45 protein-coding genes and 1 pseudogene (1 of these 46 only partly in view) are annotated in these 57,671 nt (G+C 72.4%); 13 read left to right on the top strand and 33 right to left on the bottom strand.

All coding sequences use genetic code 11. The features are described 5' to 3' along the window. On the top strand, positions 1-164 hold the end of the coding sequence (locus M5362_RS01870; protein WP_260225448.1) for a SpoIIE family protein phosphatase. It extends 1,339 nt beyond the left edge of the window; 164 of the gene's 1,503 nt are visible here — the last part of the coding sequence; its start codon lies off the left edge, out of view; its stop codon occupies positions 162-164. A gap of 6 nt (positions 165-170) precedes the next feature. On the opposite strand, the gene M5362_RS01865 is transcribed toward M5362_RS01870, so the two are convergent. From M5362_RS01865 to M5362_RS01840, 6 genes are all read right to left on the bottom strand, one after another. Then, positions 171-881: a 4'-phosphopantetheinyl transferase superfamily protein gene (locus tag M5362_RS01865; RefSeq protein WP_260225447.1), complete on the bottom strand. Its 711-nt coding sequence runs from the start codon at positions 879-881 to the stop codon at positions 171-173. 25 nt (positions 882-906) lie between these two features. Further along, entirely contained in the window at positions 907-1,881 is a 975-nt protein-coding gene (gene sbnA / locus M5362_RS01860) for a 2,3-diaminopropionate biosynthesis protein SbnA (protein WP_260225446.1), read from the bottom strand. A 61-nt stretch (positions 1,882-1,942) separates the two neighbouring features. After that, positions 1,943-3,016: a 2,3-diaminopropionate biosynthesis protein SbnB gene (sbnB, locus tag M5362_RS01855; RefSeq protein WP_260225445.1), complete on the bottom strand. Its 1,074-nt coding sequence runs from the start codon at positions 3,014-3,016 to the stop codon at positions 1,943-1,945. Continuing rightward, positions 3,013-4,005, bottom strand: coding sequence for a TauD/TfdA family dioxygenase (locus tag M5362_RS01850; RefSeq protein WP_308354840.1), 993 nt, complete (start codon positions 4,003-4,005; stop codon positions 3,013-3,015). Before M5362_RS01850 ends, sbnB begins: the two co-directional genes overlap by 4 nt. A gap of 26 nt (positions 4,006-4,031) precedes the next feature. Next, on the bottom strand, positions 4,032-6,590 hold the full coding sequence (locus M5362_RS01845) for an amino acid adenylation domain-containing protein (RefSeq protein WP_260225443.1): 2,559 nt from the start codon (positions 6,588-6,590) through the stop codon (positions 4,032-4,034). Continuing rightward, positions 6,587-9,073 carry a Pls/PosA family non-ribosomal peptide synthetase gene (locus M5362_RS01840; protein WP_260225442.1) on the bottom strand — a complete coding sequence of 829 codons (2,487 nt, stop codon included), beginning with the start codon at positions 9,071-9,073 and terminating at the stop codon, positions 6,587-6,589. The genes M5362_RS01845 and M5362_RS01840 overlap by 4 nt, the downstream gene beginning before the upstream one ends. Before the next feature lie 373 nt (positions 9,074-9,446). Here M5362_RS01840 and M5362_RS01835 point away from each other — a divergent pair, with 373 nt between their 5' ends. After that, the gene (locus tag M5362_RS01835; protein ID WP_260225441.1) at positions 9,447-10,955 is read left to right on the top strand and encodes a glutamate synthase subunit beta; all 1,509 of its coding nucleotides are present in this window, start codon (positions 9,447-9,449) and stop codon (positions 10,953-10,955) included. Positions 10,956-11,030: 75 nt separating this feature from the next. Here M5362_RS01835 and M5362_RS01830 read toward each other — a convergent pair whose 3' ends face one another. From M5362_RS01830 to M5362_RS01805, 6 genes are all read right to left on the bottom strand, one after another. After that, entirely contained in the window at positions 11,031-11,783 is a 753-nt protein-coding gene (locus M5362_RS01830; protein ID WP_260225440.1) for an anti-sigma factor, read from the bottom strand. Beyond that, on the bottom strand, positions 11,780-12,346 hold the full coding sequence (sigK, locus tag M5362_RS01825; protein WP_260225439.1) for an ECF RNA polymerase sigma factor SigK: 567 nt from the start codon (positions 12,344-12,346) through the stop codon (positions 11,780-11,782). Before sigK (M5362_RS01825) ends, M5362_RS01830 begins: the two co-directional genes overlap by 4 nt. Before the next feature lie 156 nt (positions 12,347-12,502). Further along, positions 12,503-12,937, bottom strand: coding sequence for an ATP-binding protein (locus M5362_RS01820; protein WP_260225438.1), 435 nt, complete (start codon positions 12,935-12,937; stop codon positions 12,503-12,505). Positions 12,938-13,036: 99 nt separating this feature from the next. After that, positions 13,037-13,645 carry an NIPSNAP family protein gene (locus tag M5362_RS01815; RefSeq protein ID WP_260225437.1) on the bottom strand — a complete coding sequence of 203 codons (609 nt, stop codon included), beginning with the start codon at positions 13,643-13,645 and terminating at the stop codon, positions 13,037-13,039. Between the two features lie 114 nt (positions 13,646-13,759). Beyond that, positions 13,760-15,490, bottom strand: a complete 1,731-nt coding sequence (locus M5362_RS01810; RefSeq protein WP_260225436.1) for a methyltransferase — start codon at positions 15,488-15,490, stop codon at positions 13,760-13,762. A gap of 152 nt (positions 15,491-15,642) precedes the next feature. Next, positions 15,643-16,854: a 4-hydroxybenzoate 3-monooxygenase gene (locus tag M5362_RS01805; protein WP_260225434.1), complete on the bottom strand. Its 1,212-nt coding sequence runs from the start codon at positions 16,852-16,854 to the stop codon at positions 15,643-15,645. Positions 16,855-17,188: 334 nt separating this feature from the next. Between M5362_RS01805 and M5362_RS01800 the strand changes: the two genes are divergently transcribed. Next, positions 17,189-17,650, top strand: coding sequence for an SsgA family sporulation/cell division regulator (locus tag M5362_RS01800; RefSeq protein ID WP_260225433.1), 462 nt, complete (start codon positions 17,189-17,191; stop codon positions 17,648-17,650). A gap of 87 nt (positions 17,651-17,737) precedes the next feature. On the opposite strand, the gene M5362_RS01795 is transcribed toward M5362_RS01800, so the two are convergent. The 5 genes from M5362_RS01795 to M5362_RS01775 all read right to left on the bottom strand — a co-directional run bounded on the left by M5362_RS01795 (position 17,738) and on the right by M5362_RS01775 (position 24,322). Continuing rightward, positions 17,738-18,691 (bottom strand): aldo/keto reductase family oxidoreductase, encoded by a 954-nt coding sequence (locus tag M5362_RS01795; RefSeq protein ID WP_260225432.1) that lies wholly within the window; start codon positions 18,689-18,691, stop codon positions 17,738-17,740. Between the two features lie 126 nt (positions 18,692-18,817). Beyond that, positions 18,818-20,338, bottom strand: a complete 1,521-nt coding sequence (locus M5362_RS01790; protein ID WP_260225430.1) for a catalase — start codon at positions 20,336-20,338, stop codon at positions 18,818-18,820. A 427-nt stretch (positions 20,339-20,765) separates the two neighbouring features. Then, the gene (locus M5362_RS01785; RefSeq protein ID WP_260225429.1) at positions 20,766-23,051 is read right to left on the bottom strand and encodes an FtsX-like permease family protein; all 2,286 of its coding nucleotides are present in this window, start codon (positions 23,049-23,051) and stop codon (positions 20,766-20,768) included. A 3-nt stretch (positions 23,052-23,054) separates the two neighbouring features. After that, positions 23,055-23,810 (bottom strand): ABC transporter ATP-binding protein, encoded by a 756-nt coding sequence (locus M5362_RS01780; protein WP_260225428.1) that lies wholly within the window; start codon positions 23,808-23,810, stop codon positions 23,055-23,057. Then, a complete protein-coding gene (locus tag M5362_RS01775; RefSeq protein ID WP_260225427.1) occupies positions 23,807-24,322 on the bottom strand; it encodes a PadR family transcriptional regulator in 516 nt (171 codons plus the stop codon). The genes M5362_RS01780 and M5362_RS01775 overlap by 4 nt, the downstream gene beginning before the upstream one ends. A 123-nt stretch (positions 24,323-24,445) precedes the next feature. Here M5362_RS01775 and M5362_RS01770 point away from each other — a divergent pair, with 123 nt between their 5' ends. The 5 genes from M5362_RS01770 (at position 24,446) to M5362_RS01750 (ending at position 31,185) form a co-directional block, all read left to right on the top strand. Then, positions 24,446-25,720: an ABC transporter substrate-binding protein gene (locus M5362_RS01770; RefSeq protein ID WP_260225426.1), complete on the top strand. Its 1,275-nt coding sequence runs from the start codon at positions 24,446-24,448 to the stop codon at positions 25,718-25,720. 255 nt (positions 25,721-25,975) lie between these two features. Then, entirely contained in the window at positions 25,976-27,631 is a 1,656-nt protein-coding gene (locus M5362_RS01765) for a glycoside hydrolase family 13 protein (protein ID WP_260225425.1), read from the top strand. Then, positions 27,628-28,950 (top strand): ABC transporter substrate-binding protein, encoded by a 1,323-nt coding sequence (locus M5362_RS01760; protein WP_260225424.1) that lies wholly within the window; start codon positions 27,628-27,630, stop codon positions 28,948-28,950. The genes M5362_RS01765 and M5362_RS01760 overlap by 4 nt, the downstream gene beginning before the upstream one ends. A gap of 10 nt (positions 28,951-28,960) precedes the next feature. Beyond that, positions 28,961-30,325, top strand: a complete 1,365-nt coding sequence (locus M5362_RS01755) for an ABC transporter permease subunit (RefSeq protein ID WP_260225423.1) — start codon at positions 28,961-28,963, stop codon at positions 30,323-30,325. Positions 30,326-30,339: 14 nt separating this feature from the next. Further along, positions 30,340-31,185, top strand: a complete 846-nt coding sequence (locus M5362_RS01750; RefSeq protein ID WP_374214395.1) for a carbohydrate ABC transporter permease — start codon at positions 30,340-30,342, stop codon at positions 31,183-31,185. 38 nt (positions 31,186-31,223) lie between these two features. Here the strand turns inward: M5362_RS01750 and M5362_RS01745 are convergent, their stop codons facing one another. From M5362_RS01745 to M5362_RS01730, 4 genes are all read right to left on the bottom strand, one after another. Next, entirely contained in the window at positions 31,224-32,216 is a 993-nt protein-coding gene (locus M5362_RS01745) for a TrmB family transcriptional regulator (RefSeq protein WP_260225421.1), read from the bottom strand. A gap of 137 nt (positions 32,217-32,353) precedes the next feature. Then, positions 32,354-36,088, bottom strand: coding sequence for a S8 family serine peptidase (locus M5362_RS01740; protein ID WP_260225420.1), 3,735 nt, complete (start codon positions 36,086-36,088; stop codon positions 32,354-32,356). Positions 36,089-36,284: 196 nt separating this feature from the next. Next, complete coding sequence (locus M5362_RS01735; protein WP_260225419.1) at positions 36,285-36,932, bottom strand: fasciclin domain-containing protein; 648 nt, start codon at positions 36,930-36,932, stop codon at positions 36,285-36,287. A gap of 141 nt (positions 36,933-37,073) precedes the next feature. After that, positions 37,074-38,681, bottom strand: coding sequence for a sulfite oxidase (locus M5362_RS01730; RefSeq protein WP_260225418.1), 1,608 nt, complete (start codon positions 38,679-38,681; stop codon positions 37,074-37,076). Between the two features lie 278 nt (positions 38,682-38,959). Here M5362_RS01730 and sigK (M5362_RS01725) point away from each other — a divergent pair, with 278 nt between their 5' ends. Beyond that, positions 38,960-39,547, top strand: coding sequence for an ECF RNA polymerase sigma factor SigK (gene sigK / locus M5362_RS01725; RefSeq protein ID WP_260225417.1), 588 nt, complete (start codon positions 38,960-38,962; stop codon positions 39,545-39,547). Beyond that, a complete protein-coding gene (locus M5362_RS01720) occupies positions 39,544-40,293 on the top strand; it encodes an anti-sigma factor (protein ID WP_260225416.1) in 750 nt (249 codons plus the stop codon). Before sigK (M5362_RS01725) ends, M5362_RS01720 begins: the two co-directional genes overlap by 4 nt. A 68-nt stretch (positions 40,294-40,361) precedes the next feature. Here M5362_RS01720 and M5362_RS01715 read toward each other — a convergent pair whose 3' ends face one another. Then, on the bottom strand, positions 40,362-40,889 hold the full coding sequence (locus M5362_RS01715) for a DoxX family membrane protein (RefSeq protein ID WP_260225415.1): 528 nt from the start codon (positions 40,887-40,889) through the stop codon (positions 40,362-40,364). Positions 40,890-40,907: 18 nt separating this feature from the next. Next, on the bottom strand, positions 40,908-41,297 hold the full coding sequence (locus M5362_RS01710; protein WP_260225414.1) for a VOC family protein: 390 nt from the start codon (positions 41,295-41,297) through the stop codon (positions 40,908-40,910). A 105-nt stretch (positions 41,298-41,402) separates the two neighbouring features. Here M5362_RS01710 and M5362_RS01705 point away from each other — a divergent pair, with 105 nt between their 5' ends. Then, positions 41,403-42,467, top strand: a complete 1,065-nt coding sequence (locus tag M5362_RS01705) for an Lrp/AsnC family transcriptional regulator (protein WP_260225413.1) — start codon at positions 41,403-41,405, stop codon at positions 42,465-42,467. A gap of 136 nt (positions 42,468-42,603) precedes the next feature. Here the strand turns inward: M5362_RS01705 and M5362_RS01700 are convergent, their stop codons facing one another. Continuing rightward, a complete protein-coding gene (locus M5362_RS01700; RefSeq protein ID WP_260225412.1) occupies positions 42,604-47,052 on the bottom strand; it encodes a caspase family protein in 4,449 nt (1,482 codons plus the stop codon). Further along, positions 47,049-47,597 (bottom strand): hypothetical protein, encoded by a 549-nt coding sequence (locus tag M5362_RS01695; protein WP_260225411.1) that lies wholly within the window; start codon positions 47,595-47,597, stop codon positions 47,049-47,051. Before M5362_RS01695 ends, M5362_RS01700 begins: the two co-directional genes overlap by 4 nt. A gap of 232 nt (positions 47,598-47,829) precedes the next feature. Between M5362_RS01695 and M5362_RS01690 the strand changes: the two genes are divergently transcribed. Then, entirely contained in the window at positions 47,830-48,435 is a 606-nt protein-coding gene (locus M5362_RS01690) for a GPP34 family phosphoprotein (RefSeq protein ID WP_260225410.1), read from the top strand. A gap of 93 nt (positions 48,436-48,528) precedes the next feature. Here the strand turns inward: M5362_RS01690 and M5362_RS01685 are convergent, their stop codons facing one another. Then, positions 48,529-49,107, bottom strand: a complete 579-nt coding sequence (locus tag M5362_RS01685; RefSeq protein ID WP_260225409.1) for a fasciclin domain-containing protein — start codon at positions 49,105-49,107, stop codon at positions 48,529-48,531. Positions 49,108-49,202: 95 nt separating this feature from the next. Then, on the bottom strand, positions 49,203-50,459 hold the full coding sequence (locus M5362_RS01680; RefSeq protein ID WP_260225408.1) for an NAD(P)/FAD-dependent oxidoreductase: 1,257 nt from the start codon (positions 50,457-50,459) through the stop codon (positions 49,203-49,205). 184 nt (positions 50,460-50,643) lie between these two features. On the opposite strand from M5362_RS01680, the gene M5362_RS01675 reads away from it, so the two are divergent. Beyond that, positions 50,644-51,714: a cobalamin B12-binding domain-containing protein gene (locus tag M5362_RS01675; RefSeq protein ID WP_260225407.1), complete on the top strand. Its 1,071-nt coding sequence runs from the start codon at positions 50,644-50,646 to the stop codon at positions 51,712-51,714. 63 nt (positions 51,715-51,777) lie between these two features. On the opposite strand, the gene M5362_RS01670 is transcribed toward M5362_RS01675, so the two are convergent. The 6 genes and pseudogenes from M5362_RS01670 to M5362_RS01645 all read right to left on the bottom strand — a co-directional run. Next, positions 51,778-52,434 carry an alpha/beta fold hydrolase gene (locus M5362_RS01670; RefSeq protein ID WP_260225406.1) on the bottom strand — a complete coding sequence of 219 codons (657 nt, stop codon included), beginning with the start codon at positions 52,432-52,434 and terminating at the stop codon, positions 51,778-51,780. Beyond that, the gene (locus tag M5362_RS01665) at positions 52,431-53,264 is read right to left on the bottom strand and encodes a DUF1295 domain-containing protein (RefSeq protein WP_260225405.1); all 834 of its coding nucleotides are present in this window, start codon (positions 53,262-53,264) and stop codon (positions 52,431-52,433) included. Before M5362_RS01665 ends, M5362_RS01670 begins: the two co-directional genes overlap by 4 nt. After that, complete coding sequence (locus tag M5362_RS01660; RefSeq protein ID WP_260225404.1) at positions 53,261-54,616, bottom strand: cyclopropane-fatty-acyl-phospholipid synthase family protein; 1,356 nt, start codon at positions 54,614-54,616, stop codon at positions 53,261-53,263. The genes M5362_RS01665 and M5362_RS01660 overlap by 4 nt, the downstream gene beginning before the upstream one ends. Continuing rightward, positions 54,613-55,404, bottom strand: a complete 792-nt coding sequence (locus M5362_RS01655) for a DUF1365 domain-containing protein (protein WP_374214388.1) — start codon at positions 55,402-55,404, stop codon at positions 54,613-54,615. Before M5362_RS01655 ends, M5362_RS01660 begins: the two co-directional genes overlap by 4 nt. Continuing rightward, positions 55,401-56,693 (bottom strand): NAD(P)/FAD-dependent oxidoreductase, encoded by a 1,293-nt coding sequence (locus M5362_RS01650; protein ID WP_374214387.1) that lies wholly within the window; start codon positions 56,691-56,693, stop codon positions 55,401-55,403. The genes M5362_RS01655 and M5362_RS01650 overlap by 4 nt, the downstream gene beginning before the upstream one ends. 122 nt (positions 56,694-56,815) lie before the next feature. Further along, a pseudogene (locus M5362_RS01645) lies at positions 56,816-57,427 on the bottom strand (sigma-70 family RNA polymerase sigma factor); the annotation flags it as partial. Between the last annotated feature and the right edge of the window lie 244 nt (positions 57,428-57,671).

Genomic DNA, 57,671 nt, shown 5'->3' with positions numbered 1-57,671 from the left:
CGATCGACGCACGTCTGAACGCGCTCCTCGACGTCCTCGACGACCCCCACCGATCGCTTGACGCCACGTGCGACCTGCTGCTGCGCACCCTGCGGGGTGAAGGTGACCACGACGACGTGGCCCTCCTCATCGCCCGGGCAAGCACCAGACGTACTGATCACTAGCGTTGTCTACCCTGCCGGGTCCTGAACCACGGCGACGGCTGCCGCACAGGCCGTCGGCACCGCCACATCGGTGATCGCCCAGCCCGCCATGGGGGCGGGACCGCGCGAGGACGTGCCGAGGTAGTCACGGTCAGGTCCGCGTCCGAGTCCCGTACCCAGTGCCTTGAGGTAGGCCTCGGTGCGCGCCCATGCCCGGGTGAACGCGGCCGGTCGCGCCTCCGCGGGGCAGGCCGCCAGTTCGATCCGTTCCCGGGGGTGCAGGACCGCGCCGGCCTCGCGCGCGGTGGCGGGGTCGGGGATCCGCTCGACGTCCACGCCGACAGGCGTGGCGGCCAGCGCGATGAGGCAGCATCCGCCGCTGCGCGAGAGGGAGAAGTGCAGGGGGCTTCCTCTGACGGCGGGACGGCCATGGGGCGCACCGCACAGCGGGCACGGGTCGCGGACCAGCGGGACCTGGGACGGCTCCACACCCAGGCGGGCTCCGAGGAGGAGCCGCAGAGCCACATGGGCGCTCCGGTGGCCGGCCCTGTCGTCCTTCTGCCGGAATGCGGCGCCGCGTGCCTGTTCCTCGGCGTCGAGCACCAGGTCGGCCGGCGCGCCTGCCAGGTCGTGGAGGGCGTCCGTCCACGCGAACCACACGTGTGGTGACTCGCCGGGGCGGAGCGGTTCGCCTGGCCGCTGCCAGACTTCCGGCGTGAGCTCTGTCGCGTGCAGCATGTGCGGGCCTGACGTCATGAGCCGGTCAGCCGACGCGCCGGCGCTCCGGGACGAGGATGTCGTCCCCGTACAACCCCTGTGCCCAGTTGGACTGGTAGATCGTGTCGAGGTAGCGCTCTCCGAGGTCGGGGGCGATCGCGACGGCCGTGGTCCCTTCGGTGCCGTGGCGTTCGAGCCACCTCGTCGCGCCGCTGACGACCGTGCCGGTGGACCCTCCGAAGAGGAATCCGCGTCTGGCCAGCATGCGGCAGGTGCGCACGGTGTCCGCCTCCTCGACGCACAGGGCCTCGTCCACGTAGGTCTCGTCGAGGAGCGGCGGTGTGATGCTCATGCCCAGGCCGGGGATCATCCGGCGTCCCGGCGGTCCGCCGAAGATGGCGGAACCGACGCTGTCCACGGCGACGATGCGTACGGACCGGCTCCAGGCGCGGAAGTACCGTGCGCACCCCATCAGGGTCCCCGTGGTGCCGACTCCGACGAACAGGACGTCCATCTGCGGGAAGGCGCGGGCGATGGCGGGTGCCGTCCTGCGGTAGTGGGCCTTCCAGTTGTCCGCGTTGGTGTACTGGCTGAGCCACACGCATCGGTCGTCGGAGGCGCACAGGGCGCGGACGAACGCGAGCCGGGCGCCGAGGAGTCCGCCGCTGCCCTGCTCGTGGGAGACGACGTGTACCTCGCTTCCCAGCGCCTCCATCATGAGGCGGGTGGCCAGGTTGCAGCGTGAGTCGGTGACGCAGAGGAAGCGGTAGCCCTTGCTGGCCGCGATCATGCTGAGCGCGACACCGAGGTTGCCCGACGAGGACTCGACGAGGATCGAGTCCTCGGTGAGTGTCCCGCTCCGTTCGGCGGACTCCACCATCTCGGTCGCCGCTTTCAGTTTGATGGAACCGGCGAAGTTGAACCCCTCGCACTTGAGGAACAGGGACTGCCCGATCGTCGGCCCGAGGTCGACGTACAGGTCTTCCTCGTTGAAGGCGTGGGGAACGGATATGACGGTCACGATGCTCTCCTCCTTGCGTCCGGATCAGCCCGGCCGCGTGGTCCGGCCGAGGTGGACCGCCTCATCCGTAGCGGCTCAGTTCGTCGAAGAAGCGGTCGACGAACAGCAGCCGGCCGCTTCGGGCCAGTGCGTCGTAGACGTACTTGCCGACGGCGAGGTCGAGGACTCCGAGCCCGAAGGGTGAGAAGATCACCGGTCGGTCCGTGGGCGGCGTGACCCGTCCGGCCATCACGTCTTCGAGCGTGCCGTGGAGAAAGGTCCGGTCTCCGGTGAGCTGCTCGGTCAGGTGGGGTGAGGTCGACGCTCTGAGTACGTGTTCGACATCGTCGACGATGTTGGTGGCGGACAACAGGATCTGGGGCGCGAGGTCCCTCAGCGAGATGTGCAGCACGAGCGGGTTGTGGCTGAACCACGAGGTCTCGGTGATGTGAGGCCGGTCGGCGACGGTCGCGAAGACCACCAGGTCGCTGCTGCGGATGAGACTCTCGGCGTCGCGGTGCACGGTGACGTGCCTGGTGGTTCCCGTCTGCTCCAGGTAGAGCCGGAAGCCGGCCGCGCTGTCGGCCGACAGGTCGTGGACGCCGGTGTGATCGAACGTCCAGCCGGTGCCGGCGAGATAGGTGTGGATGTACCGGGCGATCAGTCCGGTGCCGACGAATCCGATACGGGTGGGGCGCGGCCGTCCCCGGCTGAGCCGGTCAGCTGCGGCTGCCGCGGACGCGGCTGTCCTCGCGGCGCTGATGACGGAGCTTTCCATGCAGGCGAAGGGGTAGCCGGTGGACGGATCGTTGAGGATGAGCACGGCCGACGCCCTGGGGATGCCCGAGGTCACGTTCGCGGGGAAGCTCGCGATCCACTTGAGGCCGTCCACCCGGGTCTCGTCTCCTCCCAAGGAGGCCGCGAGCGCGATGATCCGCGATGCCGGCCGGTCGGGAAACCGGAGGAAGGAGGACGGCGGATTGACGGTGTGTCCTGCGGCATGCAGACGGTAGGTCGCTTCGACGACCTCGGTCACGGCGCTCTCCTGGCCGTGGAGCACTTCCTTGACCTGCCGCCCCGGAACGACGGCGAACGGCTGTACCTGGGGTGCGGCCCCGGGTGTGGTCAGGTCGGGGGCCGGTCGCACGGTGGTCATGCCTCGGCCCTCCTCGACTGCCGGTCCGGCAACGGCGGGCGGACCGGATCGGCCATGGCCACCAGGACCTGGCGCGGCCCCGTGTAGGCCTCGCGGCTGTGTGCGGTACGCAGGTTGTCGACGAGCAGCAGGTCGCCCGCCTGCCACGGCCGGCGGACCGTCGCGTGGTCGTAGGTCTTGTTGATCTGCTCGACCGTCTCCTGCGGCACCGGGTCGCCGTCGCCGTAGCGCGTGGTGAAGGGGAGGCCGTCCGGACCGTACTCCTCGATCAGGAAATCCCGTACTTCGGGATCCAATGTCCATTCGCTCAGGAAGGCGATCTGGTTGAACCAGCAGCGTCGGCCGCCGGCCGGGTGCCGTATCACCGCGCTCCGCCGCTGACGCGTGTGCAGCGCTCCGTCGGACCGCCATGTGGCCTCGATGTCGTTGACGCGGCAGTACGCGTCGATGGTTTCGCGGTCCTCGGTGCCGAACGACTGGGACAGGGTGGCGCCGACGTCGCCGTTGTAGGAGCGTTCCAGCAGCCAGCCTTCGTCCTCGAACCGGTCGACCAGGGCCGCGGGAAGGGCTTCGAGAACGGCGGCGGCATCGGCGGTCGCGGTGGCTCCGCCGTCGGCCGGCGGCTCCAGGCAGGCGAACAGCAACAGCCCCGGGACCCGGCGTGCGTAGCTCAACTCGTGGTGCATGCACATCGGTTGGTTGGCAGGCCAGACGGCTGACGAGTAGATGCCCTCGGCGTGGACCTCCCGCGGGGCGAAGCCCTCTGCCTCACGCACGGGCCGGTCGGTCAGCTGCCGGACGACGGCCTCGACGTCGGTCGTGTCTCGTAGGCCCAGTCCTCTGACGAGCACCGCGCCGTGCGCGGCGACCAGGCCGAGCAGCTCTTCCTTGTGGGAGCCGGCCCGGGCCACCGCGTCCGAAGGGCCTGGGATCTCGTACAGCACGGTGGGCTCCGGGGTGTGCGGCTTGTGGAACAGGGCGGACGACATGTCGTTCCTCTCCTTCGGGGCGTGGGTCATTCGGTTTCGGCTGCCGGTCGTGAGGCGGCGCGGGTGGTCGACGAGGGCCCTGGGGAGCCGTGGGTGCGTGCGTCGAGCAGAGCGGCCAGATCGGCGAGAACGGGATGTGCCGCGAGGTCGCGCGGGGAGACGGTGCGGCCGAGTGCGACGGCCAGGCGTACGGCGGACAGGGAGGTGCCGCCGAGGTCGAAGAAGTTGCTCCGGTAGCCGATGCCGGCCACCGGCACGCCGAGGACGGACGCCCACGTCGTGGCGAGTCGCCGCTCCCCTGGCGTACGGGGGGTGTGGTGGCCGTCGTCGGGCCGGCCGAGCTTTTGGGCGAGGACACCGAGGGCCTTGCGGTCGATCTTGCCGTTGGCTGTCAGCGGCAGGGTCCGCTGCCAGTGCACGGAGGCCGGGACCATGTACGCGGGCAGGAGTTCGCCGAGTCGCCGGAGCAGGGCGTCCTCGGTCAGCGGCCGCCCGCCGGTGCAGAACGCGACGAGCCGCGGCGCATGGGTCTCCTCGCCGGTGACGACGACGGCGCCGTCCCGGACGTCGGGAAGTCGCAGCAGGCTGTTCTCGACCTCGCCGATCTCGACGCGGAACCCGCGGATCTTCACCTGGGCGTCGCGGCGACCGTGGAATGCGAGCTTTCCTCCCGGCAGCCATCTGCCGAAGTCGCCTCCGCGGTAGAGGCGCTGCCCGGGATGGTACGGATCGGTGAGGTACGCGTCGAGGGTGCGTTCCGCGTCGTTCACATAGCCGCGGCCTACGCAGACGCCGGAGAAGACGATGGCTCCGGGGGCACCGAGCGGTACCGGGTCCAGGTTGTCGTCCACCACGTAGACCCGCACGTTGGCCACGGGCGGCCCGATCGGTATGACGTCACCAGCCGGTACGCCGGTCATCACCTCGTGGTTGGTGTCGTCCGACGTCTCCGTCAGTCCGTACGCGTTGACCAGAGGGATCCCGGGCAGCGCGGCGAACCAGCGCCGGACGAGGCTCTTCCGCAGCGCTTCCCCGGTCACCGACACACAGCGCAGGTCGGCCAGCCGGCGTGGTGCGCGCTCCAGTGCGGCGAGCAGGACGTCCAGGTACGACGGGACGACCTGGAACACCGTGACGTGGCCGTCGGAGACGGTGTCGAGGAACCCGGCGGCGTCGAGGACGGCCTCCTGTTCGACGATGGCCGTCCGCCCTCCGGCCAGTGGCCCGGCGAGGAGCTGCCACAGCGAGATGTCGAAGCACTGTGACGCGGTCTGCGCCACGACGTGACCCTCGCCGATGCCGAGGTCGTCGATCTTCGCGAGGAGGTGGTTGAGCAGGCCGGCGTGTTCGCACATGACTCCCTTCGGTTCACCGGTGGAGCCGGAGGTGAAGTAGATGTAGGCCAGTTGGTCCGCCGTGACCGGGACCGCGAGATCGTCGCCGCGGGCGGTGGTCTCGGTGATGTCGGGGATGAGGAGCGTGCGCGTGCCGGGCCGGGTCGTGAGGGCGCGGTCGAGGTTCCTCGAAGCGCCGGGCTCTGTGACCACGAGGGCACAGTCCGAGCGGGCGAGCATCGCGGCGATGCGTCCGGGCGGGTAGTGGGGGTCGATGGGCAGATAGGTCCCGCCTGCCTTGAAGACGGCGATCACCGCTGCCATCCAGTGCAGCGTGCGTTCGGTGACCACGGCGACGACGCCTTCGGGCTTCAGTCCTTGGGACAGCAGGGCTCGGGCCAGCCGGTTGGACCGTTCGTTCAGGTCGCGATAGCTCCAGCGCGTGCCGCGGTGCTCGGCGGCGACAGCCGTCGGCTGCTCGTGTGCACGCTCCTCGAACAGTTCGTGGAAGCGGCGGTCCGGGATCGGCCGGACGGGCCCGGCGAGCTCCTCGGTCTGGAACCGGAGTTCCTCGGCGGACAGCAGGGTGCGGCGGTCGTGGCGCTCGTCGGGGTCGGCGAGGAGGTGCTCCAGCGCGCGGACGTGGTAGCCGCCGATACGGGCGGCCGCCTCGCCGTCGAGCACGTCGGTGCGGTAGCGCAGTCGTACCACCCACGGATCGCGCTGGGGCATGCTCACGCACAGCGCCGTGCCGTGTGGGACATGTCCGTCTCCGGACGCGTCGAACACGACGTCGGGCGGCACGTCGGTGTGGCCTTCGGCGTGCCCGTCGGTGTGCCCGTCGGTGTGCCCGTCGGTGTGCCCGTCGCCCTGCGGCCGCTCTCCGCGTGGCAGAAGCCGCAGCGCGTGGTGGGCGTCCTCCACCAGGCGGCGCCATGTGCCGGGCCGCACGTGGAGTCGGCAGGCCACCGGATGGCGCGCTCCCGGGAGGAGACAGCCGGTCGTGACGTCGGCGTCCGAGGACAGCAGGGCGAGCACCTTCGCGTGCGCGGCCAGGAGTACCGCGGCGACCGGCACGCCGCATTCGTCGGCGCGTGTGCGCAGCCCGGCGGCCGTCCCGTCGGGGAGGGCGGGCTCGGATCGCTCCGCGATGCCGGGTACCGGAGCGGGGGCCCACCTCGGCACGGCCGTGAACGTGTGGCCCGCGGAGGGTGCCGCGGGCGCTGCGTGGGTGGTCGCTGGTGCCGTCATCGCCGTTCGCCTCCGTCGGCGTGGGTCTCAGAGGCGGCCGGTCGTGCGGGGTTTCCCGACCACCTGTCGTGTTCGGGGACGGTCTCGCCCTTCATCACGAAACAGTCCGTTGCCAGGTGAGCGCCCTCACCGACCGTGACGCCGTAGTGGACGAAGGCGCCCACCCCGAGCGTGCAGCCCGAGCCGATCCGGCTGACGTCGGACTTGAACGTGCCGTCCTCCTGCGAGTGGCACTGGACGACGCTGCCCGCGTTGAGGGTGCAGCCGTCCCCGATGGTGACCATGGCCCGCTCGGGCAGGCTGCAGCCGTCGTCGAACACCGACGTGCCGATCCGGACGCCCAGCAGCCGCCACACGACGCTCTTGAACGGGGTGCCGTTGAAGACGTGCAGGTAGGTCTCCGAGGGGACCTTCCAGTACCGCTCGCGCCGCCAGAAGCGGACGTCGTAGATCGAGCAGAACAGCGGCCCGAGCGGATTCACGGCGGTGACCAGGCGTTCGACCAGGACCCAGTACAGGACGGTGAACGGCAGCAGCGCGATGTTGGCGAGGGCGATGGCCGTCACGCCCCAGGAGGCGTACAGGTCGGCCGCCCCCGCGTAGAGGAGAGTGACCGCGAAGAAGTACAGCCAGCCGGTGAGCAGGTACCAGCTCATGGTGGCGGCGTTGTGCCGGTTCTTGGCGAACAGGCGCCGGCGCAGCTCGTCGCCCTGGGCGAGGGCGTCGAAGGTGCTGTCCCGCATCACCGAACGCGGGATCTCGAAGCTCGGTGATCCGAGCAGGCCCACGTCGTGCCGGAGCGGACCGTGGACGGGGACCATGACCTTGGTGGCCAACAGGCAGTTGTCCCCGGTCCTGCCCTGGGAGGGGTAAGCGACCTTGTTGCCGAGGAAGTTGTGGGCCCCGATCGAGGTACGGGCCGTACGGAAGGACGTGCTCGAGTAGTCGGCGTTCATGAACGACAGACCGTCCGCGGCCATCGTCCCCCGGCCCACGGAACTCAGGAACGGGCTCTCGTGCTTGACCACGGTGCCGAAGTTCGAGCCGGTCTGCTCCACGGCGGACAGGTCGTAGCCGATCCAGCGCAGGTAGTGCACGATCGCGGTGCTGTCGCCGAACAGCCGTGTCAGGAAACGTCTGTTGGTCAGCAGGGTGACCGCCCGGTGCGCCGCGTGGTGGACGCCGTACAGGGGGTACACGCGGCCCGGGGTCACGAGCCGGTGGAGCGCGCGAGGAACGGTGGCCAGGACCGTCAGGGCGATCAGGATGCCGCCGAAGAAGAAGACACCCGTCACCAGCAGCAGGTCGGCGTAGAAGACCCAGTCGGCGAGAGCCGCGGGCCCCGGTTCGAGCACCGTCGTCAGTTGGGGGGCCTTCGCGAGCAGAACGTCCAGGCAGCCCACTGCGAGCGGTGCGAACACCAGCAGCGCCATGGCGATCTGGGCCCCGCCGTGGCTCGCGCGCCGCACCGCGCCGCAGCGGACCGGATCCACCGTCAGGAAGTCGCCGTCCGTCGGCTGTCCCGGGGATCCGTGCCAGTGCTCCCCGTCGGGCACGCCCTGGCCCGGATGGAGTGAGGACGCGTGAGCGAGCTGGGCCCCGTCCCCCATCGACGTCCGGATGTCGAGGACCGTCGCCTCGCTGACGACGACGTCCCGTCCGAGGGTGACGGTGCCTGTCTCTATCGCGCCGTTGTGGGCGCGGTAGCAGCTGAGCAGCGCGTCCTTACGGATGACCGTACGGTCGCCGACCGTCAGCAGGTCGGTGCAGACGGGCACGCTGCGGGAGAGGATGGTCACCCCGCGCCCGATCCGTGCGCCGAGCGCCCTGAGGTAGAGGACGTAGAGCGGGGAGCCGACGGACAGGACCATCGGATTGGCCCGCACCAGCGTCTTGACCAGCCAGAAGCGGATGTAGGCGAGGCTCCAGACCGGGATCCGTTGCGGCTTCCAGCGGCCGATGAGGATCCACTTCGCGACGACCGGCAGAGTGCACAGGACCAGCAGGGCCACAGCGCCGAACACGACCGACCGCACGTAGTCGTCCCAGAGGTTGGCGCCGGTGGAGATCCAGTCGTATCCGCGGGCGGTGATGAAGGCGAGGAGGAACGCGTAGCCGAGGAAGCAGAGCAGTTGGACCGCTCCGCACAGCGCCTGCCGCGGAGGTTGCGGCGGGGGTACGGGGGTGCGTGGGCCCGCGTCGGTGACGGTGGGAGCCGACGAGTCGCCGTCCAGGGCTGTGCCCAGGCTCCTGATCGTCGGATGGCGGTAGACGTCCCTCATCGACACGGTGGGGAGGTCGGCGTGCTTTCGCACGCGTGCGCAGAAGTGCGCCATGACCAGGGAGTCGGCGCCCAGTTCGTCGAAGAAGTGACGGTCGAGGGGCACGTCGTCCAGGTGGGCGACGTCCGCGAGCAGCTGGGCGAGGATCTTCTGTGTGGTGGTGCCCGCGCTCTCCTCCACCTCGAGCGACCGCTGTGTCATGAGGGGACTCCCTGAACTCTGAATCGACGGGGGCCCGCATCGGTGCGTGGCCTCTTCCGCCCGCCGTGCTCACTGGACGAGACGGCGCCGCCGCGATGGGGCCCGACTCCCTCACTCGGAGGGACGGCCGGCAGCGGATGCTTGTACCAGTGATTCGTAGCTGTCGGCCGGGTGTATGAAGAGACCCTCGGTGGTCTCGCCTGTCGGAGAGCTGTCCCGGGGGACGGACATCGTCGTGAGGTCGTTCTGTCCGGCGCCCGGACGGATCCCGGGCGCCCTGTCGCCGGCGTCGGACGTCCGTCGCGCCCTCGTGTCGCGGGCGTACGCTGGGAAGACTCCCGTCCCACCCCTGCGCAGCGTCCCCGAGGGCGACATGACCGATCCCTTCGGCTTCCTCACCACACCCCGCGAGCCGGTGCCCGCGCGGCCTTCCCGGGAACGCCTCGGGGACTGGAACGAGGTGTACGCGGGCCAGGCTCTGCTGCCGCTGGTCTCCCGGCAGGCCGGTCGCTGCATGGACTGCGGGGTGCCGTTCTGCCACGGCGGCTGTCCCCTCGGCAACCTCATACCGGAGTGGAACGTCTACGCGGCGCACGGCGACTGGCGCGCCGCCTCGGAGCGGCTGCACGCGACCAACAACTTTCCCGAGTTCACCGGGCGCCTCTGCCCGGCGCCCTGCGAGGACGCCTGTGTCCTGGCGCTCACCGCCGCACCGGTGACCATCAAGAACGTGGAGCAGGCCATCGCCGACGAGGCCTGGGCGCGGGGCCACATCCGCGCCCACCCGCCGGAGCGGCGGACGGGCAGGTCGGTCGCGGTGGTGGGCTCGGGCCCGGCGGGGCTGGCGGCGGCGCAGCAGCTCACCCGGGCCGGCCACGCCGTCACGGTCTTCGAGCGGGCCGACCGTATCGGCGGGCTGCTCCGCTACGGCATCCCCGCGTTCAAGCTGGAGAAGCGGCATCTGGACCGGCGCATCGCCCAGATGCAGGAGGAAGGCACGCGGTTCTGCCCCGGGGTCGAGGTCGGCTCCGGCCTGGACGTGACCGGGATGAGGAACGAGTACGACGCGGTGATCGTGGCCGTGGGAGCGACGGAGCCCCGCGAACTCGCCGTGCCCGGACGGACGTTGAAGGGCGTCCACCACGCCATGGAGTACCTGACGGAGGCCAACCGGGTGGCCGAGGGCGACCGCGCACGGCCGTTCGTGACGGCCGAGGGCAGCCAGGTGGTGATCATCGGAGGTGGTGACACGGGTACGGACTGTCTCGGCACCGCGCTGCGCCAGGGCGCCACGTCCGTCGTACACGTGGACATCAACCCGGTGCGGGGCACGACCCGGCAGGAGAGCGAGCCGTGGCCGCTGGTCCATCCGAAGATCCACCGGGTCTCCCACGCCCACGAGGAGGCCGGGTTCCGTGACGGCGCCGATCCGAGGGTGTTCAGCGCGGCCGCCGTGCGGTTCGAGCCCGACGCCGACGGCCATGTCGAGGCGGTGTGCCTCGCGGAGGTGGAGCCCGGGGACAGGGCTCCGCGCCCGGGGACCGAGCAGACACTTCCCGCGCAACTGGTGCTGCTCGCCCTGGGATTCCGCGGCCCCCGGCACGGCACCCGCCTCACCGAAGGACTGGGGCTCGTCCCCGACGCCCGGGGCAACTTCGACCGCACCGCCGACTTCGCGGCGCGGGCGTCGGACCGGGTCTCGCAGCGGGGAGCGCCGAGCCCGGAGGGGGTCTTCGTGGCCGGGGACGCCGGGCGCGGACAGTCTCTCGTCGTCTGGGCCCTTGCGGAGGGCCGGTCCGCCGCGGCGGCCGCCGACCGCTACCTGATGGGCTTCAGCGAGCTCCCCGCACCCATCAGGGCCACGGACGGGCCGCTGGCGTGACAGCGAGCGGAGCCGGTCCGGGGGCGACGGCGAGCCCTTTTACGGGCGGCGGGCGGCGGGCGGCGGGCGGCGGGCTCAGGAGTCGATGGGGACGAGGCCGAGCGGTTCGGTGGTGGGCTGCTTCGAGCCGCCGGCGGGCTCGACGGTGATGCCGACGGCGACCGCGTCGCCGAGGGGCCCTTCAAGGACGCGTGCGGAGCGCTCGCCGGTGCCGGGCATCAGACCGGCCGCCCGCAGGTCGCCCGACGCGGCGGCGTACCAGAGCTCGTAGACCTTGCCCCCGGTCAGTGCCGGGAGGCCGTGGGCGGTGAACACGGCTTCTGCCTCCGTGCGGGAGACGACGACCGCCGCTGTCGCTCCGCCGCTCAGACTCTCGGTGTGGATCGTGGCGTCGGGCGCGGTCAGGACGTCGGTGAACGCGGCCTCCGCCGTCCGGACCTCTTCCAGGGCCTGCGCCGCCCGGACCCGCGCGTCCTCGGCCTGTGAATGCTGCCAGGCGGCGACCCCGCCTAGTCCCACCGCCGCGGCGACGCTCGCGGCCAGTGCGAAGCGCAGGGCCCGCGGCACCCTGCGAGGCGGCCGCGGCACGTCGGGGACTCGGTCCTGACGGGTGTGGGAGACGATGTCGAGGACGCGGGTGCGCAGGAGCGGCGGCAGGGAGGCGGACTCGGCGGCGGCGAGCCGGACCACGGTCTCCTCGAACTCGGCGACATCCCGGCGGCAGGCCTCGCAGCCCGCGAGATGGTTCCGGAACGCCGCCTCCTCCGCCGGCGGAAGGGCGTGCAGGACGTAGGCTCCGGCGTCGAGGTGCGGATCCGGCTGTGTCATGACCCGGCCTCCAGGCAGTGGCGCAGGCGCCTGAGGCCGTTGCGCATACGGGATTTCACCGTGCCTTCCGGGGTCGACAGCGACCGGGCCACCTCGATGTAGGTCATGCCCTGGTAGTAGGCGAGCACGAGTGGCACCCGTTGCAGGCGGGTCAGGGCCGCCAGACAGTGGTAGACGCGGCGCCGCTCGTCGTGGCCCTCGACGGTCTCCGCGACCTGGTCGAAGGCCCGGTCGGGGGCGAGCAGGGCGGCGCGCTGTTCCCGGTCGGCGCTCGCCTGGGCGGTACGGACCCGGTCCACTGCTCGCCGGTGCGCGAGGGTCAGGACCCACGCCCGCGCGGATCCGCGTTCGGCACGGAAGCGGTCAGCCGTACGCCAGACCTCGATCATGACGTCCTGGGTCACCTCCTCCGCCTGAGCGGCGTCCCGCAGGATCCGGCACGCCAGCCCCATCACCGGCTGGGCCAGCGCGTCGTACACTCCGGCGAACGCCGCCTCGTCACCCTCCGCGGCCCGGGACAGGAGTGTCTCGACGTGGTCGTCCGGCTCGGATCCGTGCCGCACTGGCTGCTCCCCATCGTGCCTCTGATCGTCTCGCCGGGCCTGGGCGGCGGGGCCCTGCCGCCGGGCTGCCGCCCTCCTCGACTCTGCCGCCAGCGATGCGAACCCGCCGGGTGGCCGTGCCGACCGGGTGAGTGGGTGGCCCAGCATGTCGGGCCCTCACGACCGTGCGTACTGCTGGTCCGTGGCGGGCGCACCCACCTGGAGCGTGACGTGGACGGTCTTGCCACCGAGGCGGGGCACCACCTTGATCCGGCCGCCGAGGCAGCGCATGATCTCCAGGCCGAACCCGCCGCGCTGATCCCCGCCGGCCCGGCGGTGCAGATCGGGGATCTCCTCGCTGTGGTCGGTGACGGCCATGTCCAGAGAGGGCCCCAGGGCCGTCAGCGTGAGCACGCAGGGACCATCGGTGTGGCGGACGGCGTTGGTGACCAGTTCGGACACGATCAGCACCGCGTCGGACGTGCGAGCGTCCTGACCCGTGGACTCCAGCCAGCGGGCCGTGATCCGACGGGCGACGGCCGGGCTCTGCAGGCCGCAGGGCAGAGCGACGACGTGACGTGTCGTGGTCGGCGGTGGCGCGATGGTGGTCATCCCACTCACTCCCTGGAGGGCGTGAAGCTTCTGTACTGGGGATTCGTAGCCGCTCCGACCGTGGATGGCCAGGCCGCGTGACCCTGTTGCGCGAGAGATTCAGCGGCTCCGGACGCGTTCCAGCCGGAGCTGCTGCGGAGCCGCCCTCAGCTGAGTCGAGAGGTCCGGCAGGCGCGGCGCCGTCCCCGCCGTGAACAGGACCAGGACATCCTCACCTGTCCTGACCGGCAGGGCGGGGAAGGTGTTCTCCGCGTGCTCGGAGCGGTAGACGGCCTCCGCCGGGGTCCCGGCGGAGGTCAGGGCGGGGCGCAGGTGCCGCTCGACGTGGTCGGCGAAGGCCGGAGGATCCAGCGGGTGGCAGATGGTGGCGATGACCTGTCCCCCCGTGGTGTCCGGGGCGGCGAAGTCCGGTCCGCGCAGCAGAAGCACGTCGTCCGAGTCGACCATGGTCGCGTTGGCCGCCTCTCGATGGGCCTGCCAGAGGGGGCCCTCGTAGAAGGCGTGCAGCGCCCGCGCCCGCGCCGCCATGTCCGGGAAGCTGCGCAGCCAGACGAATCGGTCCGGGTCGTCCAGGTCCAGGAACCGGTCTCCTACGGTGATGCCCGCCGCCTCCTGCCCGGTGACGAATTCCCGCTCGAAGAGGTCGACCAAGGTGTCCCGGGCACCCGGATGGAGGGTGTACTGACGGAGTTCGACGATGACGTTCATGGCCCGGATGCTAGGGCCGGTTCACTGACACCTCCTGTCAGCGAAGTGAGGCGAAGGGCCGTCACGTGAGGAGCGGGCCACGGGCCGGGTTCCGCCTCCGGGTGGCCCGACCCGTCAGGGCCTGCGGGCGTGGAGGGCGTGGGCGCCCAGCGCGAGCGGGGTGTGGCCGACGAGTTCGAGGCCGTGCTCTTCCAGCAGTCGGGCGTAGTGGTCGGCCGTACGCTCTCGGCCTCCGGTGTTGCACATCATGTGGAGGTCCCACGCGGTGGCGAGCGAGGGGGTGGCGTCGGACGGCAGGAGGCGTTCGACGATGAGAAGGTCCGCGTGCCGGGGCATGGCGTCGGCACAGTGGCGCAGGATGGCCCGGCAGCGGTCGTCGTCCCAGTCGTGCAGGACGCGGGAGAGGATGTAGACGTCGCCGCCGGCGGGCACGTCCGCGAAGTCGCCCGCCCGGTAGCCGCACCGCCCGCCGGCATCGGTGGCGGCCAGATGCGTGCGCGCTGCCGCGAGGACCTGAGGGCGTTCGAGGAGGATGCCGCGCAGGGTGGGGTGGGCGGTCAGGACGCGACCGAGGAGTTCTCCGGTGCCGCCTGCGATGTCGACCACGGTGCGAGGGCGGCCGGGGGCGGTGGCGGCAGCGGTGAGGACCGGGTGCGCGGGGAGGGGGGCGAACATGGCGGCGCTCGACACCATGGACTGGTCGAAGAGCGAGGCGAGTTCGGGATCGCGGACGAAGTGGTCGAAGTGGTTCTCGCCATAGAGATGCTCGAAGCCGGGTTGTCCGCTGCGTACGGTGTGGGTCAGGTGGGCGAAGGACTGGTAGAAGGGGCCGCCGTACATCATCGCCAGGGACCGCATCGAGCCCGGAGCCTCCCCCTCCAGGAGTGCGCCGACAGCGGTGAGGCGGAATCCGTCGGGGCCTTCGGCGACGACGCCCAGCATGGCGAGGTACCGCAGCAGGGTCGCCAGGCTCTGCGGGTCGGCGCCGACGGCGCGGGCCAGCTCGGAACTGTCGGTCCCCGTGTGGCGGTTCATGGCCTCCGGCAGCCGAAGCCGCGCGCACGCCGCCAAGGCCTGGGTCGTCCAGGCGCCGGTCAGCAGCCACAGGAGCGTCTCCGCCGGCTGCGGTCCGCCCCGCTCTCGTGCGTGGCTCGCGGGGGCGAGGGACCGGCCGAGGTGCTCGGTCAGTACGTCACGGTGGTCGCCGCTCGCGTACAGCTCGACGCGCCGGTACGCCGTCTTCGTGTCCGCGGGGGCGGTGAAGTAGAACACGGTGCCGTCCTCGTGCGGGTTGTATCCACCCCCGTCGGCAGCCGCGCCGTGCCGCGCGAAGCTCGCCAACAGCCCGCGCAGCACCAGGGGGTCGGGCCGCGTGACGTCGAAGGCGAGGTGCGCCTCGTGGTCCAGGCGGCGTTCCTCGGCGGCGATCCCGGACAGGTCGGAGCCCGGTGGCACGGTCAGCGCGAACACCTCGACGGCCCGGTGCTCGTCGGCGGGGCCGCGGACCACGGGACGGAGAATCCACACGTCGAGATCCGCGGGATCGCGGTGGTGGCGTGCGGCGAGGCGTTCGCGCACGACGACGCTGGGCTGCGCCTGCGCGTCGGAGGACAGTCCGCACGACGCCAGGTCCGTCCGCAGTGCGTGCTCGTCGGGCGGGAAGACGAGCACGGCGGCGTGCGCGAAGCGGCACCGGTCCGTCAGCGCCCGCAGTTCGGGACCGTCGAGGCCGGGCAGCACGCGTGAGAGCAGGACGGACGTGTCCTGCTCCCGGACGAATCCGGCGGTCGCGCTCAGCCGCTCCGCGTCGTCGCCGGCGGTCGCCGTCGTCGTGGTCGCGGGCATGGCGAAGGGAGGTTCGGAATACATTCCCTGTCCGTGTGTGAAGGAGGAGGCCCGGGCCCGGCCACCGGAGCGTGCCGTGCGGGGGCACGGGCAGCCCGGGGCCTGGCCCGGAACGGGACGAAGAGGAGAGAAGAGGAAGGAGAGAGGGCCGGTCAGATGCCGACGTAGTTCTCGGCGAACCAGTCCTGGTGGGTGCGCGAGGTGCGCAGCGAGGCGATCCGGGAGTGACGCAGACGCTCCTGGAAGAGTGAGGCGCCCTCGGAACCGGGGGTGTCGTGCAGGAGGCGGATCATCCAGTGCGAGAACTCCTGCGCACGCCAGATGTGGGCCAGGCACCGCTCCGAGTAGGCGGCGAGCGGCTCGGGGTCGCCGTGTGCGAGGGCGTCGGTCAGGGCCTGGGCCAGGGTCTCAGCCTCCAGCACCGCGAGGTTCGCGCCCTTCGCGGCGGACGGGCTGATCAGGGCGGCGGCGTCGCCCACCAGGAACAGCGAGCCGTGGCGCAGCGGTTCGAGCACGTCGGACTCGAGGTCGACGACGGCGCGCTGGAGGACCCGGCCGCGCAGCAGGTGTCCGTACTCGGGCGCGCGCATGCGCCGGTCGAGTTCGTCCCAGACGCGGTCCTCGCTCCAGGCGTCGGCCTGGGTCCCGCGTTCCCACTGCAGGTAGTAGCGGGTGATCTCGGCGGAGCGGGCCATGTGCCCGGCGAATCCGTGCGGGTGGATCGCGTAGCCCACGGCGTCCAGGCTCGGCGGCGCCTCGGCGAGCAGGCCCAGCCACGACACGCCGTGGTCGCGGTGGTGGCGGTGGACCGCGCCGGGCGGAAGCGAGCGCCGGCCCGCCCCGTGGCGGCCGTCGCAGGCGGCGACGTACCGTGCCCGCCAGCGTCCGGGGCGCCCGTCCCCCTCCCGTACGGTCACCGTCGGCGTGGGGCCGTCCGCGTCGGAGACGGCGACCGCCTCGGTCTCGAATCGGATCCGGCCCCCGGCATCGATGAACTGCGCCAGCAGATCGGCGACCAGCTCGTGCTGCGGATAGACGGTGTGCGGCTCGCCCCGGCCGAGCCGCCGGTAGTCCAGGCGGAAGCGGCCGTCCTCGGTACGGAACTCACAGACGCTGTGCTCCTGCCCGCGCCGGCGCAGTCCTGCGTCCAGGCCGTTGCGTTCCAGGATCCGCACGGTGTTCGCGGCGAGGAAACCCGCCCGTGCCCGGTTCTGGACGTGGTCGCGACCGGCACGTTCGAGCACGACACAGTCGATGCCGCTGCGAAGTAAGAGGTTCCCCAGGACGAGGCCGGCCGGGCCGGCCCCGAGGATCACCACATCGGCCGAGTCCTGGGCGACCCGGGCGTACTGACTCTCTGTCACAACAGTGGATCATAGGCACTGGGAAATCTGTGGACGGCCAAAGATCACCCGTATGCGCCGCGTGACGCGAAAAGGATTCTGCCGTCGCCGCGGAACCCCGCCCGCGGCCTGGCGGCGGCAAACGGCGCAGGGCGCCTGCCATGACCTCCTGCCCGGCAGGCGCCTTCCGTTCGGGTTAGCGTGCGTGTACGGGTCACCCGGGTCTTCCGGCCGCCGGCGTGCGAATCGCGCCCCTCTCGCAAGGAGAGTGCGTGAAATCCTTCTCCTGGGTTACGAGCGGAAGGGAGGGCGCCGCTCGGACAGCGGCGCGAGGTCCCCGAGGGAACTGGTGACGATGTCTGAATCGAGCCGGCACGACTCCACCCAGCCGCCACCGGCGCCCGCCCCGCCCCCGGTGGGGTGGCACACCACTGCCCGTCAGGTCCATGGCGGGATCGGCCTGTCCGTCGAGGCCTCGTTCCACTACGACCCCGACGACCCGTGGGCGGTGCGCATCACCTTCCGGCCTCCGCTGGGCGATTGCGTCGTCTGGACCTTCTCCCGGGAGCTGCTGCGCTCCGGGACCCGGGTCCTGAGTGGCGAGGGCGACGTCCGTCTGTGGCCTCTGCGCCGCGGCGGCAGGGACGGACGCGTCCGCATCCGGCTGGGCCCGGCCGGGGCGTTCGCGGTGGTCGACGTCGACCGCGCGGGCCTGCGGAGCTGGCTGGGGGCGACGTATGCCGCCGTGCCCGAGGGAGGAGAGGCCGCGCGGATCGACTGGGCGGCGGAGACCCCTCAGCTGTTCTCCCGGCCGTGATCGCGCGGCCGGGCCGCGGGCCCACCGGGGCGGCTCGCCTGTGAGGGCCGGCCCCGTCGTCGTACCCCCGTCAGCGACTCGTCGTGGCTACGGAAGCGCGGCGCCGCGGGCGGAGACCCACAGGGCGTACCACTCGTCGTGGCTCAGGTCGGGCTCGCCCGTCGCGGCGTCCCGGCAGGCGCGGATGCGCTCCGGGTTCGACGTACCGATGACCGGAGCGACACGGGCCGGATGGCGCTGCAGCCACCAGAGCACGATCGCCTCCGGCGTGGTGCCCTTCGCCTCGGCGAGCGAGGTCACCAGCGCCGCCGTGGCCGTCTCCTCCGGGGTCCGCTGCGCCCCGGTGTAGCGCCCCTGGGCGAGCGCCCCCCACGCCTGGAGCCCGATGCCGTGGGTCAGGCAGTGCTCGACCGTACCGGCGGGGAAGCCGTTGGCAGCGGACTCGGGGGTGTTGACCAGCACGCCGTCCTCCAGCCAGGCGCGCCGGTGCAGGCTCATCTCCAGCTGGTTGGCCACGAGCGGCAGGTCCATGTGGGCCTGGAGCCGGGCGATCTGGGCGGAGTTCATGTTCGAGACACCGAAACGGCGGACGAGGCCCTGGCGGTGCAGCGAGGTCAGGGCGTCGCCGATGTCGGCGGGGTCGGCCAGCGGGTCGGGGCGGTGCAGGAGGAGGACGTCGAGGACGTCGGTGCGCAGCCGCTCCAGGCTCTCCTCGACCCGGCGGACGATGGAGGGGCCCCGCAGGTCGTACAGGCCGGGCCGGCCCTCTTCGGCCAGGCGGATGCCGCACTTGGTCTGCAGGGTGATCCGCTCGCGCAGTCCGGCCGAGCGGGCCAGGACCTCGCCGAAGACCGCTTCCGACTTTCCGCGCCGGTAGATGTCGGCATGGTCGAAGGCGGTGATACCGCTGTCGAGCGCCGCCTCGACGGCGTTCTCCGCGGCGTCGATGTCGGCGGCCGTGTGGGGGGCGTCGTCCCAGCCTCCCCCCAGGCCCATGCAGCCGAAGAGGAGGCGGTGGTCGGTCTTCTCGGGCGTGGTCACCGGGTCACCTTCGCACATGCCCTTCCGACGCGGACGAGAGGGTCGGCGAGGGGGCGAACACGACGGGAACAGCGTGCCGGGGCCCGGGCCCGAAGGCCCCGGCCCCGGCACTCGGTGCTCCTCGGCTCACGCCTTCCGCTGCATGGAGCGGCGCGCGGGGTTGCCCTGGTCGGCCGCCTTGGGATCCTTCTCGTCGGCCTTGTCCCGTACGCCCTGGGCGATGCGCTCACCGACGGCCTTGTCGATGTTCGTCCAGTACGCGAAGGCCCGCTCCAGGACCGGCTCGGAGACGCCGTTGAGGAGATGGCCGACCACGTTGTCCACCAGGCGGTCGCGAGCGGCGTCGTCCATGACCTCGCGTACGAGCGTCCCGGGCTGCCCCCAGTCGTCGTCCTCCGGATGGGAGACGTAGGCCGCCCGGGTGATCTCGCCGTCCGCCGCCCAGCTGGGCGGGGACCCGAACCGGTCGGTGTCGGCGGCCGGGCCGCCCTTGGAGTTCGGGGCGTAGACCGGGTCGGTCGTGTTGCGGTAGGCCATCGCCCCGTCCTTCGAGTACGTGTGGACGTCGGCGACGGGCGCGTTCACGGGGAGCTGCTGGTAGTTGGTGCCGATGCGGTGGCGGTGGGCGTCCGCGTAGGAGAACAGCCGGGCCAGCAGCATCCGGTCGGGGCTCGGCCCGATACCGGGCACCAGGTTGTTGGGCTGGAAGGCGGCCTGCTCGATCTCGGCGTGGTTGTCGGTCGGGTTGCGGTCGAGCGTCATGCGCCCGACCGGGATGAGCGGGTAGTCGCCGTGCGGCCACACCTTGGTCAGGTCGAACGGGTTGAACCGGTACCCCGCGGCCTCCTCGTACGGCATGACCTGCACGTACAGCGTCCAGGAAGGGAACTCCCCGTCCCGGATGTGCTCGAAGAGGTCCCGCGTGTGGTAGTCGGTGTCGACGGCCGCCATCTGGTCGGCCTCGGCCTGGGTGAAGAACTCGATGCCCTGGTCGGTCTTGAAGTGGTACTTCACCCAGAACCGCTCGCCCGACGCGTTGATCCACATGTAGGTGTGGGACGTGTAGCCGTTCATGTGGCGCCAGGTGCGCGGCACGCCGCGGTCCCCCATGAGCCAGGTGACCTGGTGCGCGGACTCCGGGGAGAGGGTCCAGAAGTCCCACTGCATGTCGTGGTCGCGCAGGTTGTTGTCCGCGCGGCGCTTCTGAGACCGGATGAAGTGCTGGAACTTCATCGGATCCTTGACGAAGAACACCGGCGTGTTGTTGCCGACCATGTCGTAGTTGCCTTCGCTGGTGTAGAACTTCACCGCGAAGCCGCGCGGGTCGCGCCAGGTGTCCGGGCTGCCGCGCTCGCCGGCGACGGTCGAGAAGCGGACCACGAGATCGGTCCGCGTGCCCGGCTGGAACAAGGCCGCCTTGGTGTAGCCGCTGACGTCGTGGGTGACCTCGAAGTGGCCGAACGCGCCGCTGCCCTTGGCGTGGGGCTGGCGCTCCGGGATCCGCTCCCGGTTGAACTGTGCCATCTGCTCGATGAGGTAGGCGTCCTGCAGCAGGATCGGACCGCCGGGGCCCACGGTGAGCGAGTGTTCGTCGCTCTCGACCGGGGCGCCGGAATCGGTCGTGGTGGCGGGTCGGCTCTCGGTCATCGGTCAATCTGCCTTTCCTTGAGCTCAGCGGTGGCGCGCCCCTCGGTGACACGTCGGCGCGTGACCGGGGCAGAGGGGCCGTCGCCCGTCGGTCGGGGCTCGTGCGATGTCGGGTCGTCCCGCCTGAGAGGGTCTCGACCTCGCTGCCCACGTCTCGACATGTCGCCTCGCCCGCCGTCGCCGCGGTAAACGTCTTCTCCGCGATCGGCTGCGCCGGCCGTTCGGGCCGTCGCGGTGGAGTGCGGGTGCGCCGTCGGCATGGGTCTCCTCGCCGGGTGCGGGCGGGCATACGGGAGCCAGGCGGCGTGCTCGCCGCCTGGACGCACCTCCCAGCCTGGCCCTCCTCGGCAGAACCCACCACCGGAGGCCGGGTGTCTCACCGCCCGCGGAACGGGGCGGGTCAGGCGCCGTGCCGTGGCGGGAGGCGTCAGGCGACCGCGCTGAGGGTGTCCGCGAGGCGGCGGCGGGCCGCGCGGGCGGCGGGGAGCGCCGTCAGGGCGATCGCGCCGAGCACGGAGGCGGCGCTCATGGACGCGAGGTGTCCGGCGGGCGGGACCTGGGCCACTCCGGCACCGATGCCGATGGTGTGGGCCTCGTGGTCGATCAGCCAGTGGGCCAGGGGGACGCCGAGGGCCGTCGCGGCCAGAGCGGCGACGAGCGCGGTGCAGCCGATCGCCGTCACCGTGACGGCGGTGATCTGGCGCGGGGAGAGGCCGATGGCCTTCAGGGCCAGCAGGTCGCGTTCACCGTCGCGGATGCTGCCGCCGATCGCCGTGGAGAGTTCGGTCAGGCCGATCAGGGCGAGGACCGTGATCAGGCCGACGACGACGCCGCGCAGGGCGGAGAGCCCGTCGGTGGGGGTGGCGACCCCGTGGACGTCGAGGTGCCCCCCGGAGGTGTCGGCGAGCTCGGCGCGGACGGCTCGCGGGTCGGCGGCCGGTTCGAGACGGAGCTGGTAGAGGGTGGGGCTCAGCGACGGGTCGTTCTCTCGGAGGGTGTCGAGCGAGGTGGAGATGACCCGGCCACCGTTCTCCGGCTCGATGCTGCGGCCGACGAGGTGGAGCACCTGCGGGTGGCCGCCGACCGTGACGCGGACCCAGTCGCCGACGCGTACGTCCAGCAGGTCGAGCAGGCCCTGGCCGGCGACGGCCTCGTCGCGGCCGCCGATGGGGCGGCCCTCGGCGATCGTGTACGGGTAGGGCTCGTCGCGGGTGCCGAGGCCGCGCAGCGCGATGGTGCCCGTCTGGCCGGGGACCAGGGCCGCGACCTCTAGCCCGGGGTGGGCCGCGACGATCTCGTCTTGGGTCGCCAGCAGCGTGCCGACCTCGCGGTCGGTGAGCGTCGCGTCGGGGCGGGCGGTGAGCGCGGCGGCGTGGCCGAGCTGCTCGGGCCGGGTGTCGAACCGCTCGATGGTGGTCCAGGCGCTGAGCGCGACGGTGATCAGGAGCAGGGGCAGGGCGAGGCGGACGATGGTGGCCGGGGCTCGCCGTCCTCGTCCGAAGGCCCGGTGCCAGCCGAGGACCAGGGTGGCCGGTACGCGCAGTCCGAGCGCTCCCCGGGCGGCGCGGGACAGTCCTCGGCCGGCCGCCGCGGCGGCGGGGACGACGGGTACGGGCTCGACGCGCCCGGCACGCCATGCGGCGAGACAGGTCGCCACCCCGATGAAGAACACCGCCGCGACGGGCACGGCGAGCAGCGCCGCCGTGTGGCCCGGGAGTCCCTGCCAGACGCCGACGGCGTCGCCGAGCCGGCCGGGCAGGCGGGCGCCGAGCGTCTGGACCGCCGCCGTGGCGAGCGCCGCCCCGAGCACGGCGAAGGCGAGGTGCTGGGCGAGGAAGACACGGACGACCTGGCCGGGTGTGAACCCGATGGCCTTGAGGACGGAGATGTCCCGCAGGTGGCCGCGGACCCGGGTGCTGATGGCGCCGAAGACCGCGAGGGCGGCGGCGATCAGGGCTCCGAGTCCGAACAGGCCGAGGACCTGCCCGAGCAGCCGGGTGTCGCCCTGGGCCTCGGCGCGGCCCTGCTGCCAGGTACCGACGTCGGTGACGGCTCCGGCGCCGAGCACGGTGACGGCGCGCTGGACGACGTAGTCGGTGTCGTCCGGGTCCGCGAGGCGCAGTCCGACGACCTGGCCGCCGCCGCGTTCCGGCACCGCGCGCGGCAGGGCCCAGACGGTGCCGGGCCGTTCACCGGGGCTGTAGCGGGACTCGGCGCTGTCGGCGACGCCGAGGACGGTCAGGGTCCGGCCGGTCGGCACGGTGAGACGGTCGCCGGGTTCGGCCCACAGGGCGCGGGCCAGGCTGGATTCCAGGACGACGCCGTCGGGGACGGTGTCGTCGAGCCAGCGGCCCGACGTCAGCAGGGGCCGGCCGGTGGCGGGGGGCTCGTCGGGCGCGGCGCGCAGTTCGACGCGGGCGCGCGTGCCGCGGGAGGCGACGGTCTCGGCCGCCGTGCGGTAGGGGCCGGAGACCTGCTCGACTCCGTCCAGGGCCGGCAGGAGGCCGGTGTCGGCGGCGGGGCTGGTGTGGATCCACACGTGGGCGCCGCGCGACTGGGTGAAGACCCGTTGCCAGGGGTTGGTGGCGTAGCCGAAGAGCGCCGTGGCCAGGAGGAGCGATGCGACGATTCCGGCGGTGGCGGCGACCATGAACAGCGCCTCGCCCCGGTGGGTGCGCAGATCGGCGTGCGCCCAGCGCAGCATGGCCCGCACGGGTCAGTCCTTCAGTTCCAGCACGCCGGCGAGGCCGTTGCCGCGCGGCGGGGTGCCACCCAGTTCGGCGTCGTCGGCTATGCGGCCGTCGAAGAAGCTGATCACCCGGTCCGCGGCGCTGGCGAGCCGTGCGTCGTGGGTGACGAGCACGATGGTCTGGCCGTTCTGGTGGAAGCGGGCCAGCTGCCGCATCACTTCGCGGGTGCCCTTGCTGTCGAGGCTGCCGGCCGGTTCGTCGGCGAGGAGCAGCCGCGGCTGGTTGACCAGCGCGCGGGCGAGGGCCACGCGCTGCTGTTCGCCGCCGGACAGCTCGCCGGGCATGCTGCGGGCCTTGGTGTCGAGACCCAGCTCGGCGAGGAGCTTCTCGCGTTCGGCGCGGGCCCGCTTGGCGGAGGTGCCTGCCAGGAGTGCGGGCAGTTCGACGTTGTCGGCGACGCTGAGGTTGGAGACGAGGTTGAAGAACTGGAAGACGATGCCGATGCGGCGGCGCCGCTCCACCGCCCAGCGTGCCTCGGTCCAGTTGTCGGTGGTCTCGCCATCCAGCAGGAGCGAGCCGCTGTCGGGACGCTGGAGTCCGCCGAGCAGATGCAGCAGGGTGGACTTGCCGGCGCCGGAGGGTCCGGTGACGGCGACGAATTCGCCGCGCCGTACGGTCAGATCGACGCCGCGCACGGCGTGGGCGGGAGCGCCCTCGCCGTGGTGGGTCTTGACGAGGCCCTCGGCGCGCAGCAGCGGCACGGGTATGGCGGAGTCGGTCATTGCAGCTCCTCCAGCTCCTCCTGGCAGCGCTCCAGCCAGTCGAGGTCGGCCTGGAGGTGGAGCATGGCGCCCTCGATCAGCAGGTGGGCTATGCGGTTGTCCCGGTCTTCGACGGCGGCCAGCTTGGACAGATTGCGCATGGTGGTGAGGTATTCGCGTCGCTGCTTGTTGATGAGGGCGATCTGGTCGGCGAGACCCGTGCGCGGGGCGAGGGCGAGCTTCATGAAGAACTCGTCCCGTACCCTCGGCTCGTCCGCCGTCTCGTCGAACCAGGAACGCAGTGCTTCCTGCCCGGCTTCGGTGAGGCGGTAGATCTTCTTGTTGGGCCGGCTCTCCTGGGCGATCTCCTCGCCCTCGATCAGCCCGGACTTCTCGAGGCGGCCGAGCGTGACGTAGATCTGGCCGACGTTGGTGGGAGGGTACGCGGCGCCCAGCAGTTGCTCAAGGTCCTGCTTGAGCTCGTAGCCGTGGGCGGGGCCCCTGGCCAGGAGGGCGAGGAGGGGATGGCGCACCCGTACTGTCCTCCCTTGCCGTGCTCCCGGTGTGATGTGGGCTCTAGTATCGCCCATGCCTAACGGGTATACATGCCCTGTTGCTGGACGAAGGTGTACGGCGCGGCGCTCTGGGAGGAACCTATGCGGTGGATACGGGCCGCGGGTAGGGGTCTTCTGGCTCTCGCGGTCGTCCTGACCGGGTACATGGCCTCCGGGACGCCGTCGGGCGGCGCGGAGCGCACGAGCGGCCGCGGCCCGATGACGCTGGCGACCGCCGGTGACCTGACCGGTTATCTCGGACGGGTCCTGGACGGATGGAACCGCGCGCATCCTGCCGAGAGGGTCACCGTCGTCGAGCTCCCCGACTCGGCCGACGAGACCCGCGCCCAGATGATCACGGATCTGAGGTCGGGCGAGGGCAGGTTCGATCTGCTCAACATCGACGTGGCGTGGACGTCGGAATTCGCCGCGGCGGGGTGGATCGCGCCGCTGGAGCGCGACCGTTTCCCCCTGGAGAGCTTCCTGCCTCCGGTGGTGGACACCGCGACGTACGACGGCCGGCTGTACGCCGTCCCGTACGTGACGAACGCCGGGATGCTCTTCTACCGCAAGGACGTGCTCGCCCGTGAGGGTCAGCGCCCGCCGCGGACCTGGGCGGAGCTGGAGCGGCAGGCCCGCACCATCGCCCCGAAGTACGGTCTGGGCGGGTACGCGGGCCAGTTCCTGCCCTACGAGGGGCTGACGGTCAACGCGGCCGAGGCCGTGTACTCGGCGGGCGGGACGATCCTCGGCGACGAGGGCGAGCGGGTCACGGTCGACTCGGCGGCCGCCCGCTCCGGGCTGGGGTTCCTCGCCCGCGGTGTACGGGACGGCTGGATACCGGGGGAAGCCCTGACGTACAAGGAGGAGGAGTCCCGGCAGGCCTTCCAGGACGGCCGGCTGCTCTTCCTGCGCAACTGGCCGTACGCGTACGCAGGTGCCTCCGGCGCGCAGTCGAAGGTCGCGGGGAAGTTCGGCGCCGTGCCGCTGCCGGGCCCGGAGGGGCCGGGGGCGAGCGTCCTGGGCGGCTCCAATCTGGCCGTGAGCAGTCAGGCCCGACACCCCGAGTCGGCTCGCGACCTGATCGCGTACCTCACGAGCGAACGAGTGCAGCGCCGCGTCCTCGGCGAGGGCGCCCTGCCGCCGGTGCGGGCCGCGCTGTACGAGGATCCGGCGCTGGTGGCGCGCTTCCCGTATCTGCCCGCGCTGCGGGCGAGCGTGCTCGCGGCCGCACCGCGCCCCAAGAGCCCGCACTACGAGCAGGTGAGCCTCGCGGTGCAGGCGGTGGCGCATGACGCGATGACACAGCACCAGACGCCCGAGGCAGCGGTGCGGCGGCTCGCGGACGAGCTCGCGGCCATCGCCCGTCGCCGCTGACACCTCGCGCGCCCCCTTCCGCCTCCGCGCGCCTTCGCCCTTCACCCCACGCGGCGTACTTACCTGTTAGGTATCAGCATGCGGACCCGTGCGCCCTGACGGTCGTCACAAACCAGGGCATTCCATCCCAACAAGCGTCGACTTCCGGCAGCTTCGTTGACACCCCCGCGACACACCTACTTAACATGCATGCATAACCGCTACCCGCTCTGGGTGGCGTGCACCCCTTCACGCAGAAATACAGGTCAACGGGTGATGCTCACAGCCCCAGGCCGCCGTCGCTGGTGGCGCGACGCGGTGATCTACCAGGTGTACGTCCGCAGCTTTCTGGACAGCACCGGCGACGGGATCGGCGACCTCGCCGGTGTACGGGCCGGCCTGCCGTACCTGAAGCGGCTCGGGGTCGACGGCATCTGGCTCAGCCCCTTCTACCCGTCGCCGCAGCACGACCACGGGTACGACGTCGCCGACTACTGCGACGTGGACCCCGTCTTCGGCGACCTCGCCGAGTTCGGGCTGATGGTCGCCGACGCCCGTCGGCTCGGCGTCAAGGTGCTGCTGGACATCGTCCCCAACCACTGCTCCAGCGAGCACGCCTGGTTCCGCGAGGCCCTGGCCGCCGGCCCCGGCAGTGAGGCCCGGGCCCGCTTCCACTTCGCCGAGGGCCGCGGGCCGGACGGCGACACCCCGCCCAACAACTGGCACGCCATGTTCGGCGGGCCGGCCTGGAGCCGGGTCACCGAGCCGGACGGCACGCCCGGCCAGTGGTACCTGCACATGTTCACCCCCGAACAGCCGGACCTGAACTGGCGCAACCCCGAGGTCGGCGCCCATTTCGACCACGTCCTGCGCTTCTGGCTGGACCGTGGCGTCGACGGCTTCCGCATCGACGTGGCGGCCGGCCTCTTCAAACACCCCGACCTGCCGGACTCCCCCGACCCGGAGGCCGACGCACGCACCCGCGACTCGGTCAACCCGCTCGCCTGGAACCAGCCCGAGGTGCACGACGTGTGGCGCCACTGGCGCTCGGTGTGCGAGGAGTACACGGCCCGCGACGGGCACGAGCGGCTGCTGGTCGGCGAGGTCTCCGTGCCGACCGCCCGCGAGCACGCCAGGTACGTCCGCCCCGACGAGCTGCACCAGGCCTTCTTCTTCGACCTGCTGGGCGCGCCCTGGGACGCCGACAGCTTCCGCAAGGTGATCGACGAGGCGATGCGCGACATCGCGGGCACCGGCTCCACCGTCACCTGGGTGCTCAACAACCACGACCAGGTGCGCACCGTGACCCGGTACGGCGAGTCCGGCACCGAGGGCAGCGGGCTCGGGGCCGCCCGGGCACGCGCCGCCGCCCTGCTGATGCTGGCCCTGCCGGGCGCCGCGTACATCTACCAGGGCGAGGAGCTGGGCCTGCCGGAGGTCGTGGACCTCCCGGACGAGGTGCTCACCGACCCGATATTCCGGCGCACCGGCAGCCGGGCCCGGATCCGCGACGGCTGCCGCGTGCCGCTGCCGTGGTCGGGGCACGCCTCCCCGTTCGGCTTCAGCACCGGGGCGGAGAGCGCCAAGCCGTGGCTGCCGCAGCCCGGATGGTTCGCCGAGCACGCCACCGACCGGGCGCTGGCCGACACCCGCTCGGTCTGGCACCTGTACCGCGAGGGCCTGCAGCTGCGGCACGGACTGCCGCAGCTGGGCGAGGGCACCCTGCGCTGGCTGGACGCGCCGCCCGGCGTGCTGGCCTTCCTGCGCGGCGACGGGCTCGTCTGCGCCGTCAATTTCGGCACCGCTCCGGTGCCCGCACCGGTCTCCGGCGCGCCGCTGCTGTCCAGCGGACCGTGCCCGACCGGAGTACTGCCCGGGTCCACCGCCGCCTGGTGGATCAGTGACGACACCACCCTGGAGGAACTGCGATGACCATGCGACGGATGACGACGGCGTGCTGCTCCGCACTGACCCTGGCGCTCGCCGCCACCGCGTGCGGCGGCGGCCCGGTGAGCGCCGGAGGCGGCGAGAAGGCACTGTCCGGACAGACCCTCGACGTGGCCGGTGTCTGGTCGGGCGCCGAACAGAAGAACTTCCAGAAGGTGCTGGACGCGTTCACCGAGAAGACCGGCGCCAAGACCCGGTTCGTGTCCACCGGCGACAACGTCTCCACCGTCGTCGGCAGCAAGATCGAGGGCGGCAACGCCCCCGACGTGGTCATGGTCCCCCAGGTCGGCGTGCTCCAGCAGTTCGCCCGGCAGAAGTGGCTCAAGCCGCTGTCGGAGACGGCGAAGAAGTCCGTCGACACCAACTACGCGCCGGTGTGGAAGGAGTACGGCTCCGTCGACGGCGCCCTGTACGGCCTGTACTTCAAGGCCGCGCACAAGTCGACCGTCTGGTACAGCCCGGAGGCGTTCGACCAGGCCGGCGTGAAGCCGCCGAAGACGTACGAGGAGATGCTCACGAGCGGGCAGACGGTCTCCGACTCGGGCCTGCCGGCCTTCGCGGTCGCCGGTGAGGACGGCTGGACGCTCACCGACTGGTTCGAGAACATCTACCTCTCCCAGGCGGGCCCCGAGAAGTACGACCGGCTCGCGAAGCACGAGATCGCGTGGACCGACCCGACCGTGGTCAAGGCACTGACCACCCTCGGCACCCTCTTCGCCGACAGGAAGCTGGTGGCGGGTGGTCAGAAGGGCGCGCTCGGCACCGACTTCCCCGGTTCGGTCGAGAAGGTCTTCGGGCCGGAGCCCGAGGCCGCGATGGTGTACGAGGGGGACTTCGTCGCCGGCGTCGCCAAGGACCAGTTCGGGAGGAAGATCGGGGTGGACGCCACGTTCTTCCCCTTCCCGGCCGTCGCGGGCGGCAAGGCGCCGGTGGTCAGCGGTGGTGACGCGGCGGTCGTCCTGAAGGACGGCAAGAACCAGAAGGCCGCCATGGCGTTCCTGGAGTACCTCGCGACGCCGGAGGCCGCGGCCGTGTGGGCCGAGGCGGGCGGCTTCCTCTCGCCGAACAAGAAGCTCGACCTCGCCTCCTACGGCGACGACACGCTGCGCGCGACCGCCAAGTCCCTGATAGACGCCGGGGATTCGGTGCGCTTCGACATGTCGGACCAGGCCCCGGCCGCGTTCGGCGGCACCAAGGGAGCGGGCGAGTGGAAGATCCTCCAGGACTTCCTGCGCGACCCGTCGGACCCGGCCGCCACGGCCGCCGCGCTGGAGGGCGCGGCGGCCAAGGCGTACAAGGGCTGAGGCGGCCGTCATGACCGCAGTCACCGCTCCCCCGCCCGCTCGGGCCGAGGCCACGCAGGGCGGCCGACGGGACAGAAGCCCGCGGGACCGGGCCAGGCGCCGTCGGCGGATCGTCGCCGTGGCGTTCGTGCTGCCCGCGCTGCTCCTGCTCGGCGCGCTGGTCGTCTACCCGGTGCTGTTCTCCGTGGGCCGCAGCCTCTTCGACGCGTCCGGCACCCGGTTCGTCGGCGGGGACAACTACGCGGAGATGTTCAGCGACCCGGCCACCCTGACCGCCGTCCGCAACAGCGCGATCTGGGTGGTCGTCGCACCGACCCTGCTGACCGGGCTGGGGCTGATCCTCGCGGTGCTGGTGGAGAAGGTCCGCTGGGCCACCGCCTTCAAGCTGCTGCTCTTCATGCCGATGGCGGTCTCCTTCCTCGCCGCGGGCATCATCTTCCGTCTCGCGTACGAGGAGGACCCGGACAGGGGCGTGCTGAACGCCGCGGTGGTCGGCGTGCACGACGCGTTCCAGGACTCCTCCTCGTACCCGTCCGCCCGGGCCCGCGAGGGGCAGGGGCTCGACAGGCTGCCCGACGGCTCGTACGGGACGGCCGACACCGTCTCCCCGGGGCAGAGCGTCGCCCTCGGTCTCGTCGGCGTACCGCCCAAGGAGCTGTCCGCCGAGGCGAAGCAGGCGGCCGTCGGCAAGGCCGGTCCGGGCGACGTGGCCGGCGCCGTGTACCTGGACTTCACGCCCGGCGGCGGGGGCCGGCCCGGCGCGATCGACACCGCGGAGCGGGGACTGCCCGGCATGACGGTGGCGGCGGTCCGCGAGGGGAAGACCGTCGCGACCACGGTCACCGCGGCCGACGGGTCGTTCCGCTTCACCGGACTCGGGGCCGGCGCGTACACGGTCCGGCTGCCCGCGGAGAACTTCGCGCCGCCGTACGAGGGTGTCGCCTGGCTCGGCCCCGCCCTGGTCACACCGGCGATCATCGGCGCGTACCTGTGGATCTGGACGGGCTTCGCGATGGTGCTCATCGGCGCGGGGCTGTCCTCCCTGCCTCGCGACGCGCTGGAGGCGGCGCGGATGGACGGGGCGAACGAGTGGCAGGTGTTCCGCCGGATCACCGTCCCGCTCCTCGCACCCGTGCTGACCGTCGTCTTCGTGACGCTGGTGATCAATGTGATGAAGGTCTTCGACCTGATCTACATCATCGCGCCGGGGCCGGTGCAGGAGGACGCCACCGTGCTGGCCACCCAGATGTGGCTGGTGTCCTTCGGCGGCGGCAACGACCAGGGGCTCGGCAGCGCGCTCGGTGTGCTGCTCCTGCTGCTGGTGATCCCCGCGATGGTGTTCAACGTCCGCCGCTTCCGTAGGAGTCAGCGATGAGTGCGACCGCGACGATGCCGGGCGGCCGACTGCGCCGCTGGCTGGGCAACGGTCTGGTCCAGGCGTTCCTGGCCGTGGTCGGCCTGGTCTGGGTGACTCCGGTCGCCGGACTGCTGCTGTCCTCACTGCGCTCGGCGAGCGACAACGCGGCGAGCGGCTGGTGGACGGCGCTGACGGGCCCCGGTCAGCTGTCCCTCGACAACTACACCGCCCTGCTGGGCAACGCGGGCATCACGCAGGCCTTCTGGAACACCGTGCTGATCTCGGTGCCGACGACCCTCCTGGTCGTCGTCGTCGCGGCGCTCGCCGGATACGCCTTCGCCTGGCTGGAGTTCCCCGGACGGGACTGGATCTTCCTGGGCGTGGTGGCACTGCTGGTGGTGCCGGTGCAGGTGGGTCTGCTGCCGGTGGCGAAGCTGTTCGGGCAGCTGGGTCTGTTCGGCACGATCCCGGGCGTGGTGCTCTTCCACGTCGCCTACGGGCTGCCGTTCGCCGTCTTCCTGCTGCGCAACTACTTCGCCGACATCCCGCGCGAGATGCTGGAGGCCGCGCGGATGGACGGCGGTGGCGAGTGGCGGATCCTGACGCAGCTGGTGCTGCCGGTGGGGCGCCCGGCCATCGCCAGCCTGGCCATCTTCCAGTTCCTCTGGGTCTGGAACGACATGCTGGTGGCGCTGCTCTTCGCCGACAGCTCCTCGCAGCCGCTGACGGTGGAACTGCAGTCGCAGATACGGCAGTTCGGGAGCAACATCGACGTCCTGGCGCCGGGGGCGTTCCTCTCCCTGATCGTGCCGGTGGTCGTCTTCTTCGCCTTCCAGCGCCACTTCGTGCAGGGGGTGATGGCGGGTTCGGTGAAGTGACCGTAGGGACGGGGCCCCTCGCACGCGCGGGGCCCCGTTCAGTCCGTGTCCGTCCAGTCGTGTCGTACGGCGTAGGCGCCGAGCTGCATCCGGGACCGGACTCCGGCGATGTCCATGAGACGTCGCAGGCGCCGGTGCAGCGTGCGCGGTGACAGACCGAGCTGGGTCGAGACCGTCAGATCCGTCAGGCCGGCCAGGAGCAGCGCGAGGATCCTGCGGTCGAGGTCGGTGGGGCCTTGCGGCCCGACCTCGACGGTGAGGTCGGTTTCTCCGCCGGTCCCGGAGAGTTCGAGGGGATGGGCGGTGCGCCACACCGTCTCGAAGAGGGCGTCCAGCGCGTCCAGAAGGCCGCAGCGGTGCAGCAGCACGGCGCCGGGCTCTCCGGCCGCTGTGACCGCGAGCGGGACGAGGCCGAGGTCGGCGTCGGCCAGGACGAGTTTCATCGGCAGTTCGTCGGCGACCCGCAGATGCACGCCCCTGCCCAGGGAGTCGATCGCGTCGTCGATGATGCCCGGCTCCCCGAGCACGGCCCGGTCCAGTACCGCCCGGAAGTGCACCCCGCGGCCGAGGGCCACCGGCTCTGCCGTGTTCTCGTCGGGTGGCAGGGCGACGAACGGTGCGGTGATGAAGGAGCGGACCTGGGTGCGGGCCGCCTGCTGCACCTGGAGGAAGCGGTGCCGGATGGCGTCGACGCCCGTGACCACCTCGATCAGATCGTTGATGCTGCTCCCGGTCATCGCCGCCCGGTGTTCCTCGGCGAAGGTCACCAGGGCATGCTCGGCCATGCGCAGCCCGTCCCGGCGCTGGCTGATGAGCGCGCCGAGCGCCATGGCCGGTGGCGCGGCGGTGAACCGCGCATCCGCCGACCTGGTCGCCAGCCCCCACCCGACGAGGCGGGCCAGGGCCTTGTCGACGTGGGCCTGCGGCAGAACGCCCAGATCGGCGAGGAGGACCGCGGTGGAGTTCGGCCGTCCGAGCAGCGCCCGGTAGACGGACTCGTCGTCGGGTTCGAGGCCCAGCACATCCAGCATCGGCGACCGACTCTCTTCCGCTTGCCGCAGCGGGGAGAGTATGCGCCATGGCGGCAGACCTTGAATAGTCCCAGCTGGGAGCGGGTGTACGGGGAAGGGCCCCGGGGAGTCTCCTCCCCGGGGCCCGACGGTGGGGTTCATCGCAGGCCGTACGCCCGGATGATCTCGTTCGTGACGCCGAAGCCGTTGTCCGTCCCGGCGCTCGCGCGGAGCGAGACGAAGCCGCCGGGCTTCTTGGCCGTCCTGAACGAACCCGTCCAGGTGCCGTCGGCACGCTTGGCCAGGGTCACCTTCCGCCAGTCGGCGCCGTCGTCGTACGAGACGTCCAGCGTCACCCTGGTGACATTGCCGGGCACGGTGCCGAGGTCCGTGGAGACCGGCTTGAGCACGATCTTCTGGGTCGTGTCGGCCCTGACGTCGCCGTGCAGGTCCGTCTCCAGCCGGTAGTCCAGGTTGAGCACCGAGAACGGCTCGAAGAAGTCCGACTCGACCGTGTCGGACATGAAGGTCCACTCGGTGTGGGTACGGGTCGACAGCCGGAAGACGTCACCGGGCCGCTCCGCGTCGAGCACGGCGCGGTAGGGCAGCCTGCCCGCCGGCACCTCCACCCACTGCATGTCTCCGCCGACCGGGTTGTCGTGGATCAGCGTGTCGCCCTGGAAGACCCGCAGGTGGGACGGTGTCTCACCCCACGGCAGGTAGCCGCCGAGGCGCATGGTGTCGCTGGCTGAGGCCCATGCCTGCACGTTCCAGGTCATGTAGTTCTGCCAGCGGGAGTTGTACACGCCGAAGGACTCGCTCTGGGCGGGCCGGGTCACCGGGGCGAACCAGTCGAGCCGGGTGGTGCTGCCCTTGGTGTAGGTGTTGTCACCCGACACCATGGTCCACGGCAGGGCTCCGTCGACGCCCTGGGAGTGGAACTCCCTCCAGACCTGGCCCGGCGTCACCCACTCCGTGCGGGTGCCCGGGTGCCACTCGATCTCGGGGAGGTTGAACGACGGGCTGAGGGTGAAGTCGGACCGGTAGCCCTCCGCGAGCCGGCCGCCGGCCGCCGCGTAGTAGCGGGCGTCGATCCGGGCGAGGTCACTCCTGCCCGGCTTGTAGACCAGGGCACGGTCCGGCACCTGGCCGGGGTAGTCCCGGGTCAGGTCGTAGACGAACGGCGTGTGCTCGGTCTGCTTCACGGTCAGCCGGAAGACGCCGGCCTTGGCCATCGAGACAAGGCCCTTGCCCGCGTCGCGGTGCACGGTGGCGACCGGAACGGCCGACTCGCCGACGTACTCCATCAGGCCACCGGCACCGTCGTTGACCACGATCAGCGCCTTCGCTCCCGCCGCGACGGCGGCTTCGGCGCGCTCCTGCGGCGAGACCTCGTCGCTGCGCTCGACGACGACGACCTTGCCCTTGGCCGTGACCTTCTCGTACGCGGCCGCCGCGCCGTTGCCGGCGTAGACGGCGTACAGCGTGTCCGTGCCGGTGCCCAGTGCGCTGCCCGCCTGCACCCGCGCCTCGAACTGGAGGCGGCCGCCCAGCGCGCTCAGACCGAGCTGGGGCTCGCCCTTGCGCCAGCGGGTGACCAGCATGAACTCGCCCTGCTTCATCGGCTCCGTCGGCGAGACGTAGACGTCGTCGTACGTCGGCGGCAGCACGTACGCGCTGCGGTAGTCCATGTACGGGTCGAGGCCCTTGTAGTGGACGTTGAAGTCGACCTTGCGCTGGCGGTCCTCGGTGCGCTGCGGCGCCTCGGTCTGCAGCAGGCGTGCCTTGCTCGCGTCCAGCACGACGTCCGCCGGGCCGTCCTTGAGCGCGGTCTCCGGGTCGACGAGCACGGCCAGACCCGAGCGGTCCGCCTTCTCGCCCGCCACGTCGATGTACCCCGCGACGGTGTACAGGCCGGGTGCCATGCGCATCGTGGTCGAGCCCTCGACGTACACGTTCCACGGCCAGGGGTCACCGGCCAGGTTGATGCCGACCCAGCCGCTGGCGGGCTTGCCGTCCTTGCCGACCAGCTTGATGTTCAGGTCGTAGCGCTCCTCCTCCTTGAGCAGCGCCACGGAGGTGCGGGCCACCGGCCGACCGGTGGCCGCGTCGGTGGCTGTCACGTAGCCGGTGTGCCGGCCGGCCGAGGCGGTCCGCGGGTCCCCGGTGACGGGAACGGTGGCGGTGCCGCCCGCGGGGACGGTCGTGGTGCTCGCTCCCAGCGTGAACGGCCCGTCGTCGTCGGTCAGCGCCAGGTTCAGCGTGACGTCGGCGGTACCGGCGTTCGTGAAGGTCAGGTCCTTCGTGACGGCGACGTCGCTCGGCTGGTGCGGCCAGGTGTAGTTGCCGAAGAAGAGCGAGCCTGTGCCGCGGACCGTGGTGCGCACGGCGGCGGCCACGTCGAGGCGGCCGGTGCCGACCTCGTACGGCGAGTAGCCGCCGTCCAGGCCCTTCGCGGTGCTCGTCAGGTGTTCCTTGAGCTGCGCGCCGGTCCAGTCGGGGTGTTGCTGGGCCAGGATCGCCGCGGCGCCCGCGACGTGCGGGGTGGCCATCGACGTACCGCTGATGGTCCGGTAGAGGCCCTCCCCGCCGTCGGTCATCTCCTGTGACCGGGCGGCGGTGATGTCCACGCCCGGCGCCGCGATGTCCGGCTTCATCCCACCGGACCAGGCCAGCGGGCCGGTGCTGGAGAAGGAGGCCAGCCCGTCCTGCTTGTCCGTGGCCGCCACGGTCAGCGCCGCCGCGGCCGCACCCGGGGCGGAGATGCTCTCCGGACCCGCGTTGCCGGCGGCTATGACGAAGAGCGTGCCGTACTGCGCGGAGAGCGCGTCGACCGTCCGCGACATCGGGTCGCTGCCGTCCGTGGGGTAGGAGTCGCCGAGGCTCATGTTGACGACGTCGGCACCGGACTCGGCGGCCCACTGCATGCCGGCCATGACCCAGGAGTCCTGGCCGTATCCCTCCGCGCCGCCGAGCACCTTGCCGACGAAGAGGTCGGCGCCGGGCGCGACGCCCTTGTTGTCGCCTCCGGAGGCGGCGCCCGAACCGACGATCGTGCCCGCCACATGCGTGCCGTGCCCGTTGACGTCGGTCACGCCCTCACCCGGCACGAAGCTGGCCGTGCCGTCGACGAGGCCGGCGAAGTCGGGGTGGTTGACGTCGATTCCGGTGTCGAGCACCGCGACCTTGACCCCCTTGCCGGTGTACCCGGCCGCCCAGGTCTCGGGCGCGCCGATCAGCGGCACGCTCTCCTTCAGGCTGGCCTTCACGCGGCCGTCGAGCCACAGCTTCTCGACCCCGGCTCCGAGCGTGTCGCTGCCCCGGGGCGCGACGGAGGTCCAGAAGGTGCGGGCCTGCCGCTTCTCGGTGCTGAGGGCGGCGCCGCGGATGCCCTTGAGCTTGCGGGTCAGCCTGCTGCCCCGGGGGGCCGTCGGTTCGACGGCCGCGCGGGACTTCGGCTGGGTGTACGTCGCGATCAGCGGCACCGCGGCCGACTTGGTGTCGTCGTACCCCATCTCGATCAGGTCGGTGACGTTGAACAGCCGCCGGTCCAGTCTGTCCGTTCCCAGCAGCGGCGCCGCCTCGTCCGGGATGACGAACAGGTCGCCCTTGATCTCCTGGAGTTTCACGCCGCCGACGGCGCTGTCGGGCCGGTCGACGTCGGCGATCTGCTTGCCGTCGGCTGTCGTGGTGACGGTGACGACGTCGCCGGTGACCAGGGTGACCTTGTGGGTCGCCGAGGGCTTGGGGGGCACGGTGGGCTTGCTCGGAGCGGCTTGTGCGGGAGCTTGCAGAACGGCGAGACCCGACGCCAGCAGCGGCACGGCGGTGACGGCCGAGATCAGCTGCCAGCGCCTGCGCCGGAAGGCGGAAGCCTGAGAAGGGGAGGACATGCCATGGGTCTATCGACTGGCGAACACCGACGTGAAGGTCGTACGACGGCAAGTCCTCGCCATGGCACAGGCTTGCCAGCCGTGAACCGCGTGATTCCGGGCGTAAGGGCGCGCCGTGGAGCCTTCCGGGGCCCGGCGTCCCCCCGGGCCAGGGGGACGCCGGGCCGTGGCACCGGTGGTTCGGGCGCCGTGCCCGCTACTTGGGCATCAGGACCGTGTCGATGATGTAGACGTTGGCGTTCGCGGTCTTGACGTTGCCGCACACCACCGAGGCGGTGTCGTTCACCTGGTAGGCCTCGCTTGAGCCGGTGGTCGTGAGCATGCCCTTCTGCAGCGTCTCGAAGGAGCCGTTCTCCAGCTGCTCGGGGGTCAGCTTCTGGCCCACCACGTGGTACGTGAGGATGTCGGTGAGCATGGCCTTGTCGGCGAGGACCTTGTCGAGGTCGGCCTTGGGGATCTTCGCGAAGGCATCGTCGGTGGGGGCGAACACCGTGATGTTCTCCGCGTTGTTCAGGGTGTCGACGAGACCGGCCTGCTTGACCGCCGCGACCAGGGTGGACAGGGCCGGGTTGTTCGACGCGGCGGTGGCGACCGGGTCCTTGGCCATGCCGTCGAAGGAGCCCGCGCCCTCCTTGGGGACACCGGCACAGGCGGGGCCGAAGGGCTGGTCCGCCGTCGCCGCGTCGTCCGTCGGCGTCGCGCTCGACTTGCCCGCGTCGCCGGCGGCCTCGGTGGGGGCGGCCGCGGTGTCGCTGCCGGAGTCGGAGCAGGCGGCCAGCGAGAAGGGCAGCATCGCCGCCGCGGTGACGGCGATGGCGGTGCGGCGGATGCGCATGCTGTTCATGATCGGTTTCTCCTTGAAGGGGTCGGTTCTCGGGGTTCTCGGGGGTCTCGGCTTTTCGGGGTTCTCGGCTTTTCGGATCCGAGAGGGCGAGGTGGGTGGTTGCGCCGGAGGCGCGTCCGGGGGCGGGTCGATCCGGTGGTCTCAGGGGACGGTGACGAAGACGCTGTGCCGGCCGCTCGCACCGTCCGGGGTCGTCCGGGTCCGCCGCTCGGTCTGTACGGCTCCTGTGCCGTCGGTGGCGCGGACGGTGACGGTGTGTCCGCCGGGGGTGGCGGTCCAGGGGAACGACCACTGGCGCCAGGTGTCGACGGTGTCCTGGGCGGCGAGGTCCGCTTCCTGCCAGGGGCCGTCGTCGACGCGCACCTCGACGCGGTCGATGCCACGGTGCTGGGCCCAGGCGACCCCGGCGACGACGACCGTTCCGGCGGCCGGGCGTGCGAAGGGCTTGGGGGTGTCGATCCGCGCCTGGGTCTTGATCGGTGCCCGACGTGCCCAGTCGCGCTTGACCCAGTAGGGGTCGTAGGCGTCGAAGGTGGTGAGTTCGATGTCCTCGATCCACTTGCACGCCGAGACGTACCCGTACAGTCCGGGGACGATCATGCGGACCGGGAAGCCGTGCTCGAAGGGGAGGGGCTCGCCGTTCATGCCGACGGCGAGGAGGGCGTCCCGGCCGTCCATGACGACGTCGACCGGTGAGCCCAGCGTCATCCCGTCCACGGAGCGGGCCACCAGCTGATCGGCCTCCCCGCCCTTCGACGGTGAAGCCACGCCGCATGCGGCGAGCAGGTCGGCGAGCGGGACCCCGAGCCAGCGGGCGTTGCCGATGTAGGGGCCGCCGACCTCGTTGGAGACGCAGGCCAGGGTGATGTCGCGTTCGACGAGCGGGCGGGCGAGGAGCTGGTCGAGGGTGTACGTGCGGGGGCGGGTGACGCCCTTGCCGTGAATGCGCAGCCTCCAGGCGGCGGCGTCCACCTGGGGCACGACGAGGGCGGTGTCGACACGGTAGAAGTCGCGGTTGGGTGTGACGAACGAGCTGATCCCCGGCACCTTGAGTCGCGCCGCGACCGGGACCGCAGGAGCGGGCGAGGCCGGGGCGGGCAGGATCAGGCTGTTGCGGGAGAGCACGGCCGTCCGGCCGCGCCGTCCCGACAGGTAGCGGCCCAGCGCGCCCGCTCCGGTGGCGGCCGTGGCGGTCACAACCGCCGCCGTGAGGAATCCGCGTCGGCTGAACCCCTCCCCGGAGCCGTCACCCTCCAACGGCGGTCCCGCGGCGGTCAATCGGCCCACCAGGACGTACAGCACACCGGCGCCCGCCAGCGCCCCGGCCACCGAGGGCAGGGCGTCGGCGGCACCCGCCGAGTCGGGCCTGCTCAGGGCGGCGGCCGCGCCGACGATCCCGAACGACAGGACCCCTGCCGCACCCGCACGGCGGTGACGCAGGGACAGGAGGCCCAGGAGAACCGCGAACAGGGCGAGGAGGGCGAAGATGCCTAGCTGGAGGACGACCTTGTCGTTCTCCCCGAACGTGCGGATCGCGAAGTCCTTCACCGCGGCCGGGGTCCGGTCGATCACCGCGCCTCCGACCACCGTCACCGGGCCGGCGGCCGGTCGCAGGGCGCCGGCGGCCAGCTCGGCCATGGCGAGCGCCGTCAGCGCGGCCAGAAGCCCGGCCGACGCGCCGAGCGCGGGCCGGAGCCCGGCCGAGGCGCCCGGCGCGGCCCGGAGAGTGCTGTTGCGGAAGCGAGTCACATCCCGGATTCGGCAGCGACCGCCCGCCGGATGGGTGCCTCACCCGAAAGAGTGACAACGCCCGCTGCTTCCTGCGCTGAAGCGAATCTCCTCCCATCCGCACACGCATCCGCTACGAAGAACCTTCAGACACACCACATGACGCTGTGACCGGACCGGCCGCCGAGGCGGTCCGCACCCGCTCGACGGACAAGGACCGACATGCGAGGGACACCCCGCCCCCGGCAGGCCTCTCCAGGCCGCCGCTACGCCTGGTCGCCGCAGCCGGAGCCCGGCCGGTGAACCGACCACTCCCGTTCGGTGCCGCCGGCCACACCGGCCGCGGCGACCTGGCCGAGGTGATGCGGAAGGTCGCCCACGGCGACAAGCAGGCGTTCTCCGTCCTGTACGACGCCCTCGCGTCCACGGTCTTCGGAATCGTGATCAAGGTCGTACGTGACCGGGCCCAGTCGGAGGAGGTCGCACAGGAGGTGATGATCGACCTGTGGCGGCAGGCCGCCCGGTACCGGCCCGAGGCGGGGAGCGTCACCACCTGGGCGGCGACGATCGCCCATCGGCGCGCCGTGGACCGGGTCCGTTCCGCCCAGGCGGCCGCCGACCGCGAACAGGCGCAGGCCGCCCGCGAGCACCACACCGCGTTCGACGAGGTCTCCGAGCAGGTCGAGACCCGCCTGGAGAGCGAACAGGTCCGACGTTGCATGCGCGGCCTGACCGAACTCCAGCGCCAGGCGGTGACCCTGGCCTACTACCGGGGCCTGACCTACCGTGAAGTCGCCGAAACCCTGCGCACACCGCTTCCCACGATCAAGACACGCATGCGCGACGGGCTCATCCGGCTCCGCGACTGCATGGGGGTGACCACATGAAGCACCACCGCGAAGACGTCCACGGGCTCGTCGCCGCCTACGCCTTGAGCGCCTTGGACGCCGACGAGCGAGCGATGTTCGCCGGCCACCTCCAGCAGTGCGAAGCCTGCCGGCAGGAGACGGGCGAGTTCGAGGCCACCGCCGCCCGTCTGGCGGCGGCCGCGGCCCAAGCGCCGCCGGCCGCGATGAAGCACCGGACGCTGGCGGCGATCGACGGCGTCCGCCAACTGCCCCCGCGTGTCCCCGTGACGGCGCCGGCCGTCGTCGGCGGCGCTCTGCGGCGCAGGGCCGTGCCCCTGACACTGGCCGCCTGCCTCGCCGCAGCCGCCTCGTTCGCCGGCCTGGCCGCCTGGCAGCACCGGGAGAACGAGGAACTCCAGGACCGGGCCCGGCAGGCCGAGCAGCGCATCGACGACATCAGCGGCGTTCTGGCGGCGCCCGACGCCCGCGCGGTCCACGGTCGGGCCGGGAACGGAGCCCACACCACCGTCGTCGCCTCCGACCGGCAGAACAAGGCGGTCTTCACCGCCACGGGGCTGCCCGCACCGGCGGCCGGGAAGACCTACCAGCTGTGGCTGGACCGCCAGGGCACCATGCGACCCGCCGGATTCATCCAGGGTGACGGCACCGTCCTCATCGACGGCGACCCCGCGGACGCCACCGCGGTCGGCCTCACACTCGAACCCGCGGAAGGGTCTTCACAACCCACGACGTCACCGCTGCTCCTCATGGCCCTCCCCACCTGACAGCTCCCCGCCCGCGGCCGAGCAACCGGAGGAGCACCTGTTCTGCCACGCCCACGGGTCCCCCGGGGTCATCGGCGTCGGTTCGGCGACGGTCGCGGCGGTGGGGAGCCGAGCCGGGGGTCCGCGGTGGCGGGCTCCGCAGTGGTCGTCCCCGTACCCCCTCGGCCGTGGCGGACCAGCACGGTGACGGTGGCCGCGAGGAAGATCACCTGCGTGGCCGTCCGGGGGCCGAGCTCGTCCCACCAGGGCACGTCGCCCCCGGCGGCGTACACGTTGGCGGGGAACATCGCGACCAGCAGCACGCTGAGCGCGGCGGCCGAAGCCCGGGCGGTCCGCGACCACAGCAGCCCGAGCGCGCAGACGAGTTCGGCGATGCCGGTCAGCGTGACGAGCAGGCCCGGGGCGGGCAGGGCGGGCGGCACCATGGCGACGAGCTCTTCGCGCATTCCGACGAAGTGCGCTCCTCCGGTGAGCGTGAACATGGCCGCGAGGCCGCCCCGCAGGGCGGTCGTCGGCCGGCGGAGCCGTCCGGCCCCGAGCGCCCCGGCGAGCAGCAGCAGGCCCGTGACGGCGACGAGTGTGACGAGCGGTTCCATGTCGGGTTCTTCCTGCCGTCAGACGGAGTCGTCGGCCAGGGCCGCGGCCGACCTGTGGACCGTGTCCGGGTCGATGTGCTGGATCTGCACGACGACCCCGTCCGGGTCGGTGACCCGGACGCTGCGGCCGAAGTTCTCCTCGACGAGCTCGTACGCGTAGCCGTTGCGTTCGAGGCGCTGCGCGACCTCTTCCAGCGGCTCCTCCGTCGTGAAGCCGAGTTCGGTGGTGCCGGGTGGCCGGCCCTGCGAGACGGCGGCGGCGTGGACGCCGACGGCACCCGCGGTGGCGGTCAGCCGGACCCAGACGGCCGCGCCGGGCTCCTGCCGGACGGTGAGCCCCAGCCCGGCGTAGAAGTCCCGGGACGCCTCGACGTCGGCCACGTACCTGATGGGAAGGACGGTCAACATGGTCTGCCTTTCTGCGGTGGTCGCCGCCCACGGTCCTGCCCCGCGCACCCGTGCGCGCTGTAAGGTCACCGGAATTGACGTGCTCGGACGTTCGTAGGGGGCCTGGTGACGGGATCCGTCACGCTCGACGCGCTGGACCGCCGTCTGATCCACGCTCTTCAGATCGACGGGCGTGCCTCGTTCAGCAGGATCGCCACCGTGCTCGGCGTCCCGGAGCGCACGGTCGCGCGTCGCTACCACCGGCTGCGGTCGGCCCTGGTGGTCCGGGTGGTGGGGCTCGTCGACAGCCAGAGGATCGGCATGCTCGACTGGTTCGTACGCATCGACTGCGCGCCGGACGCCGTCGACGCGCTGACGGCCGCGCTGGCGCAGCGGGACGACACCTCATGGATCGCCCCACTCGCCGGCGGGACACGGCTGACCTGCATGGTCCGCACGCCGGGTGCGCAATCGGCCGGCGGACGCCCGCTCTTCGACCACCTGCTGCGGACCCCGGGCATGCGAGACGTGGAGGCGGCCTGCGTGCTGCGCCCGGTCGCCGGGGTCGGCGGCTGGTCGGGCCGTACGAGCGCGCTGGACGCGTCCGAGCAGGCGGCCCTCCGCGGCCCTGCGCCGGGATCACCGGACGGCCCGGAAGACCTTGCCGAGATGTCCGGCTGGGGCGGGGCGGAGGCGCGACTGGCGGGCGAACTGGCTCTGGACGGACGGGCGGACGTCGCCCGGCTGGCCGCCGTCACCGGGTGGTCGGACTCGACCGTGCGACGCCGCGTCGCCGGGCTGCGGGCAGCCGGGGTGCTGCACTTCGAAGTGGACGTGAGCCCCTCCCACTTCGGCTTCCCGCTGGAGGCCCTGCTGTGGCTGGAGGTGGCGCCGGCCGCTCTGGGAGAGGTGACGGAGGCGATGTCACGGCACGCCTCGGTCGCGTTCGCCGCCGTCACGACAGGCCGGGCGTCGGTCTTCGCCATGGTCCAGAGCCGTGACCCCGGCGCCCTGTACGACTACCTGGCGGGCGAGTTGGCCGCGCTGCCGGGCATCGGCCGGGTGGAGACCGCCCTGGTCCAGCGCCGCGCCAAGCGGGCGGGGCCGCTCCTGCCGCCGACGACGGGGGCGGAACGCGCCCGACGATTCCCACCACGCCCGGCGGGTTCCCGGAGCGGCCCCGTGCGATGACGTCGTGGGCCGGTGGGCCCGCCGCCCGTCGTCGGTCGGTGGGCAGCCGCCCCTCCGTCGTGGGCCGGTGGGCGGCCGCCCGTCGTGGGCCGGTGGGCGGCCGCCCGTCGTGGGCCGGTGGGCGGCCGCCCGTCGCTCAGCCACCCTTCTCGTCCGCCTGCAGGAACGGGCAGCTCTCCCTGTACTCGGCCCCCGGTACGTGCTGGGCCCACTCCTCGCGGCTGAGGCCCCCGCCGGTGACCCGGCAGGCCATGCGGATGGTGTCGGCCGCGATCTCGGGACGGTCGCCGATGTCGACGACATACGCGTGACCCGCGCTGGACGTGATCATGGTCCGCCCCTGCGGTCCGCCCAGGACCACGTCGTCGACGCCCTCGCTGTGACCGCCGAACGTGAATGCCAGATGGGGCCGTCCCGGGTCGGTGACGCTCCACACCCGTACGGCGCCGTCCTCCCCCGCGCCGGCCAGCAGAACGCCGTCCGGGTGGAACGCCAGTCGGGTGAACTTCTTCCCGTTCACCGCCGACGGCTCGAGTTCCTCCCACGGGTCTGCGGTGCCCGCGCGTTCGACGGCCCACAGCTGGAGTCCGGAATCGAGCTCCGCGGGAACGGCGGCGACGGCCGCCACCACGTTCCCCCGGGGGGAGAACGCCGCCCTTGAGCTGCTCGGGTAGAAGCGGTCGCCGGACAGAGGCGCCGTCTTCCCGGTGCGCAGGTCCCAGAGGCTCAGGCTCGTCCCCGCGAGCAGGAGTCGGCGGCCGTCCGGGCTGAAGTCGGCGTCGCTGGCCCGGGCGGCGAGGGACGCGGTCAAGGCCGGGCGGGCCGGGTCGCCCACGTCCCAGACCTGTACGTGACTCAGGTCGTTGACGGCGAGCAGCCGCCTGTCGGGGGCGAAGGCCAGCGAGGGTCCTATCGCTCCGTCGTCGACGCCGCGCAAGGTGCCCGCGATGCGTGGGCGAGCCGGGGCGGAGACGTCCCAGAGGGTGACCCTCCTGTCGTGGTTGATGGTCGCGAGCAGGGTGCCGTCGTGGCTGAACTCGATGTCGGCGACGACGTCACCGACACCGATGACGGAGCCGCCGTCGACCGTGTCGTAGCGCTCCTTCACCGGGTTGCTCACTCTGGCCAGCCGTCGTGGCTCCGCAGGATCGGCCAGGTCCCACAGAGCGATCCGATCTGCCTGGGCGACGGCGAGCGTCGTGCCGCCCGGAGCCGACGCGAGCAGATCCCCGTCCGGCAGCACGTCCAGCACTCGGGGCGGTCGGACGTCGGCGAGGTCCCAGTGGATGACCTCGTTGTACGCCACGGAGACCAGCGACTGTCCGTCGGCGCCGAACCGCGCCGTGTCGACGAACGACACGTGCCTGTACAGGCGGGACTCCCTGGTCATCTCCTTCGGATCGCCGACGTCCCACACGGCGACGGTCTCGTCCCAGCCCCCGCTGGCCACGCGTCTGCCGTCCGGGGAGAAGTCGAGGGAACTGACCTTGTCGGTGTGGGCCGTCTGTTCGTCGAGGACCTTCGGGTGACGGGGCGAGCGGATGTCGATCAGTTTGACCACACGCTCGTCGCTCGCCGCCAGCAGACCGCCGTCCGGGCTGAACGCCAGGGCTCCACCGGCGTCTTCCACCACGCCCTGGGGCCTGGGCCTGCCGGGGTCCGAGACGTCCCAGAGACGTAGCCCTCCGTAGCTGTCGGCGGTGACCAGCAGGCGGCCGTCCGGACTGAACGCGGCCCGGTCGCCCTGCACCAGGTTCTGCCCGGCCGAGGCGTCCGCGACGAGCTGGAGCTGTCGCGGCTTCCGCGGATCACGCACGTCCCAGAGGACGAGACTGTTGTGGCCCACGTACCGGGACCAGCCGACGGCGGCCACCGTGTTCCCGTCCGGGCTCACGGCGACCGCGCTCGGTCCGTGGGCCAGGTCCTTCAGCCCGGTCGCGCGCAGCGTCGCGACAGGACGCGGCTCCCCGTCCCCGGACGGACCGGCGAGGTTCCACAGCCGCACCTCGTGGCCGCAGACGGCGGCCAGCATCCGTTCGCCAGGGCCGCCGAACGTCAGCGGCGTTTCCGCCTCGACGTTCGAGGGGCAGGGCATCCGGGAAACCGGGGTGGGGGGCGCCGGATCGCGGCGGATGTCCCAGACGGACAGACGGTCACGTTCCGAGGTCGCCAGCATGTGCCCGCCACGCGTGAGCGCATGGTCCTCGGGCGCCATGGGCAGCTCGGAAACACCACGGAACGCGCTTCCGGCCAGCGTGTCGAAGAGCGTGCGCCGGGCTTCGGCGCTGGGTCGCAGGGCGTGCGCGGCGAGACCGAGCCGCAGGGCCTCGCCGGGGTCCGAGGTGCCCAGGTTGTCCGCCTCGGCCAACAGCGCACGGGCCGTGGCCCCGCGCTGTTGCTCCTCCGCGTTGCGCTGCTCCCGCACTGCCGCGACCGCGGCGACGAGCGCGAGGCACAGCGCGACGGCGACCGCGGTCAGGGCTCGCTTCAGCAGCATGGTGCGGCGCTGCTCCCGGCGCAGTTCACTCGTCGCCTCGGCCTGCCCGGCCGCCAGGAACTCTCTCTCCAGTTGCGGCAGTTCGGACTGCTCCGCAAGCTCCTCCGCCGCCTGGAGGCGGCTGCCGCGGAAAAGGAAGGCCGCGTCGCGGCCCGCGGCGTCCCATTCCTCGGCAGCGGTGCCCACCTGTTGCCGCAGCAGCAGGGCGGCGGCATCCTCCCGGATCCACCGGTGCAGCAGCGGCCACGCCCGCAGCAGCGCCTCGTGTGCGATCTGAACGGTGTCCTGATCGACCGTCAGAAGCCTTTCCGTGGCCAGCTGATCGCGGATCCGGCTCGAACCGGCCGGCATCGTGGCGAGCGGGACGCGGTGCCGCAGAACGGCGGGGCCACCGTCCGGGGGGAGGTGGACCAGACGCAGGAGCAGCTCACGCATGGTCGCCTGCCCGTCGTCGTCCAGGGACTCGTAGACGCGCCGGGTCGTGGTGGCCACCGATCGCCAGATGCCCTTGGTGGCCTGGTATCCGGCGAGGGTGAGCCGGACTCCGCTGCGGCCGCGCCAGGTCTCCCGCAGCGCGTGGGCCAGGAACGGCAGCGCCATGGCCGCGTCGTGCGCGGAGCGGCCCGACCGGAGGTCGTCCAGCAGCCGGTCGGTCAGGCCCGGATCGATGGTCATGCCCACGGCGGCGGCCGGGCCCTCGACCGCGGCGCGCAGCTCCCGCTCCCGCAGCGGCGGGACGGTGAGCTGTGCCCGCTCCAGCGCACGCTCGAGCCCAGGGTGCTCCAGACAGCTTCCGTAGTGGTCCGCCCGCAGGCCGAGGACGACGCGGGGCCGCCGACCCGCACCGTCTCCTGTGAGCAGGGAGACGAACGCGGCGCGCTCCTCGGGCGCCTCGCACCGCGTGAAGACCTCTTCGAACTGGTCCACCACCAGCAGTCCGCAGGCGGAACGTCCGCGCCTCGGCGCCGGGAAGGCCCCCTGTTCGAGCTCGGCCCTCACCTCGTCGGTGTCCCGTCCGGTGGCTCGGGCCCACGCCTCCGCCAGGGTCCGCATCGGACGGGGCCCCGGTGCCGGCAGCAGAAGCGTCGAGATCGGTGCATCCGTACGGGCCTCCAGGGCGGCCACCAGGCCGGCACGCAGCAGGGACGACTTGCCCGCGCCCGAGGCACCCACCAGCACCACCTGGCCACCGTCCGGGAGTGCGTCGACCAGCTCCAGCAACCGCGCGGTCAGTCTCTCGCGACCGAAGAAGTGCGCGCTGTCCACCGCTCGGTACGGCTCCAGCCCCGGGTAGGGGCACGGCACGTCCGCGGGCCGCTCGGTCGCCTCGGCCCCCTCGGCCCGCTTCCGGTAGGCGCGGTTCCGCGCGAGGCGCAGTGATCCCAGCGCGCCCTCGCTCTGCCGGGCGGGATTGACCCGATGGTCCTCCGCGAACCGCTCGTCGAGCGCCAGGTGCAATCCATCGGCGGTCAGCCACGGCGGCCCGGCCGGATCTCCCTCGTTGAGCAGTTCGAGCAGCCGGCCGGTGAACAGGGTGTGCCGTTCGTCCTCGGGCGCGAAGGAGAGCGCGTAGTGCGAGGCCGACGTGAGCAGGAAGCTCCCCGGTGGCCGTGCGGAGGCGAAGGCCCGACGAACCCCGCCGTCCGAGGCCGGCGCGCCGCCGCGTCCGGAGAAGCAGCAGTCGAGGACGACGAGACTGCCGCTGCCCGCGTCACCCAGCACGTCGCTGATGGTGCGGTACGAGACCGACTGGGCGACCTGCCGGAAGGACCGGCTGGCCCGGGTGGCGAGGTACAGGGCGTCGCGCGGACCGAGCTGTCCGTGCCCGACGTAGTAGAAGAGAACGGGGCCGCCACCGGCACGCACCGCCTCCTCGACCGCGCCGACCACCTGGGGGGCGTCGGCGTGGGGCGGGACGCGCTCGACGTGTCCGGGCGCCATGCCGCACACGTCGACGAGAGTGCGGTGCAGATCGTCGAGTGTCGTGGCGACGGAGGGGAGACCGGGCAGCTCCGACTCGCGGATGTGGCTCTCGGTGCCGAACAGCACCGCGCGTGCCCCGGGGGCCGCGAGGCCGCCACCCGTCATGCCGTCGGGGAGCCCGGCGAGTTCCCGTCCCGCGGGTCCTCCCGACGAGTGCCGTCACCCGGGTCCGCCTGGCGGGTCGCGTCCCCGGGGCCCACCTGGCGTGTGCCGTCACCCGGGCTTGCCTGGTGGGTCGCGTCCCCCGGGCCCACCTGGCGTGTACCGTCCTGTGTTCCGCCGTCGGCCGGTGGGCGGGCCAGGCGCTCGGCGAGGTCGGCCGCCTCCTGCGGGCTCAGCCCGCGTGCCTGGCGGGAGGAGATGCTGATCCGGGTGCCGTCGGGGCGGGTCACACTGATCGTGTGGCTGCTGCGGCGGGTCTGCAGCCATGCCACCAGCGCGCCCGCGAAGACCGCCGCGACGCCGCCGGGCTCCAGGACCGCCACCAGGGCGTCGACGGCCGGGCCCATCGTCCCCGTCGGCCCGCCGTCCCGTTCGGCACGGTCGACGCGTCCCCTCAGCTGCGGTACGTCCTTCAGCCACGTCCCGAGTTCGGCGACGGTGGCGTCGTCGCCGTCCTCGTCGCCGCGTACCGTCACGACAAGCCGCATGGTCTCCCCCGGGGTCAGACGTCATTTCCGGTCTTCCGGGCGGGAGTTCGGGTGTCCCTCACGGGACTCTCCTCGCCCTGCCGACAGCATGCCGCACCAGGGCCACGCACCACACACGTTCCTCGGCATGGCCCCGGCTCCGCACCGGGCGGGGCGATACTGATCGTGACAGCCGCCCCGCCGCGGGCCGGCGGGGGCGCACCTTTGTCGATGTCTCCGAGGGGAGCCGTTCATGACCACGGCGAAAGACCTGTTCATCATCGCCATGGAGCCGGAGCCGGAGCACGCCGTGGGACAGGGTGACCTGTCGCTGGCGCTCGCGGGAGCAGAGCTGATCGACCTCATCGGCGCGGAGGCCGTCACCGTGGACGGCGACCGCATCGTGCCGGGCGAGCCGGCGGCGCCGGGCGACCGGCTCCTGGGCGAGGCCGCGGCCGTACTCACCCGGCAGGCGCCCTACGAGCGGATCGAGGACTGGCTGTGGCGCCGGGGCCGAGACCTCTCGGCCGCGTACCAGGCCGCCCTGGAGGAGGACGGTGAGCTGACGCGCAAGCGGAGCGGACGGCTGTCCTTCGGCTCGGAACGTGTGGAACCGGTCGATTCGCCCACACGGCGCCGGGCGGCCTCCCGTTGGGAGGAGAGGGAACCCGTCCTGGCCGCCCTCGCCTCGGCGGTGGGCATCGACGACGGACGGTCCGACGACGAGCCCGGCCTCGACGACGAGGCGGTGACGACCGTGGTGGCCATCGTCCACGACGCGGTGATGGAGCTGGAGGCCGTACGTCAGAGGCGGTCCATCGAGAGCTCGGCCTTCGCCAATCTCTGGCGCGGACCGTGAGTCGCCTTCGACGGGTGCGACGCCCGTACGCCGCCGGGGCGCGGGCGTCGCGGACGGCGCGGGCAGCCGGCCCGTTCCCGCCGTGCCGGCCGGTCACTTGGGCATGAGGACCGTGTCGATGACGTGGACGGTGGCGTTGGAGGTCGGCACGTCGCCGCAGACGATCTTGGCCGTTCCGTTGACCGTGTAGGCGTCGCCTGAGCCGTCGGTCGTCACCGTGCCGCCCTGGAGCGTCGTGAACGAGCCGTCGGCGAGTGCGCCCTTGTCGACCTCTTCGTCCACGACGTGGTACGTGAGGATCTTGGTCAGGGCGGCCTTGTCGGCGAGGACCTTGTCCAGGTCCGCCTTCGGGATCTTCGCGAAGGCGTCGTTCGTCGGCGCGAACACGGTGATGTCCTCGGCGTTGTTCAACGTGTCGACCAGGCCGGCCGCCTTGACGGCGGATACGAGTGTGGACAGTTCCGGGTTGTTGGACGCCGCGGTCGCCACCGGGTCGTCGGCCATGCCTTCGGCGCTGCCCTCGCCTTCGGCCGGCAGCGCGCTGCAGCCGGGGCCGAACGGCCCGTTCGCCTGTGCGGCCAGGGCCTGCGGGGCGAGGACGCCCAGCGACACCGGGAGAGCGACCGCCGCGGCGGTGGCGGCGACGCGGCGCATGATGTGCGAGGTGTTCATGATGTCTCCTCCTCCTGGGTCCAGGCCCGGGTCGGGCTCGGCCATGGGTGGGATTGCGTTCTCAGGAGGTATTCGGCGCGACACCCCTTCCCGGATCAGGAAGGGCCGGACCGATCCAGGTCGGCGAGGACCTCCCGCGCCGCCCGGGCCCCGGAGGCCAGCGCGCCCTGCACCGAGCCCGTCGCGCGGTGGTCGCCGCAGACGTACCTCCCCGGCGCGCATCGCGTGGTCCGCGAGAGTGTCAGGGGCGGGAGCATCGCGGGAAGGGCGTCGTGGACCGTGACGCGGTGCACGGCCTCCCAGGCGCCTGTGTCCGTGCCGTACACCTCCCCGAGCGCCTCGCGGACGGCCGCCTCCTGCTCGGGCCCCGGCGAGCCGAGCACGGAGGTGGACACCAGCGCCCGTCCGTCGCCGGAGTACCCCCGCTGGACCTCGGTGAGTACGCAGGTGTTCAGGAACCGGCGCCGCGCGTCGACCACCAGCGTCGGCTCGGCCAGGGGGGAGCGCTCCGCCGCGTGGTAGAGGGTGGTGACGGTCCGGCCGGGCGGGACGTCCAGGCCCGGCAGGAGACGTCCGGCCGCGCTCTGCCCGGTGGCGACGACGACGGCCCGCGCCGTCAGCTCGCCGCCGTCGGCCAGCGCCACCCCGTCGGTGGTGAGCGAGGCGACCGGCGAGCCGGTGCGCAGCACACCGGCGGGGAGCCGGGAGGCGAGCTGGGCGGGCGCCGCGCCGATTCCGCCGGCCGGCAGGCACAGCGTGCCGCGGACCATGGTCCGCCAGACGAGATGGAAGAACCGCGCGGAGGTCTCCAGGTCCTCTTCGAGGAAGACCCCGGAGAGGAACGGCCGCAGGAGGGTCTCCACGAGCTCGGGTGAGAGAGCGGCGTCGGAGAGGGCGGTGAGGGTGGTGGCGTCGGGTCGGGTTCGCAGCCGTGAGGCGGGCAGGAGCGTGTCGCGCGCGGACAGCACGCCCAGGGCCGCGAGGTCGCGGGCCGAGGCCAGTCGGCCGGGCAGGAGATCGCCGCTCTCCCGGAGGCGCCGGGTGGGGTCGGTGAACCGGCGCGGCCCGTCGTCGGTGTGCACCAGCACGCCCGGGGTGAACGGCCTCAGCCGTAGCGCCCGGAGGTCCACACGCCGCTTGACCTGGGGATAGGCGGTGTTGAACACCTGGAACCCGCGATCGACGGTGAACCCCGCGACGCTGTCGGTCCGCATGCGTCCGCCCACGGCGTCGTCGGCCTCAAGGAGGCGGACACTCACCCCCGCGTCGACCAGGTCCGCGGCACAGGCCAGCCCGGACACGCCTGCCCCGACGACCACCACGTCACCGGTCGCACCATCCGTCTTCCGCATCACCGTCGCTGCTCCTCGCCATGTCCGACAGTCGCTTCGACCCGCCACGTCACGCCGTGGGGCATGCCGAGCGGGGCGCGGTCACCCGTACTTCCGCATCCGGATGCCCTACGGATGAGCCCACGCTCATCCGGGTCCCGCGACGGCTCGGCTCGCATCACTTGTGCGTCGTATTCTTGGCTGTATGACCGAGACGACAGCCGGCATCACGACGGGGGCTGTGGCCCGACGGCTGGGGGTCTCCCCCACCACGCTGCGGTCATGGGACCAGCGGTACGGCATCGGTCCGGCGGCGCGTGAGGACGGGCGCCACCGGCGCTGGTCGCCGTCGGACGTCGGGATGCTGGAGGAGATGTGCCGGCTCACCACGTCCGGCGTGCCACCGGCGGAAGCCGCACGGGTCGCCCGGGCGCGCGCCGGCCGGCACTCCGGTCAGCAGTCCGGTCAGGCAGCCGGTCAGCCGGCCGGTCAGGTCTCCGGTCAGCCGGCCGGGAGCCGGTCCGAGCAGCCGGCTCCCGGCAGGACGCCACCCCCGCCCGCGTCCGCCCCGGGGTCCGGCAACGGGCTGCCCCTCACCAAGGTCCACCAGGAGTTCCGAGGGCTGGCCCGGGCGGCGGTACGCCTCGACAGCCCCGCCATGGACACGTTGCTGCGTGATCTGGTGGCCGAGCACGGGCTCGTCACGTCCTGGGAGGAGGCGATGGCGCCCACGCTGCACGCCGTCGGCCGCAAGTGGGAGTCCTCGGGCGACCGGTACGTCGAGGTGGAGCACCTCCTGTCCTGGCACATCTCCACCGCACTTCGCCAGCTGGTCAGCTCCGCCCGTCCGCACCGCGCCGACGCCAACCCGGTGCTGCTGGCCTGCGTCCCCGCCGAGCAGCACACGCTGCCCATCGAGGCCCTGGCCGCCGGACTGGCCGAACGAGGGCTGCCGACCCGGATGTTCGGAGCGGCCGTCCCCGCCGAGGCCCTGGACTCCGCGGTCCGGCGGCTGGGCCCCACGGCCGTCGTCCTCTGGTCCCAGTCACGCTCCACCGCGAGTCACGCCCTGGCACGGCACGTGGCGGACATCTCCTTCGGCGTCAGGGGTGCCCGGACCCATTCCCTGGTGCTGCTCGCAGGCCCCGGCTGGGCCGGCCGTGCCACCGCTCCGGGGATGCTCCGGCCCGGCGGCCTGCGCGAAGCACTCGACATCCTCGTCCACCGCTGCGCGACCGACTCCCGCCCCGGCGCGGTGCGCGACGCGGCCCGCTGAACGGATCTCGGGCCGTCGCCCCGGGGGCCGGGTTTCCTGGCCGGGCGCGGGTGGAGCAGGGCGTCAGCGGCGGGCGAGCATCCTGGTGGCGAGTTCCGCGGTACGGCGGTGCCAGCGGGAGGCGCCGGGGACCATGGCGTGTCCCCCGAGGGGCATCGGGATCCCGACGGCGTCCGCACCGGCTGTCCGGGCCCTGCGCACGAACTCCCAGGACTCCCGGGCGGACGTGACACGGTCGGCCTCGTCGTGCAGCAGGTAGATCGCCCGCCCTGCCAGGTGCTCGACGGGCTCCTCCGGCGGGCACCACGGGGCCAGGCCCACCACGCCGAGCACCATCGGGTCCCCGGCGGCGCTCAGGGCGGCACGGCCGCCCATCGAGTGGCCCACGAGAACGACGGGGACGGTGCCGAACCTCTCCCGCAGCCGGACCAGGGCGGCCCTCGCGTCACGGGCGGCGTCGCCGCGCTCGCCGTTCCAGCCGCGGTGCCGGTAGCGGACCTCCGCGACCAGCACGTCCTGTCCGGCGAGCGCGCGTGCGACGGCGGCCGCGAACGGCCGCATGCGCAGGGCGGGGAGGTTGACCAGGGGCGGTGGCCCGAGATCCTCGGAGCGACCGCCGTGCAGCAGGAGGACGGCGGCGCCGGGAACCGCCGGCGCGCTGCGCACCACCAGGGAGCCCTCCTCGCCCCTTCGGCCCCGCAGATCCGTGCCGGACGTCATCCGGCCTCGTTCCGGGGCGCACTCGACCGGGGCGGGCGAGGCGAGCGGGGAGGCCGGGGCAGGAAGCCGCTGGTACGGGCCGCGTAGGCCGCGTACCCCGGACGCTCCGCCATATGGGCCTCCAGCAGCCGCTTTCCGCTCCCCCAGACGAGCAGTCCGCTCATCACCAGCGGCGACACGAGTGTAAGGGCGGCGCTCTGCGGGATCGCGCACGCGGTCAGGTAGAGCCCCCACCAGACGAGGAAGTCGCCGAAGTAGTTGGGGTGCCGGGTCCAGCTCCAGAGCCCCTGGTCCATGATCCGTCCCCGGTTGGCGGGGTCGGACTTGAAGCGGGCGAGCTGGTGGTCGCCCACGGTCTCGAAGGCGAGTCCCACGGCCCACAGCACGAGGCCGGCGACCAGCAGGGCGTCCACGCCTTCGGGCAGGTAGGCCGCCGCCTGGACGGGGAGCGAGACGAGCCAGACGAGGGCGCCCTGGAGGAGGTAGACCTTGCGCAGTGCGTGGAGGGCCGGGCTGCCGGGAGCGCGGTCGAGCATCCGGGCGTAGCGGGGGTCCTCGCCGTGGCCGCGGCCCCGGCGCGCGATGTGGAGTGCGAGCCGCAGCCCCCACAGGCAGGTCGCGAGGGTGACGGCGAGCCTGCGCCCGTCGTCACCGTACCCGGCGGAAAGGGCCCAGGTGACCACGGCGACGGCCGCGAACGCCAGACCCCAGGCGATGTCGACGATGCGGTGGACGCCCTTCACCATGGCCACGGCGAAGGTCAGGAGCATCACCACGAGGGCGGCACCTGCCGACGCGGCGAGGTTCACGGCGAACGCGGCCCCGTTCATCGCGACTCCTCCGTACGGGAGGGGAGTCGGGGGCCTGCCGGGCGTCGGGGCCCCTCCGCGTCCTGGCCGGTGGCGACCAGCCGGAGTTGACGCACGTCGAGGTAGTGCGAGCGGAATCCGGCCTCGGAGTAGGCCAGGTACAGCTCCCACATGCGGCGGAAGACGTGGTCGAAGCCGAGGGCGCCGACCGCCTCCGGCTCCCGGACGAACCGCTCCCTCCAGAGCCGTAGCGTCTCGGCGTAGTGGTCGCCGAAACCGGTGTCGTGGGTGATGGTCAGGCCGGCGGCCGCGCTCTCGCGGGCGAGCGCCTCCGGCGACGGGATGAGGCCGCCGGGAAAGACGTACTTGCTGATCCAGGTGTGCGTACGGGCGGTGTGGAGCATCCGTTCATGCGGCATGGTGATCGACTGGAGTGCCACGCTGCCGCCGGGTGCGAGCAGGCGGCGCAGGGCGGTGAAGTACGCGGGCCAGTACTCGGCGCCGACCGCCTCGATCATCTCGACGCTGACGACGGCGTCGAACCGGCCCTCGACCTGCCGGTAGTCACGGAGTTCGACGGCGACCCGACCTGTCACCCCGGCGTCGGCGATCCTTCGCAGGGCCAGCTCGCGCTGCTCCTCGGAGAGGGTGACGGTGAGGACGTCGGCGCCCCGGGACGCGGCACGGACGGCGAGTTCGCCCCAGCCGGTGCCGATCTCCAGGAGCCGGGTCCCCCAGCCGACCCCGGCGAGATCGAGCAAGCGGTCGATCTTGCGGTGCTGAGCGGCCGGAAACGTACGCGGCGTGGCGGGAAGGGCGTCGAACACGGCCGAGGAGTAGGTCATGCTCGGGTCGAGGAAGAGGGCGAACAGCTCGTTCGACAGATCGTAGTGACGCTGGATGTTGTCCCGGGCGCCGTCGAGGGTGTTGCGGTCGCGGTCGGGCCGCCGGTGTGCCCACGCACCCCGGAGGCGGCGCAGCGGGGCCGGTACGAGGTCGTCGACATGGGTGGCGAGGACGGTGAGGAGGCCGACGAGGTCGTCGGTGTCCCACTCGCCGGCCATGTAGGACTCGCCGAAGCCGATCAGACCGTCGGCGCCGACCCGCCGGTGGAAGGCGGCGGGATCGTGCAGGGTCAGCGTGGGCGGCCCGTCCCCGCTCGCGGCGGGGTGGGGAAGGGCGGTCGGTGCGCTGCCGTTCCGTATGCGCAGCGGCAGACGGGCGAGGGCGCGTTCGACGACGCGGCGGGCGAGGGCGGTACGGAGGGCCGAGGCGCGCGGGAGGCGGGCCGCGTCGGGCCAGCGCTCGGGGTCGACGGGCGGGTGGCCGGTGCCTGGGGCGACGGTTTGGGCCGGCGGGACGGAGACGGTCACAGCATGCCTTCTCGGGTGGGCGACACGGGTCGGGGACGGACGGGAAGCCCCTTGAGGTACAGGCGGATTCCGTGCCACCGGATGCCGGCGCTGACGGCCGCGGTGGACCAGGGGTGACGGATCGCGGCCGTGAGCAGGCCGCGGGTGTCGGCCGCACGGTGGCGGCCTCGGACGGTGGCGGTGAGGGGGCGGCTCCCGTCGTCGTGCCGCAGCTGGACGGTGAGGTCGAGGCGCTCGGCGGGGAGCGGCAGGCGCATCCGATAGGAGCCTTCGACGTCGAAGAACGGCGAGACGTAGAAGTCCTTGGCGACGTCGGCGCGTCCGTCGGCGTCGGGCCGCAGGAGGTAGCAGTGCCGTCCGCCGTAGGTGTTGTGCACCTCGGCGACGACGCAGACGGGGCGTCCGGCCCTGTCGTGACACCAGTACAGGGTCAGCGGGTTGAAGACGTGGCCGAGGACCCGGGCGTGGGCCAGCATGAGCACCTGTCCGTCGGCGTTCCGTACGCCGTGGGCGGCGAGGTACGCGTCGAGTCCCGCGCGCAGGGTGGGTGCCTGCCCGCCGAAGTGGTCGCGGGCGTCGAAGCGGGCGAGCGGCCGCAGGAGGCGGGGCAGTCGCGGAAGGTCGTCGAGGTCCACCAGCCAGAGGTAGGTACGTCGGCGCAGGCTGTGGCGCACCGGCTGGACGCGGGTGTGCGCGACCTCGCTCGTGTACAGCGCCGGCACCGGGACGCGTGCGACGGTCGCGCCGTCCGGGGGGACGGCCGGGGGGACGGCGGCTGCGGCGGTCACCAGTTCACCCCCAGGCCGCGGGCCGCGTCGACTCCGGAGCGGCAGCCGTCCTCGTGGAAGCCCCAGCCGTGGTAGGCGCCGGCGAAGGCGGTGACGGAGGTGGCGAGGCCGGGCAGTTCACGCTGGGCGGCGACGGAGCGGGGCGTGTAGACGGGGTGTTCGTAGACCATGCGCGCGAGGACGGTGCTCTCGTCGACACGGCCGTCGGCGTTGAGGGTCACGATGTGCGGCTCGTCCACCGGGAGGCGCTGGAGCCGGTTCATGTCGTAGCTGACCCGCACGGCCTGGGGGCGCGCGTCGCACGACGGGAGCCAGTAGTTCCAGGAGGCGCGGGCATGCGGCGACCGGGGCAGCACCGTGGTGTCCCGGTGCAGGACGGTGGGGTTGCGGGAGTAGGTGAACGCTCCGAGGACGCGGCGCTCGTCGGGGGTGGCGTCGGCGAGCATCCGCAGGGCCTGGTCGGGGTGGACGGCCACGACGACGGCGGCGTACGCGTCGCTCTCCCCGTCCTCGGTGGTCACGCGCGCGTAGTCCGGAGCGCGTTCGATCGCCCGGACGGGCGTGGCCGTACGGACGGCGGCGAGGCGCTTGACCGCCTTCTCGACGTACGCGGAGGAGCCTCCGGTGACCGTCTTCCACCGGGGTGAGCCGGTGGTGGAGAGAAGGCCGTGGTGGTCGAGGAAGCGGAAGAGGTAGGCCGCCGGGTACAGCAGCGCGGTGTCGGGCGCGCAGGACCACACGGCGGAGACCAGCGGGACGGCGAAGTGGCCGACGAAGTACGGCGAGAACCGGCCGCGCTCCAGGAAGGCGCCGAGAGTCGGGCCCGTGTCCCCGGAGGCGAGCAGGCGACGGGCGGCCCGGTGGAAGCGCGGCACGTCGGCGAGCATCCGCAGATGGCGGCCGCGGCGCAGGTTTCCGCCGCCGAGCAGCCCGCGGGGACCGCGGGCACCGGCGTAGGCGAGACCGCAGCCGTCGCACCGGACGGACATGCTCATCTCGGAGTCCTGTGTGGCGACGCCGAGTTCGCGGAAGAGACGGGTCAGGTTCGGGTAGGTGCGGTCGTTGTGGACGATGAAGCCGGTGTCGACCCGCACGGTGCCGCCCGACCGGGTCGGCAGCTCGTGGGTGTGGGCGTGCCCGCCGAGCCGTGAGTCGGCCTCGTAGAGCACGACGTCGTACCTGCGGGACAGCACGTGAGCGGCGGTCAGGCCGGCCACTCCGGCCCCGACGACCGCGACGGTCCTCCGGTTCATTGGTTCCCCCTCATGCCCCTGGGCTTCGGCTTCCATGGGGGTGGTTCGGCGCCGTCGGCCGTGCGGATGGGTACGCGTTCCGTGCGTGCGTCCGCACCACCCGGACCGGCTGTCCGCGCAGGGGGCTCGCCGTCCGTCGTGCCGTCGGACGGCGCGTCCGCCGGGTCGGGAGCGAGGCGGCAGCGGAGCCGCTGCATCCCGCGCCGGGCGTGGCTCTTGACGGTGCCCAGCGGCAGACCGGTCCGGCGGGCGATCTGCGCCTGCGTCAGGTCTCCGAAGAACGCGAGGGTCAGTACGTCGCGCTGGACGCGCGGCAGGCGGTCCAGTTCGCTCGTGACGACGATGCGGTCGAGCACGTGGTCGGGTCCGTCGGCCGTCACGGAGGGCGGGGGCAGCGCGGCGCCGGCCGCGGCGACGAGTGCGGTCCTCCGGGTGCGGGCGGAGAGCGCGTCGGCGATCTTGCGGCGCGCGATGCCGACCAGCCAGGCCGGGACCGGGCCCCTGTCGGGGCGGTAGCCCTGATGGCCCCGCCAAGCGGCGAGGAACACCTGCTGCGTGACGTCCTCCGCCTCGCGGGAGTCTCCGAGCGTACGGCTCGCGAGGGTGTGCACCAGGCTGCCCCAGCGCCGGTACGCCAGGACCAGGCAGTACTCGTCGCCGTGGACGAGCCCGGCGCCGATCTCCTCGTCCGTGGGCTCGGCGGGGCGCGGGGCGGGCCGGGTGTCGGTCGCGAGAGGGCGGAGGCGGCGCGCCGGGGGCGCTGTGATCATGACGGCTCCTCCTCCTGCCCGGCGTACGGGCCGGGCCGGCGGGTCGGGCGTCCGCTCCTGCCGGACCGGTCCGCCACCGGAAACCAGGCGCTTCCGGCCCCCTCAGGATCCGGCGACCGGAGGTCGCCCCTCAAGACGCATCGCTTGTGCATCGTTATGGACGGGGCGATCCGATGCGTCCAGCTCCTGCGCGCCCCCCAGGGGCTCGACCCCGGGTGGCCGGGCGGGGCACGCTGCCCCGCCC

The organism is Streptomyces sp. Je 1-79, from assembly GCF_025195125.1.
GTDB lineage: Bacteria > Actinomycetota > Actinomycetes > Streptomycetales > Streptomycetaceae > Streptomyces.
This window is presented reverse-complemented; position numbering and strand designations above follow the sequence as displayed.

Bases quoted from the DNA above. Each gene is read 5' to 3' on its own strand.
- sbnB (WP_260225445.1), bottom strand. From the start codon at position 3,016: ATGACCACCGTGCGACCGGCCCCCGACCTGACCACACCCGGGGCCGCA.
- M5362_RS01680 (WP_260225408.1), bottom strand. From the start codon at position 50,459: ATGCGGAAGACGGATGGTGCGACCGGTGACGTGGTGGTCGTCGGGGCA.
- M5362_RS01820 (WP_260225438.1), bottom strand. From the start codon at position 12,937: ATGACCACCATCGCGCCACCGCCGACCACGACACGTCACGTCGTCGCT.
- M5362_RS01765 (WP_260225425.1), top strand. From the start codon at position 25,976: ATGCTCACAGCCCCAGGCCGCCGTCGCTGGTGGCGCGACGCGGTGATC.
- M5362_RS01835 (WP_260225441.1), top strand. From the start codon at position 9,447: ATGACCGATCCCTTCGGCTTCCTCACCACACCCCGCGAGCCGGTGCCC.
- M5362_RS01710 (WP_260225414.1), bottom strand. From the start codon at position 41,297: ATGTTGACCGTCCTTCCCATCAGGTACGTGGCCGACGTCGAGGCGTCC.
- M5362_RS01800 (WP_260225433.1), top strand. From the start codon at position 17,189: ATGTCTGAATCGAGCCGGCACGACTCCACCCAGCCGCCACCGGCGCCC.
- M5362_RS01770 (WP_260225426.1), top strand. From the start codon at position 24,446: ATGCGGTGGATACGGGCCGCGGGTAGGGGTCTTCTGGCTCTCGCGGTC.
- M5362_RS01670 (WP_260225406.1), bottom strand. From the start codon at position 52,434: ATGACGTCCGGCACGGATCTGCGGGGCCGAAGGGGCGAGGAGGGCTCC.
- M5362_RS01865 (WP_260225447.1), bottom strand. From the start codon at position 881: ATGCTGCACGCGACAGAGCTCACGCCGGAAGTCTGGCAGCGGCCAGGC.
- M5362_RS01745 (WP_260225421.1), bottom strand. From the start codon at position 32,216: ATGCTGGATGTGCTGGGCCTCGAACCCGACGACGAGTCCGTCTACCGG.
- M5362_RS01685 (WP_260225409.1), bottom strand. From the start codon at position 49,107: ATGAACACCTCGCACATCATGCGCCGCGTCGCCGCCACCGCCGCGGCG.
- M5362_RS01700 (WP_260225412.1), bottom strand. From the start codon at position 47,052: ATGACGGGTGGCGGCCTCGCGGCCCCCGGGGCACGCGCGGTGCTGTTC.
- M5362_RS01695 (WP_260225411.1), bottom strand. From the start codon at position 47,597: ATGCGGCTTGTCGTGACGGTACGCGGCGACGAGGACGGCGACGACGCC.
- M5362_RS01750 (WP_374214395.1), top strand. From the start codon at position 30,340: ATGCCGGGCGGCCGACTGCGCCGCTGGCTGGGCAACGGTCTGGTCCAG.
- M5362_RS01720 (WP_260225416.1), top strand. From the start codon at position 39,544: ATGAAGCACCACCGCGAAGACGTCCACGGGCTCGTCGCCGCCTACGCC.
- M5362_RS01715 (WP_260225415.1), bottom strand. From the start codon at position 40,889: ATGGAACCGCTCGTCACACTCGTCGCCGTCACGGGCCTGCTGCTGCTC.
- M5362_RS01675 (WP_260225407.1), top strand. From the start codon at position 50,644: ATGACCGAGACGACAGCCGGCATCACGACGGGGGCTGTGGCCCGACGG.
- M5362_RS01815 (WP_260225437.1), bottom strand. From the start codon at position 13,645: ATGAACGTCATCGTCGAACTCCGTCAGTACACCCTCCATCCGGGTGCC.
- M5362_RS01740 (WP_260225420.1), bottom strand. From the start codon at position 36,088: ATGTCCTCCCCTTCTCAGGCTTCCGCCTTCCGGCGCAGGCGCTGGCAG.
- M5362_RS01665 (WP_260225405.1), bottom strand. From the start codon at position 53,264: ATGAACGGGGCCGCGTTCGCCGTGAACCTCGCCGCGTCGGCAGGTGCC.
- M5362_RS01760 (WP_260225424.1), top strand. From the start codon at position 27,628: ATGACCATGCGACGGATGACGACGGCGTGCTGCTCCGCACTGACCCTG.
- M5362_RS01780 (WP_260225428.1), bottom strand. From the start codon at position 23,810: ATGACCGACTCCGCCATACCCGTGCCGCTGCTGCGCGCCGAGGGCCTC.
- M5362_RS01690 (WP_260225410.1), top strand. From the start codon at position 47,830: ATGACCACGGCGAAAGACCTGTTCATCATCGCCATGGAGCCGGAGCCG.
- M5362_RS01850 (WP_308354840.1), bottom strand. From the start codon at position 4,005: ATGTCGTCCGCCCTGTTCCACAAGCCGCACACCCCGGAGCCCACCGTG.
- M5362_RS01735 (WP_260225419.1), bottom strand. From the start codon at position 36,932: ATGAACAGCATGCGCATCCGCCGCACCGCCATCGCCGTCACCGCGGCG.
- M5362_RS01650 (WP_374214387.1), bottom strand. From the start codon at position 56,693: ATGGAAGCCGAAGCCCAGGGGCATGAGGGGGAACCAATGAACCGGAGG.
- M5362_RS01840 (WP_260225442.1), bottom strand. From the start codon at position 9,073: ATGACACAGCGGTCGCTCGAGGTGGAGGAGAGCGCGGGCACCACCACA.
- M5362_RS01810 (WP_260225436.1), bottom strand. From the start codon at position 15,490: ATGCCCGCGACCACGACGACGGCGACCGCCGGCGACGACGCGGAGCGG.
- M5362_RS01755 (WP_260225423.1), top strand. From the start codon at position 28,961: ATGACCGCAGTCACCGCTCCCCCGCCCGCTCGGGCCGAGGCCACGCAG.
- M5362_RS01830 (WP_260225440.1), bottom strand. From the start codon at position 11,783: ATGACACAGCCGGATCCGCACCTCGACGCCGGAGCCTACGTCCTGCAC.
- M5362_RS01790 (WP_260225430.1), bottom strand. From the start codon at position 20,338: ATGACCGAGAGCCGACCCGCCACCACGACCGATTCCGGCGCCCCGGTC.
- M5362_RS01845 (WP_260225443.1), bottom strand. From the start codon at position 6,590: ATGACGGCACCAGCGACCACCCACGCAGCGCCCGCGGCACCCTCCGCG.